This window comes from Streptomyces triculaminicus (assembly GCF_017349075.1).
In the GTDB taxonomy this organism is placed as follows: Bacteria; Actinomycetota; Actinomycetes; order Streptomycetales; family Streptomycetaceae; genus Streptomyces; species Streptomyces triculaminicus.
Window position 1 is genome coordinate 343,316 of record NZ_JAFMOF010000004.1, and the last position, 57,671, is coordinate 400,986.

General features: G+C 73.6%; 43 protein-coding genes and 3 pseudogenes (2 of these 46 running past the window's edge). 25 read left to right on the forward strand and 21 right to left on the reverse strand.

What is annotated here, in order from left to right; all coding sequences use genetic code 11:
- Nucleotides 1–872: the 3' portion of a hypothetical protein gene (locus tag J1792_RS25430; RefSeq protein WP_207248290.1), read on the forward strand. It extends 4 nt beyond the left edge of the window; only the last 872 of its 876 coding nucleotides appear in the window; the start codon falls outside the window, past its left edge; its stop codon occupies nt 870–872.
- Nucleotides 873–986: 114 nt separating this feature from the next.
- On the opposite strand, the gene J1792_RS25435 is transcribed toward J1792_RS25430, so the two are convergent.
- The 5 genes and pseudogenes from J1792_RS25435 to J1792_RS25455 form a co-directional block, all read right to left on the reverse strand.
- The gene (locus J1792_RS25435) at nt 987–1,889 is read right to left on the reverse strand and encodes a S1 family peptidase (RefSeq protein ID WP_242646604.1); all 903 of its coding nucleotides are present in this window, start codon (nt 1,887–1,889) and stop codon (nt 987–989) included.
- Between the two features lie 348 nt (nt 1,890–2,237).
- A complete protein-coding gene (locus tag J1792_RS25440) occupies nt 2,238–3,206 on the reverse strand; it encodes a TIGR04222 domain-containing membrane protein (RefSeq protein ID WP_086573396.1) in 969 nt (322 codons plus the stop codon).
- Between the two features lie 4 nt (nt 3,207–3,210).
- Nucleotides 3,211–4,467 (reverse strand): annotated as a pseudogene (locus tag J1792_RS25445) (multinuclear nonheme iron-dependent oxidase).
- Between the two features lie 164 nt (nt 4,468–4,631).
- Nucleotides 4,632–5,651 (reverse strand): isopenicillin N synthase family dioxygenase, encoded by a 1,020-nt coding sequence (locus J1792_RS25450; protein WP_086573397.1) that lies wholly within the window; start codon nt 5,649–5,651, stop codon nt 4,632–4,634.
- A 324-nt stretch (nt 5,652–5,975) separates the two neighbouring features.
- Nucleotides 5,976–6,290: an antibiotic biosynthesis monooxygenase family protein gene (locus tag J1792_RS25455; protein ID WP_086573399.1), complete on the reverse strand. Its 315-nt coding sequence runs from the start codon at nt 6,288–6,290 to the stop codon at nt 5,976–5,978.
- 282 nt (nt 6,291–6,572) lie between these two features.
- Here J1792_RS25455 and J1792_RS25460 point away from each other — a divergent pair, with 282 nt between their 5' ends.
- From J1792_RS25460 to J1792_RS25490, 7 genes are all read left to right on the forward strand, one after another.
- Nucleotides 6,573–6,965 (forward strand): rodlin, encoded by a 393-nt coding sequence (locus J1792_RS25460; protein ID WP_086573401.1) that lies wholly within the window; start codon nt 6,573–6,575, stop codon nt 6,963–6,965.
- A 143-nt stretch (nt 6,966–7,108) separates the two neighbouring features.
- Nucleotides 7,109–7,816, forward strand: coding sequence for a DedA family protein (locus J1792_RS25465; protein WP_086573402.1), 708 nt, complete (start codon nt 7,109–7,111; stop codon nt 7,814–7,816).
- On the forward strand, nt 7,813–8,466 hold the full coding sequence (locus tag J1792_RS25470; RefSeq protein WP_207248292.1) for a phosphatase PAP2 family protein: 654 nt from the start codon (nt 7,813–7,815) through the stop codon (nt 8,464–8,466). The genes J1792_RS25465 and J1792_RS25470 overlap by 4 nt, the downstream gene beginning before the upstream one ends.
- Entirely contained in the window at nt 8,463–9,095 is a 633-nt protein-coding gene (locus tag J1792_RS25475; protein ID WP_207248293.1) for a phosphatase PAP2 family protein, read from the forward strand. Before J1792_RS25470 ends, J1792_RS25475 begins: the two co-directional genes overlap by 4 nt.
- Nucleotides 9,023–9,283: a hypothetical protein gene (locus J1792_RS35945; RefSeq protein ID WP_372446173.1), complete on the forward strand. Its 261-nt coding sequence runs from the start codon at nt 9,023–9,025 to the stop codon at nt 9,281–9,283. The genes J1792_RS25475 and J1792_RS35945 overlap by 73 nt, the downstream gene beginning before the upstream one ends.
- A gap of 258 nt (nt 9,284–9,541) precedes the next feature.
- Nucleotides 9,542–11,482 (forward strand): ABC transporter ATP-binding protein, encoded by a 1,941-nt coding sequence (locus tag J1792_RS25485; RefSeq protein ID WP_242646695.1) that lies wholly within the window; start codon nt 9,542–9,544, stop codon nt 11,480–11,482.
- Nucleotides 11,483–11,601: 119 nt separating this feature from the next.
- Entirely contained in the window at nt 11,602–12,870 is a 1,269-nt protein-coding gene (locus tag J1792_RS25490; protein WP_086566090.1) for an exo-beta-N-acetylmuramidase NamZ family protein, read from the forward strand.
- 8 nt (nt 12,871–12,878) lie between these two features.
- Here the strand turns inward: J1792_RS25490 and J1792_RS25495 are convergent, their stop codons facing one another.
- The 4 genes from J1792_RS25495 to J1792_RS34535 all read right to left on the reverse strand — a co-directional run bounded on the left by J1792_RS25495 (nt 12,879) and on the right by J1792_RS34535 (nt 16,708).
- Nucleotides 12,879–13,802 (reverse strand): polysaccharide deacetylase family protein, encoded by a 924-nt coding sequence (locus J1792_RS25495; protein ID WP_086566089.1) that lies wholly within the window; start codon nt 13,800–13,802, stop codon nt 12,879–12,881.
- Between the two features lie 186 nt (nt 13,803–13,988).
- Entirely contained in the window at nt 13,989–15,038 is a 1,050-nt protein-coding gene (locus J1792_RS25500) for a beta-propeller fold lactonase family protein (RefSeq protein WP_086566095.1), read from the reverse strand.
- A gap of 119 nt (nt 15,039–15,157) precedes the next feature.
- Nucleotides 15,158–16,228: an isoaspartyl peptidase/L-asparaginase family protein gene (locus J1792_RS25505; RefSeq protein WP_086566088.1), complete on the reverse strand. Its 1,071-nt coding sequence runs from the start codon at nt 16,226–16,228 to the stop codon at nt 15,158–15,160.
- Nucleotides 16,229–16,360: 132 nt separating this feature from the next.
- Complete coding sequence (locus J1792_RS34535; protein ID WP_372446174.1) at nt 16,361–16,708, reverse strand: diaminopimelate epimerase; 348 nt, start codon at nt 16,706–16,708, stop codon at nt 16,361–16,363.
- A 1,083-nt stretch (nt 16,709–17,791) separates the two neighbouring features.
- Between J1792_RS34535 and J1792_RS25515 the strand changes: the two genes are divergently transcribed.
- Nucleotides 17,792–19,228: an XRE family transcriptional regulator gene (locus tag J1792_RS25515; RefSeq protein WP_207248296.1), complete on the forward strand. Its 1,437-nt coding sequence runs from the start codon at nt 17,792–17,794 to the stop codon at nt 19,226–19,228.
- Nucleotides 19,229–19,236: 8 nt separating this feature from the next.
- Here J1792_RS25515 and J1792_RS25520 read toward each other — a convergent pair whose 3' ends face one another.
- Entirely contained in the window at nt 19,237–19,992 is a 756-nt protein-coding gene (locus tag J1792_RS25520; RefSeq protein WP_086566085.1) for an SDR family oxidoreductase, read from the reverse strand.
- Nucleotides 19,993–20,160: 168 nt separating this feature from the next.
- On the opposite strand from J1792_RS25520, the pseudogene fhuB reads away from it, so the two are divergent.
- Nucleotides 20,161–22,367 (forward strand): annotated as a pseudogene (gene fhuB, locus J1792_RS25525) (Fe(3+)-hydroxamate ABC transporter permease FhuB).
- Between the two features lie 139 nt (nt 22,368–22,506).
- On the forward strand, nt 22,507–23,736 hold the full coding sequence (fes, locus tag J1792_RS25530; protein WP_207248297.1) for an enterochelin esterase: 1,230 nt from the start codon (nt 22,507–22,509) through the stop codon (nt 23,734–23,736).
- Nucleotides 23,737–23,821: 85 nt separating this feature from the next.
- On the opposite strand, the gene J1792_RS25535 is transcribed toward fes, so the two are convergent.
- The 3 genes and pseudogenes from J1792_RS25535 to J1792_RS25545 all read right to left on the reverse strand — a co-directional run bounded on the left by J1792_RS25535 (nt 23,822) and on the right by J1792_RS25545 (nt 32,637).
- Nucleotides 23,822–25,189 (reverse strand): DHA2 family efflux MFS transporter permease subunit, encoded by a 1,368-nt coding sequence (locus tag J1792_RS25535; protein ID WP_086566094.1) that lies wholly within the window; start codon nt 25,187–25,189, stop codon nt 23,822–23,824.
- 47 nt (nt 25,190–25,236) lie between these two features.
- Entirely contained in the window at nt 25,237–25,440 is a 204-nt protein-coding gene (locus J1792_RS25540) for an MbtH family protein (RefSeq protein WP_086566082.1), read from the reverse strand.
- Between the two features lie 4 nt (nt 25,441–25,444).
- A pseudogene (locus J1792_RS25545) lies at nt 25,445–32,637 on the reverse strand (amino acid adenylation domain-containing protein).
- A gap of 155 nt (nt 32,638–32,792) precedes the next feature.
- Between J1792_RS25545 and J1792_RS25550 the strand changes: the two are divergent.
- Entirely contained in the window at nt 32,793–33,929 is a 1,137-nt protein-coding gene (locus tag J1792_RS25550) for a M20 family metallopeptidase (RefSeq protein ID WP_086566080.1), read from the forward strand.
- A 79-nt stretch (nt 33,930–34,008) separates the two neighbouring features.
- Here the strand turns inward: J1792_RS25550 and J1792_RS25555 are convergent, their stop codons facing one another.
- The 3 genes from J1792_RS25555 to J1792_RS25565 all read right to left on the reverse strand — a co-directional run bounded on the left by J1792_RS25555 (nt 34,009) and on the right by J1792_RS25565 (nt 35,794).
- Nucleotides 34,009–35,001 (reverse strand): ABC transporter substrate-binding protein, encoded by a 993-nt coding sequence (locus tag J1792_RS25555; protein ID WP_086566079.1) that lies wholly within the window; start codon nt 34,999–35,001, stop codon nt 34,009–34,011.
- Between the two features lie 167 nt (nt 35,002–35,168).
- On the reverse strand, nt 35,169–35,375 hold the full coding sequence (locus J1792_RS25560) for a hypothetical protein (RefSeq protein WP_086566078.1): 207 nt from the start codon (nt 35,373–35,375) through the stop codon (nt 35,169–35,171).
- Between the two features lie 95 nt (nt 35,376–35,470).
- Nucleotides 35,471–35,794: a hypothetical protein gene (locus J1792_RS25565; protein WP_207248298.1), complete on the reverse strand. Its 324-nt coding sequence runs from the start codon at nt 35,792–35,794 to the stop codon at nt 35,471–35,473.
- A gap of 265 nt (nt 35,795–36,059) precedes the next feature.
- Between J1792_RS25565 and J1792_RS25570 the strand changes: the two genes are divergently transcribed.
- The 6 genes from J1792_RS25570 to J1792_RS25595 all read left to right on the forward strand — a co-directional run bounded on the left by J1792_RS25570 (nt 36,060) and on the right by J1792_RS25595 (nt 40,947).
- Nucleotides 36,060–37,280 (forward strand): serine hydrolase domain-containing protein, encoded by a 1,221-nt coding sequence (locus tag J1792_RS25570; RefSeq protein WP_086566076.1) that lies wholly within the window; start codon nt 36,060–36,062, stop codon nt 37,278–37,280.
- Between the two features lie 167 nt (nt 37,281–37,447).
- On the forward strand, nt 37,448–38,797 hold the full coding sequence (locus J1792_RS25575) for a type I glutamate--ammonia ligase (protein ID WP_307843093.1): 1,350 nt from the start codon (nt 37,448–37,450) through the stop codon (nt 38,795–38,797).
- A 1-nt stretch (nt 38,798) separates the two neighbouring features.
- Nucleotides 38,799–39,926, forward strand: coding sequence for an amidohydrolase family protein (locus J1792_RS25580; protein ID WP_207248299.1), 1,128 nt, complete (start codon nt 38,799–38,801; stop codon nt 39,924–39,926).
- A gap of 53 nt (nt 39,927–39,979) precedes the next feature.
- Nucleotides 39,980–40,291 (forward strand): hypothetical protein, encoded by a 312-nt coding sequence (locus tag J1792_RS25585; protein ID WP_207248300.1) that lies wholly within the window; start codon nt 39,980–39,982, stop codon nt 40,289–40,291.
- A 107-nt stretch (nt 40,292–40,398) separates the two neighbouring features.
- The gene (locus tag J1792_RS25590; RefSeq protein WP_086566073.1) at nt 40,399–40,692 is read left to right on the forward strand and encodes a hypothetical protein; all 294 of its coding nucleotides are present in this window, start codon (nt 40,399–40,401) and stop codon (nt 40,690–40,692) included.
- A gap of 12 nt (nt 40,693–40,704) precedes the next feature.
- Nucleotides 40,705–40,947 (forward strand): hypothetical protein, encoded by a 243-nt coding sequence (locus tag J1792_RS25595; protein ID WP_086566072.1) that lies wholly within the window; start codon nt 40,705–40,707, stop codon nt 40,945–40,947.
- Here the strand turns inward: J1792_RS25595 and J1792_RS25600 are convergent.
- Nucleotides 40,935–42,107, reverse strand: a complete 1,173-nt coding sequence (locus J1792_RS25600; RefSeq protein ID WP_207248301.1) for an aminotransferase class V-fold PLP-dependent enzyme — start codon at nt 42,105–42,107, stop codon at nt 40,935–40,937. The two genes, J1792_RS25595 and J1792_RS25600, sit on opposite strands and share 13 nt — an antisense overlap.
- 138 nt (nt 42,108–42,245) lie before the next feature.
- On the opposite strand from J1792_RS25600, the gene J1792_RS25605 reads away from it, so the two are divergent.
- From J1792_RS25605 to J1792_RS25620, 3 genes are all read left to right on the forward strand, one after another.
- A complete protein-coding gene (locus J1792_RS25605; RefSeq protein WP_086566070.1) occupies nt 42,246–43,793 on the forward strand; it encodes an alpha/beta hydrolase in 1,548 nt (515 codons plus the stop codon).
- Between the two features lie 66 nt (nt 43,794–43,859).
- Nucleotides 43,860–46,466, forward strand: coding sequence for a glycosyltransferase (locus J1792_RS35470; RefSeq protein ID WP_307843094.1), 2,607 nt, complete (start codon nt 43,860–43,862; stop codon nt 46,464–46,466).
- 104 nt (nt 46,467–46,570) lie between these two features.
- A complete protein-coding gene (locus J1792_RS25620) occupies nt 46,571–47,512 on the forward strand; it encodes an alpha/beta fold hydrolase (protein WP_242705276.1) in 942 nt (313 codons plus the stop codon).
- 58 nt (nt 47,513–47,570) lie between these two features.
- On the opposite strand, the gene J1792_RS25625 is transcribed toward J1792_RS25620, so the two are convergent.
- Complete coding sequence (locus J1792_RS25625; protein WP_207248302.1) at nt 47,571–48,494, reverse strand: D-alanyl-D-alanine carboxypeptidase family protein; 924 nt, start codon at nt 48,492–48,494, stop codon at nt 47,571–47,573.
- A 217-nt stretch (nt 48,495–48,711) separates the two neighbouring features.
- Nucleotides 48,712–50,322 (reverse strand): phospholipase D-like domain-containing protein, encoded by a 1,611-nt coding sequence (locus J1792_RS25630; RefSeq protein WP_086566066.1) that lies wholly within the window; start codon nt 50,320–50,322, stop codon nt 48,712–48,714.
- A 272-nt stretch (nt 50,323–50,594) separates the two neighbouring features.
- On the opposite strand from J1792_RS25630, the gene J1792_RS25635 reads away from it, so the two are divergent.
- Both J1792_RS25635 and J1792_RS25640 read left to right on the forward strand, forming a co-directional pair.
- Nucleotides 50,595–51,620, forward strand: coding sequence for a tetratricopeptide repeat protein (locus tag J1792_RS25635; RefSeq protein WP_086566065.1), 1,026 nt, complete (start codon nt 50,595–50,597; stop codon nt 51,618–51,620).
- Nucleotides 51,617–52,675, forward strand: coding sequence for a polyprenyl synthetase family protein (locus tag J1792_RS25640; protein WP_242705277.1), 1,059 nt, complete (start codon nt 51,617–51,619; stop codon nt 52,673–52,675). Before J1792_RS25635 ends, J1792_RS25640 begins: the two co-directional genes overlap by 4 nt.
- Before the next feature lie 32 nt (nt 52,676–52,707).
- Here the strand turns inward: J1792_RS25640 and J1792_RS25645 are convergent, their stop codons facing one another.
- Complete coding sequence (locus J1792_RS25645; protein ID WP_207248303.1) at nt 52,708–53,847, reverse strand: alpha/beta hydrolase; 1,140 nt, start codon at nt 53,845–53,847, stop codon at nt 52,708–52,710.
- A gap of 164 nt (nt 53,848–54,011) precedes the next feature.
- Between J1792_RS25645 and J1792_RS25650 the strand changes: the two genes are divergently transcribed.
- Both J1792_RS25650 and J1792_RS25655 read left to right on the forward strand, forming a co-directional pair.
- Nucleotides 54,012–54,578: a GNAT family N-acetyltransferase gene (locus J1792_RS25650; RefSeq protein WP_086571837.1), complete on the forward strand. Its 567-nt coding sequence runs from the start codon at nt 54,012–54,014 to the stop codon at nt 54,576–54,578.
- Between the two features lie 265 nt (nt 54,579–54,843).
- Entirely contained in the window at nt 54,844–57,006 is a 2,163-nt protein-coding gene (locus J1792_RS25655; RefSeq protein WP_086571835.1) for a PIG-L family deacetylase, read from the forward strand.
- Between the two features lie 53 nt (nt 57,007–57,059).
- On the opposite strand, the gene J1792_RS25660 is transcribed toward J1792_RS25655, so the two are convergent.
- Nucleotides 57,060–57,671, reverse strand: the 3' portion of a protein-coding gene (locus J1792_RS25660) for a thioesterase II family protein (RefSeq protein ID WP_086571840.1). Its footprint extends 147 nt past the window's final position; 612 of the gene's 759 nt are visible here — the last part of the coding sequence; its start codon lies off the right edge, out of view — the gene reads right to left on this strand; its stop codon occupies nt 57,060–57,062.

A 57,671-nucleotide genomic window follows, 5' to 3' on the forward strand; every position in this document is an offset into this window, starting at 1 on the left:
AGGAAGAGGAACAGACCCCGGTCCGGCCGCCGTGGGGCACGTGGTTCAAGACGATCGCCGGGGTCGTCGCACCCACCACCCTGGTGACGGGCCTGCTCCTGTACTTCGGCTTCGCCTACGTCGACTCCCGGTACCAGTACTTCGGCATCGACGCGGCGACGCTGGACCTCTCCACGCAGGACTACCTGCTGCGCAGCGCCGGCCCCCTGTTCATGCCGGTCGGCACGGCCCTGATGGTCGGCCTCCTCGGCGCCCTGGGCTACACGGCGGTGTCCGTGCTCAGTACGTCGCGGCCCCGCCTGGCTCCGGTCCTGACGTGGTTGTCGCTGGGGCTCGTCGGGTGCGGCGTGGCACTGTTCGTCGCCGGTGTGCTCGCCGGGTACGAAGTCTGGGACGCCGGGCTGCTGGACACCCCCCTGATCCTGTGTTCCGGCCTGCTGCTGGTGCTGTACGGACGGCTGCTGTACCTGAGGTCCACCGGGCGCATGGGGTACGGGAGGCGGGAGCTGACCGCCCTGGCGTTCGTCGCGGCGCTGATCTCGCTGTGCCTGTTCTGGACCGTGCAGGCCTACGCCCAGCTGCAGGGCCGCTCCGACGCCCGCTACCTCGCCCGCAACCTCGGGCTGCGGCCGGAGATCGTCCTCGACACGACCGAGCGCCTGCACTTCACGGGCTCCGGCGTGCGCGAGGAGGTGCTGCCGTCGGCCCCGGGCGTCGCCCAGCGCTTCCGCTACCGCTACCACGGCCTGCGCCTGCTCGCCCAGGTCGACAACCGGATGTTCGTCATTCCGCAGGGCTGGGACCGGATCCGGGGCGACGTACTGATCGTCCCGGCGGACGCCAACGCCCGGGTCGCCTTCCGCCCCGGGTGAGCCCCGGGTGAGCCCCGGGTGACGCGGGCCGGCGCCGCGGCGCGCGAACCCCGCACGGCAGCGACCCCCGGGCGGAGGCGAACGCCCGGGGGTCGCGCCGTGGGGGCTTGGGGGTCAGGGCAGCCGGGCCCCGAGTGCACCGAGGGCGGCGGGGACGGGCTGGAAGAAGGTCTCGCCGCCCGAGGAGCAGTCGCCGCTGCCGCCGGACGTGAGGCCGAGGGCGGTGTCGCCGTCGAAGAGGGCGCCGCCGCTGTCGCCGGGCTCCGCGCAGACCGTGGTCCCGATCAGGCCTGTGACCTGGCCCTCCTGGTAGTTGACGGTGACGTCGAGAGCGGTGACCTCGCCGTCGTGGACCTGGGTGGTGCTGCCGCTGCGCGAGACGTGCTCGCCGACGGTCGCCTCGCCGGCCTTGGCGATCTCCTGCCGGCCGCCGTCGTAGAGGTCCACCGCGCTGGGATGGTCGGTGGTGGCGGTGTACTTCACGAGGGCGTAGTCGTTGCCGGGGAAGGACGCCTTCTCGGTCGTGCCGATGCGGGAGCCGCCCTGCGACTCGGACCAGGAGGCCGAGGCGTTGCCGCAGTGCCCGGCGGTCAGGAAGTACGGCTTGCCGCCCTTGGTGACGTTGAAGCCGAGGGAGCAGCGCACTCCGCTGCCCCAGATGGCGTCGCCGCCCGCGACCAGGGGCCGCAGCGTGCCGGCCGTCCGCTTGACGGTCGCCCTGTCGCCGAGGGCGGCGACGGCGTCGCGCACCTTCACCAGGGCGGCGCCCTCGACCGTGCGGTCGACGGTGACGACGACCTTGCCCGCCGCGTGGTCGACGTACGTGGTGGTGCCGGGAACGGCCGCGTCGGCGTCGAGCGCCCGCTGGGCCGAGGCGAGGGCGGCGGCCGTGGGCGTCACGGCCGGACCGGGGGTCGCCGCACCGGCGCTGTGCGTGGTGAGCGAGGTGGTGGCCAGGGCCGCGGCGCCGGCGACGGCCAGGGCCGTCCGGAGCCTGGGTATGCGTGAGTGGTTCAACTCGCCGACCTCCTGTGAGGGGGGTGCGCCCGTCGTCGTCGACGTCCGGGCACGGGAGGATTCATGCGGCACGGCCGCGACCGCACGTCGCGTCCATGTCAAGAGTTGCCGAACGAGTGTCCCGTCCGGACGTCGCGGCGCACAAGAAAGCATCCGGTCGCACACGATCGCCCACGAGGGCGCGGGTGAGAGGAGCGACCGCTTCCGCAATATGACGCTCCGTCAGAGGTCAACGGCGTGAACACCCGTGACCGCCGCCGTCACCGGACGGCGGGCGGATAGCGGACACGGCGCGCCGCGACTGTCCGGTATTCGCCCGCGCGCCGACGGCTGTACGGCCGGGAGCGACTAGCTGCTGCTGCCACAGCTCGAGGACGAGCAGCTGCTGGACGAGCAGCTGGAGGACGAACAACTCGAGCTGCCCGAGCAGCTCGAACCGCTCGAGCAGGACGAGTACAAGGTCGACGAGGACGAGGAGAACGACGAGTACGAAGAACTCGTCCTCTTCTTCCGGGTGGAGGAAGCGCGGCGCACGGGGGAATGGCTCGAGGGCTCCTGGTCCGCCTTCTTGAGCTGCGTGCGCAGCTCGCCGTCGGGGAGTGCCTCGTATCCGCGCCGGGCGACCAGCCCGGCCAGCCGGGCCGCCTCGTCCCGCTCCTCGTTCCAGGGGCCGTTCCAGGGGTCGTTCGTCTCGAGGTAGGCGCGGTACTCGGCGCCGAGGTCGGTGGCGTTCTCCCAGGAGCAGCGGGGCGGGGCGCACTTCACGCGCAGGACGATCCCGGCGACGACGAGGACGTACGCGAGCAGCGCGACGGCGAGGAATCCGGGGGCGAACAGCAGGCCCGTCCCCAGGGTCGCCCCGACGACCAGGCCGGCCACCTGCGTGTTGGCCGCGCTCTCCCAGGAGCGCCGCGTGGCCGCCGACAGCAGCAGGCCCCGCGCCTCCAGCGAACGCTCCAGGGTGTCCATCGCGGGTTTCCAGCGGAGCACCGTCCGGAGCTTGCTGAGCGAGCCGCTCCAGTCGGCGCCGCACGCGCTCAGGAGCGCGCGTTCCACAGCGTCGTGGGAGACCGCCTCGAGCACCGTGACCTTGCCGTCGGATCCGACGGCGATCCGTCCGTCGGTGACCATGCGGGTGATCACGGTGTCGGCGGCGCGGTAGCCGCCGCCCATCAGGTAGGCGACCTCGACCGTCTCCGGCGTGCTGATCTTCCGGACGGGGATGTCGGCGCCGCGCGCCTGGCCCCGTAGGGAGAGGAGCCAGGCCGAGGGGCCCACGAGGCCCACGAAGGCGAGCAGCGCGAGGAAGGCGAGCATGGGGTCACCTGTCTTTCTTGCGGAGGGCCGACGCGAGGCGGCGCAGAAGTCCACGGGGGGCCGGGGCGGAGGGGCGCTGCTCGTCCAGCCAGGCGGCCAGCCGTGCCCGTCGGCCCGCCTCGTGGGGGCCGGTGCGGTCCAGGACGTGGGCGGCGAAGTCCAGTGCGTCACGGCGGTAGCCGTCGGTCATGGGGTGCTCGCGCGCGTACGCGGCGAAGAGCGGGCGCATGTCCTCGCCCAGGATGTCCGTGAGGCCGGGGGCGATCTTGGCGATGACGCCGGCGCGCTTGGCGACCAGGGCGCGGCGCTGGACCTCCAGCCGCGGCCGGTCGAAGCCGTCGGGGGGCGCGCCGCCCGCGACCAGTGCCGAGAGCAGGGCGTGCTGTGCGGCCGCGAGTCTCTCCCGGGCCGCGTCGGTGTCGCGGTCAGGCACGTACGGTCCCCTTGGCCACGGCGCGTATCGCGTCGAGTTCGGCCGCGAGTTCGTCGGCGGCGGGAAGTCGTCGTCGCGCTCGAGCAGGACGCCGGGCGGGGCCGTGCGGGCGCAGAGCTCGGCGAGGACGTCGAGCACGGGCGGGCCGACGGGGTGGGCGTGGGTGTCGTGCCACACCCCGCCGCGCTCGACGCCGCCGGCCACGTGCACATACGCGATGGCCTCGAGCGGGAGCCCGTCGAGCACCTCGGCCGGGTCCTCGCCTCGGTTGACGTGGTTGGTGTGGAGGTTGGCGACGTCGACCAGCAGCCGCACGCCGGTGCGCTCGACGAGCTCGCCGAGGAACTGCGCCTCGGTGAGCTCCTCGTCCGGCCAGTTCAGCAGCGCGGCGACGTTCTCCAGGGCGAGCGGCACGGGAAGGACCTGCTGGGCGATGCGTACGTTCTCGCACAGCACCGCCAGGCCGTCGCGGGTGCGCGGTACGGGCAGCAGGTGGCCGGCCTCGACGCGCGGTGCCCCGGTGAGCGGCCCGCCGGCGCGGACGAAGGCGATGTGCTCGCTCACCAGCGGCGCCCCGAGTGCCTCGGCCCGCTCGGCCAGCGCGATCAGCCGGGCGAGGTCGGGGCGGTCGGCGCCGCCGAGGCCGAGGGAGACGCCGTGCGGGATCACGGTGGTGCCGCGCTCGAGCAGTCGCTCGAGCGGTGCGGGGAGGTGGCCGGGGCAGACGTTCTCCGCCACGACCTCCACCCAGTCGATGTCCGGCAGCCGCTCGATGTCCTCGGCGATCTCCGGGCGCCAGCCGACGCCCGTGCCCAATGGCACGCTCATGATCACACCCCCGTGTTGCCCCCGTGGCGCTCAGCGCCTATACGAAGGTCATTCCCCCCGCATGCCTTATGAATCCTTGATCAGCAGGATAGGCAGCCTTGGTGTGATCTTGTCGGCGGGTGCGCCCCGGCCGGCGGGCACCGCCGGCCGGGGCGCACCGGGGCTCAGCCGACCGGCGTCCCGGCGCTCTGCAGCAGGTCCGCGTGGTACCTGCGGGCGACGCCCGGGTGGGCGCGGAGCCAGCCCTTGATCTCGTTGCGGCCGTACTCGGCGAAGAGCGGATTGGTCGCGTCCTGCGTGACGCCCGGCGCCCTGTCGGCGTGGGCGAAGGGGACCGGCTCGATCCGGGCGTCGAGGCGGGGGTTGTAGAAGAACGGCACGGAGTAGCGCTCGCGGGTGCCGGGCGGGCTGACCACGCGGTGGTTGGTGGCCTTGAGGTAGCCGTCGGTGGCGACCTCCAGCAGCTCGCCGAGGTTGATCACGAACGCGCCCGGCATCGGCGGGACGTCGATGAACGCTCCGTCCGGCCCCTCCACCTGCAGGCCGCCGACCTCGTCCTGCAGCAGCAGGGTCAGGAAGCCGTAGTCCTTGTGGGCGCCCACGCCCTGGGCGGCGCCGTCCGGAGCGCTGCCGGGGTAGCGGACGAGCTTGAGGTGCAGGTGGGGGCTGTCGGCGAAGGCCTTGTCGTAGAAGTCCTCGGGCGCGCCGATCGCCGCGAGCAGCTCGTGCAGCAGCCGCTCGGCCACCGAGCTGAGCCGCTCGATCCAGTGCAGGGCGGCGGAGCGCAGCTCGGGCAGGTCGGCGGGCCACTGGTTGGGGCCGTCGAGCCACCAGTAGCCGGGCTGGTCCGGGGCGGGGACGTGGGGGGCGCGCTCGGCCCCGATGTCGAGCTGGTCGCGCCAGTCACGGCTGCCGCCGGTGCGCTCGTCGCCTATGCGGGTGTAGCCGCGGAAGTGGGGCGAGTTGAGGTTGCTGATGGCGAGGCGGTCCGCCTCGGGGAGGGCGAAGAACTTCCGCATCGCGCGCATCAGTTCCTCGGTCTCGGCGGGGGTGATGCCGTGGCCGGTCAGGTGGAAGAAGCCCACGTCACGGGCGGCGCTGTGCAGCGCATCGTGGAAGCGGGCGCGGGCCTCGGGGCCGGCCGAGGCGGCGGAGAGGTCCAGAACGGGAAGCTCGTTGATCATGAGGTGTCCACAGCGTGAAAGGGCCCGGTGAACGTCCGGCGGTAGCCGGACGGCCCGCCGGGGCCAAACGCAAGGGTATGCGGGCACGGCGGGGCCGGGTAGGGCGTGATGAGCGGAAGCTGTAAAGCAGAAAAGAAAGCGGCGGCCACGGCCCTCAGAAGTGGGCGGGCGTAGGCATGAAGGTCAGCCGGAGAGGCGACAGGACATGCTCGTGACGCGGACGAAGTCCACGTGGCGGCGCTTGACGAGATTCACAGCACCGAGCGTATACGCCTTCGGCGGTGATCAGTGCGCCCGGCGGGGGTGGCACGTGTCACACGCCGTTCACATACGCCGCTTGTCCACCACCAGTGCCCGCTCGTAGTGCCCTGTCTCCTCGATGTCGCCGGCGTAGGGGCCCACCTCGGCGAGGAACGGCGCGAAGTGCGGGCCGTGCCGGAAGCCCTGCTCGTGGTCCTCGACCGAGGCCCACTCGACACGCAGGACGTAGCAGTCCGGGTCCTCCACGCCGCGCGCCAGTTCGTAGGCCAGGCACTGAGGCGCTGCGTACAGATGGCCGAGGGCCTCCGCACAGGACCTTTCGAATGCGCCGCGGCGGTCGGCGTCGGCGATGCGGTAGCGGATGTATTCAACGGTCACGGAGTGTCTTCCTCCCTCTGATCCACCGGATTCCTCGTACCCCTGGAACATCCAAAAGCCCGCCCGGACGCATGGTGTGGGGGCGCTGTCCGAGCGGGCCGACGGCTGAAGAATCCCGCCGCGCCGGGCACGCTACCAGGCGCTCGGCAAAGGGGGTTGGCCACACCGCCCGGGGAATGGACCGCTGGAGCGAATGAGTGAAAGTCCGGAACTTCTTGAATAAACCGCAGTTACTCAGTTCGCTTCCCGGTGGGAATCATCGATCGATCGAAAGGTATAGACGTGCTGAAGAAGGTACTCGCCACGGCCGCCGTTTCGGCTTCCGCGGTCGGCGCCATGGCCTCCCCCGCCATGGCCATCGGCAACGACACGGACGTCGCGAACGCCAACGGCGCGAAGACCGGTTACGGCAACACCAAGACCGGGGGGGTGGAAAGCCCGCAGATGAGCCTGATCCAGGGCACGCTGAACAAGCCGTGCCTGGGCATCGGGAAGATCAACCTCCAGGGTCTCGTCGGGGCGGTGCCCATCAACCTCCAGGACATCCCGATCCTCACGTCGCAGCAGCAGCAGCAGTGCACCGACAACTCCACGATCAACGACGGCGACGACCCGCTGTCGCACATCCTGGACGAGATCCCGATCATCTCGGGCAACGGCTCGGGCAACGGCTGACGATCGCGTCGGATCCCACATCGGTTGCACCGAATTCCCCCTGCTCCGGGTGTACGGGCCCCGGGGCGGGGGGATTCTTATGTCTCCGCCCCGATTGTCTCCGCCCCGGTTGTCCTCGCCCCCGACCGTGTCCGCCCTCGACCATGGGAGGCCCGGCACTCGTGCTCGCACCCCCTTTCCCCCCGCTGGCCGTCAACGTCCTCGACGCCTCGTCGCTGCTGGCGTCCTTCGGCGCGCTCGGCCTCGCCGTGGTGCTGTTCGCGGAGACCGGCCTGCTGATCGGCTTCTTCCTGCCGGGCGACTCGCTGCTGTTCACCGCCGGACTGCTGTGCAGGGCGGGCGCGTACTCCGGGCCGCACCTCGACCTCGCGCAGGTGCTGGCCGCCTCCGTGGTGGGCGCCCTGGCGGGCGCGCAGTGCGGCTACGTGCTCGGCCGGCGGGGCGGCCGGGCGCTGCTGGCCCGCTCCCACAGCCGGCGGCTGCACGAAGGCGCCGCCCGGGCCGAGGAGTTGCTCGGCCGCTACGGTCACGCCCGGGCCATCGTCCTGGCCCGCTTCGTCCCGGTGGTGCGCACGGTTCTCAACCCCCTCGCCGGGGCGCTGGGGGTCGGCGCCCGCACCTTCGCGGTGTGGCAGGTGGCGGGCGGGCTGCTGTGGACGGTGGGGCTGGTGGTGGCCGGTTACGGTCTCGGCTCCGCCCTCCCGGGCGTGGACCGGTATCTTCTGCCCCTCGTGGCCGTCGTGGTCGTCCTGTCGCTGCTGCCGCTCGCCTTCGAGCTGCTGCGCGGCCGCCGCCGGGCCGCGGCCGAGGCACCGACGATCGTCACGCGAACCGACGGAGGACAGCGATGAAGGACATACCCCAGGCGCTCGGGCCCCTCCTCCACCCGTCCCCCTGGCCCGCGTTCGACGGCTCGGGCATCGACGGCGGCCTCTACACCGACATCACCCGCGACGCCCGGCACGCTCCCTGGCTGCTGAACGACACGGTCGTCACCTGGTCCGCCTTCGGGCTCGGGCTGTTCGCCGCGCTGGTGCTCGCGGCCTGGTGGCGGGCGCGGCGCTCGGACTCGCCGATGATGGCCCGGGTACTGGCCACGCCGCTGGTGCTGGCGGTGGTGTACGGCGTGGACATGGCACTGAAGGCGCTGGTGCGGGAGGAGCGGCCGTGCCGGTCCATCCCGGGCAGCTTCACCCTGGAGTCGTGCCCGGCCTCGGGCGACTGGTCCTGCCCCAGCAATCACGCGGTGATCGCCTTCGCGGCGGCGGCCGCGCTGTGGCTGGTCGACCGCAGGCTGGGGGCGCTGGCCGTGCCGGCCGCGCTGGCCATGGCCGCCTCCCGGGTGTGGATCGGGGTGCACTATCCCCACGACGTGGCCCTCGGGGCGCTGGTCGGCATCGCGCTGGCGGCTCCGCTGACGGTGTTCGCGACCCGGGGCGCGCCCTGGGTCGAGCGGGCCCGCAAGGGCCGGCTGCGCCCGCTGCTGCTGACGGCCGCGTGAGCGGCCGCGCGCCCGCCCCGCGGGCGGTACCGACGCCCCGGGCGACGCTCGCGGCCTCCTCGGCGGCGGGGCTGGCCGTGCTGACGGCGCTGGTGGCGTCGGCGGACGGCAGGCCGTTCGCGGTGGACACCGCCGCCCACGCGGAGGCCCTCGCCCACCGCTCCGCCGCCGCCGTCGACGCCGCGCGGCGGCTGACCGCCACGGGCACGGGAGTGACGGTGTACGTGCTGGCGGCCGCGGCGGGGTGGTTCGCCTGCCACCGGGCGCGGGTGCCGGCGTCGCGCCGGGTGCCGGTGGTGCTGGCGGCCCTGGCCGTGCTGGGGCTCGGCCAGACGGTCCGTATCGGCCTGCGGACCGCCATGGACCGCTCCCGGCCGCCGGCCGCCGACTGGGCGGCCCACGCCCACGAGGCGTCGTTCCCCTCGGGACACGCCACCACCAGTGCGCTGGTGGCCGGGTTGCTGGCCTGGGGCCTGCTGCGGGCGCTGCCGGGGTCCGGGGGCGGGTGGCGGCGGCGTGCTGCGGGCTGTGGGCGGCGGGGGTGGCGGCCACCCGGGTGTTTCTGGGCGTCCACTGGGTCTCGGACGTCGTGGGCGGCTGGCTGCTGGCCACGTGCTGGCTCGCCCTGACCCTGCCACTGCTCGGCCGCGTGGCCGGGCGCGCGGCCGGCGGGTCCACGGCCCCGGTCCGTACCGCTTCGCGAACGGAGCGGTCCGCTCCGGGAACGACCGCCGGTACGCCGCCGCCGCGGGACCGATCCCCGGGGCGCCGCACGGCCGTTCGCGGGAGCGACGCAACCCCCGGATCGGGTGAGTGACCACGCTGGAGTGAATCGCACAGCGGCCGCCGGGCGTCGCGTCCGGTGGCCAGGGGCCGATCCACACCAATTCGAATTCCTGAACGAGAAAGCGCTCCTCGGAGACCGTGACGACCCCCTGACGGGCGTCGTTTTCCGATCATTCGTCCGATCGGCCGTCAACGAGGAGGCCCCGTGCACCACCGGCGGAACAGCCGCACGAAATCCGGACTCACGGATCCGCCATTCGAACAAGAGGGGGCGTCGCAGTCCGAGCAGCTGCTGTTCGGCGGCCCGCTCCGGCACGACCAGGGCTGGAACAAGCACGAGAACGCCTACCTGGAGATGTCCCTGTGGACCATGGCGCTGCGGCTGCCGCGCCTGATCGCCTCCACCGTGCGGCTGGCGCGCCGGGCGGACCCCGGGGCGCTGCGGACCGTGGCCGTAGCCGAGATCACCCACGGCGTGAGCCAGGCGATCGGCCTGGTCGCCGTCAACGACGTGCTCGCCGCCGTCCTCGCCGCCGGACCGACCGGCGGCCGGCTGCACGACGCCCTGCCCTCCCTGCTGATCGTCGCGGTCACCGCCGTCGTCGGGGCGCTGGCGACCTCGGCCTCCACCTCCGGCACCGGCCGCCTGGAGCCCAAGGTCGAGCGGGTGGCCACCGAGATGTACCTCGAGCGCGTCATCCACGTGGAACTGGCCGCGATCGAGGACGAGGAGTTCCACCGGCTGCTCGACTCGGCCCAGTACGGGGCCTCCTCCGCCCGCCGCATGATCAAGTACTGCACGGCCGTCGTCGGCGCGCTGGTCGCCTTCGCCGCGGCCGCGGGCGTGCTGACCGTGCTGCACCCGGTGCTGCTGCCGCTGCTGGCCCTGACCACCCTGCCGCGGTCCTGGGCCGCGCTGCGCAACGCCCGGGCGCGCTACGCCTCCTTCCAGCGCTGGGTGCAGCACTCCCGGGCCGGCCGGCTGCTGAGCAACCTGCTCATCCGGCCCGAGCCCGCCCCCGAGGTCCGGGTGCACGGCGTGGGTCCGTTCCTGCTGCGGCACTACCGGAGCATGTCGGAGAGCGCCGAGGCGGAGCAGACCCGCCTCGCCCGGGACGCCGCGCGCACCCGCCTGATCGCCGCCGCGCTGACCGGGGCGGCGGCGCTGGGGACGTACGCGGCCCTGGGCTGCCTGCTGCTCACCGGCGTGATGCGGCTGTCGGTGGCGGGCACCGCCGTGCTGGCCACCCGTAGCGGCTCGGCGAGCCTGGCCACGCTCATCCTGCAGGTCAACAACCTCTACGAGGAGGCCTGTTACGTCCAGGACCTGGAACGGCTGTGCCGGGAGGCGGGCGAGCGGGCCATTCCCTCCGGGGGGAGCCCGGTGCCGGAGGATCCCCGGGAGATCCGGTTCGAGAACGTCTCGTTCACCTATCCGGGAAGCGACGCCACCGCGCGCCCGGCCCTGGACGACGTCAGCCTGAGCATCCCCGGCGGCAAGGTCGTCGCCCTGGTCGGGGAGAACGGCTCGGGCAAGAGCACCCTGGTCAAGCTGCTGGCCGGCCTCTACCGCCCCGACCGCGGGCACATCCGCTGGGACGGGCAGGACGCCGACGGGCTGGACCGGGCGGAGATGTTCTCCCGGTTCGCCATGGTCAGCCAGGACTTCCAGCGCTGGCCCTTCACCTGCCGCATGAACGTCGCCATCGGGCGCACCGAGGTTCCCGTCGGCGAGGAGCGGCTGGCCAAGGCCGCCCGCTACGCCGGGGCGGACGACATGATCGCCGGCCTGCCGCGCGGCTGGGACACGCTGCTCGCCCGCGGCTACCAGGGCGGCCACCAGCTGTCCGGCGGTCAGTGGCAGCGGCTGGGGATCGCCCGCGCCCGCTACCGCGAGGGGCGCGTCCTGATCGTCGACGAACCCACCTCGGCGCTGGACGCCCGCGCCGAGCTGCAGGTCTTCGAGCAGATCCGCCGCCTCGCCGACCAGGGCCAGACGGTCCTCCTCATCACCCACCGCCTCGCCTCGGTGCGGCAGGCCGACGTCATCCACGTCCTGGAGGGCGGCCGGCTGCGCGAGAGCGGGACCTTCGAGGAACTGATGCGCCACTCCCCCGCGGGCATCTTCCGCGACCTGTACCGGTTGCAGCGCGACCAGTTCGCCGAGGACGACCCGGCGGTCCCCGGCGCCCGGCGGTCCCCCGACCCCGCCGAGACCGTCAGCCTGTGACGTCCCGCTGACGCGAGGGTGGTCCGCCGCCGGCCCGCGGCGGACACGGCCCGGCCCGTACGGCGTCGCGTCCGTACGGGCCGGGCCCGGATGGGCTACTTTGCTGGGATATGACAGGTATGGCGGTTTCCAGGCGGACCCTGCTGGCCACCGGCGCGGCCGCCGGCGTCACGCCCCTGGCCGGTCCGCCGCACACGGCGGCCGCCTCCGGGCGGCCCGACGGCGCCACGCGGGTGCGGACCGGCTTCGAGCGTCTGGCGGCCGACGGCTACCGGCTGCTGGACGGGCAGCGGGTCGGCGTCATCACCAACCAGAGCGGCATCACCTCCGACGCGCGCGGCGTCGTCGACGTCATGCACGCCGACCGCCGGGTGCGGCTGCGGGCCGTCTTCGGCGCCGAGCACGGCTACCGCGGTACGCCGCAGGCGGGGCTCTCCGAGGGCGACTACACCGACCCGGCGAGCGGGCTGCCGGTGTACGACACGTACCGCAAGAGCGGACAGCCGCTCGCCGATCTGTTCGACCGGGCCGGGGTCGACACGCTCGTCTACGACAGCCAGGACGCCGGGGCCCGCTTCTACACCTGCATCTGGACCCTCTACGACTGCATGGTGGCGGCGGCCCTGGCCGGCAAGCGCTTCGTGGTCCTGGACCGGCCGAACCCGGCGGGCGGCCGTGAGGCGTACGGACCCGTGCTCGAGCGGGCGTACGCGACCTTCATCGGGCGCGCGCCGATCGCCCAGGCCCACGGCATGACCGTCGGCGAGCTCGCTCTGCTCTACAACGGCGAGTTCGTGCCCTCCGTGGCCGGGCGGGCCGTGCCGCTGACCGTCGTGGAGATGTCGGGCTGGCGGCGCGGCGACTTCTTCGACGCCACCGGGCTGCCCTGGGTGCCGCCCAGCCCCAACATGGCGACGCCCGACACGGCGCTGGTCTACGCCGGCACCGGGATGTTCGAGGGCACCACCATGTCGGAGGGGCGGGGCACGGTCCGCCCCTTCGAGATGCTGGGCGCCGAGGGCCTCGACGGCCGCTGGGCCAGGGCCGCGAACGCCGCCGGGCTGCCGGGCGTCCACTTCCGGGAGGCCTATTACTCCCCCACCTTCGGCCCCTCGCAGGGCCGGACGGTGGGCGGCCTGCAGCTGCACGTCCACGACCGCCACGCCTTCGACCCGGTCCGTACGGGCATCGCGCTGCTGGTCACGGCGAAGCGGACCTGGCGCGGCTTCGCCTGGCGCCCCGACCGCTTCATCGACAAGCTGACGGGCTCGCCCCGGGTCCGGACCATGATCGACGCCGGGGCGGGCACGGACGAGGTGACCGGCGCCTGGCAGCGGGAGCTCACGGCCTTCCGGGCGGTGCGGCGCCGCTACCTGCGCTATCGCTGACGAAGCGGTCAGCAGTCCAGCGGGTAGGGCATCTGGTCGTTGACCGGTCCGGTGTTGCGGCAGATGCCGTAGCCCTGGCTGCGCAGGTCGCTGATGATGCCGGGCAGGGCGTCGGGGAAGTTGCTGAACAGGTGCCCCAGGACCACGCCGTTGTGCTTCTCCTCCGGCGTCGCGTCCCGCACGGCCGCCCGGATGTCCTCGGCGCTGCGCGGCTGGCCGTCGGTCTTCTCCCAGTCGTGGGTGTCGATGGTCCAGTTGCAGATCCGGAAGCCCATGTCGGCCGCGACCTCCCGCTCCCGCTCGTCGGCGGCGCCGTAGGGCGGGCGGAGCATGTTGCCGCCCACCCCCTGGCGGATCTCGTCCGTGAGGACGTCCTCGTCCAGCGCGGTCAGCTTCTGGTGGGAGAAGGAGTGGTTGCCCACCCAGTGGCCCTGCTGCCGCAGGGTCGCGGTGATCTGGGGGTACTGCGCGGCGAACTTGCCGATGAGGAAGAACGCCGCGCGTACGCCCTGGGCCTGCAGCTGGGCGCCGATGCGCACGGACCGCTGCGGGTCGTTGTACGGCCAGTCGTCCAGCGTCAGCAGCACCCGGCCGGAGGTGTTGCCGCATCGCTCGCGGTCGTAGACGCCCTCCTGTTCGGCGGTGCGGGGCCGGGGGGCGGCGCCCGCGCCGTCACCCTCGTGCGGCACGGCCTCGGCGCCGCCCGCCTTGCCCGCCGGGTTGTCGGCCCGGTTGCCCAGGGGCACGCTCCGGCAGTTCGGGCCGGCCATGCCCTGCGGCCCGCACTCGGTGGGGTCGTCGTCCACCGCGTGCGCCATGTACGCCGAGCAGGCCACGAGAACGGACAGGGCAAGGACCGGCTTCAGCGGAGCCCGGCGGCGGCGCCGGTGGCGTCCGCGGCCACGCCGGAAGGCGTCACGGTATCCGGACATGCACGACTCCTCACGGGTGACGGATCGCCGGATGCGCACGGTCCGTCACCTCACCCCGGCGACGACGCCGGTTCGATGATCTTGACACCCACCCTCGGGGCAGGTGCCAAACCTCGCAACCGCGCGCCGCCCGGTGATTCCTCCGCCCGGGTGCACCGGCGGCGCCGCGCGGACCGCCTGGGCCCTCTAGCTACGGGCCGCGGGTATGTAGGCCAGCCCGTGGGCACCCGCTTCGCCCGCCCGGTCGACCTCGAGGGTGGCGGTCACGCTCAGGCGCTCGAGGTCCACGACCGTCACCGTGCCGGACATGACGTTCGCCACGTAACCCGTTCCGCCGTCAGGCGAAGAGGTGATCGTCAGCGGGAACCGCCCCACCTCCACCTGGCCGACGACCTCGAGGGTGCCGGGCGCGAAGACGGTCAGCACGCCGTCGGTCTGCGCGCCGAGCTCGCCGCCGGGCTCCCGGACCATCCGCAGCTCCCCCGCGAGGACCGCGCCGGTGACGGTGGTGTGCACGGGGAAGACCACGCCCTCGGTGGGCAGGGTCCGTACGACCTCGCCCTTGGCAACGTCGATCACGCGTACCCCCGGCGGGGCCGCCGGGCGGACGCCGAAGTCGCCCTTGGGGGCCGCGACGTAGACGTGCCGCCCGTCGGGCGAGACGTCCAGCCCCTCGCTGCCGGGCACCTCGATCCGGCCGGCGAACGCGTCGAGCTCGAGGTCCACGACGGACACGAAGGGCGCCTCCTTGTTGGTGGAGTAGCCCCGGCGTCCGTCGGGGGTGATCGCGAACCAGTGCGGGCCGTCGGCCATGACCGGGATCCTGGCCAGGCGCTCACGGGTCCGCGCGTCGTAGACGATCACTCCGCCGGGGGCGGTGTCGGTGGCCTCGACGCTGACGTACAGCCGGGCGCGGGCCCGGTCCAGGGCGAAGCCGTGAGGGGCGTGGTCGGGGGTGGTGTCGAGGGTGTCGACGATCGTGCGGGTGTCGGGGTCGATGACGGTGATCTGCCGGGCGCGTCCCTGGTGCGCGTGGTAGTAGCCGGAGACATAGGTGCTGAGGCAGTAGAGCAGGCGGCGGTCCGGGTCGTAGCACAACTCGTGGGGTTCGGCGGGCACTTCGAGGACGCCGAGCCGCTGGTGAGTCGTCGCGTCGAAGAAGGTGACGGTGGGGCCGGACTGGCTGACGACCGCCAGGACGTCACGGCCGGAGGTGTTCGCGTCGGTTGCGTTCATGGTCACCACCCTCGGCCCGGCCCCCGGCGCGACTCCAGTGCGACGTCGTCACGCCAGGGTTTCCCGTCACGCATTCCCGCTGGTGACACGGGGTTTGGGCGGAGAGATCGTGACCGGGGTCACTCGTCGGGGAAAATCCTGGTGACGATCCGGCCGTCCTTCGTGGCGTAGCCGTGCAGCATGCCCTCGCTGCTGTACGGGGCGGCGTACGTGCCGTGGTCGTCCAGCGCGATGACCCCGCCCTTGCCGCCCAGCTTCGGCAGCCGCTCCACCACGACCTCGTACGCCGCCGACGCCACGTCCCTGCCGCCGAATTCGACGAGGTGGGCGACGGTCGCCGCCGCGGTGCCCCGGATGAAGACCTCTCCCTGGCCGGTGGCGCTCACGGCGACGGTGCCGTTCCTGGCGTAGGTGCCCGCGCCCACGAGGGGCGAGTCGCCCACGCGGCCCGCCATCTTGTTGGTCATGCCGCCGGTGGAGGTGGCGGCGGCGAGGTCGCGCCGGGCGTCCACGGCGACGGCTCCCACGGTGCCGGTGATGCTCTCGTCGCGGGCCGCGGCGGCCGGCCGGGGCTGCTTGGCCTTCATGAGCTCGTCCCACCGCTTCTGTGTCCAGAAGTAGTCCTGCGTCACGGGCACCAGGCCGGCGCGCGCCGCGAAGGCGTCCGCCGCCTCGCCCGCGAGCAGCACGTGCGGGGTCCGCTCCATCACCAGGCGGGCGGCGGAGACGGGGTTGCGCACGTGCCGCACCCCGGCGACGGCCCCGGCCGCCTGGTCGCGGCCGCGCATGACGGAGGCGTCGAGCTCGTGGCCGGCGTCCTCGCTGAAGACGGCGCCCTTGCCGGCGTTGAACAGCGGGTCGTCCTCCAGTACGCGGACGGCCGCCTCCACGGCGGCCACGCTGTCGCCGCCCCGGCGCAGCACGTCGCGCCCGGCCCGCAGGGCGTCGGCGAGACCGTCGCGGTAGGCCTTCTCGGTGCGGGCGTCGGTGTCCTCGCGGCGCAGGGCCGTGCCCGCGCCGCCGTGCACGGCGAGCACCACGTCACGGGCCTCGGGCCGGGGCGGGCCGGCGGGCGCGGCGACGGACGCCGGGCGGCCGCCGGCCGGCCGCGGGAGGGCCGACGAGGTCACCGTCGCGGCCACGAGCAGGGCGAGTGCGAGAACGATCCACGATCTGGAACGCGGGCGCATGGCTTCCCCTCGCTGGGTGTGGGCGGGTCCGCTACGACCCTGGGCACCCCGCCCGCTCCTGTCCACCCGCCTTTCACGCCACACCCGGTGTGGCGGCCCGCCCGTTCGCGGGCACCTGCGTCGTCTCCTCGCTCACAGCGCGGCCAGCCAGCCCGCGTCCAGTACGCCCTCGGCGGCGATGCCCGCCGCGCCCGACAGCAGCGTCGGCGCGTTGGGCTCCAGCGTCACCGACAGCGGTCCGCAGTCGCTCTCCACGATGGTGGTCCCCCACTCCCCGGCCGTGTGCTGGACGGCGGCGGCCGCCGCGCACACGGCGGTGCCGCACGAGCGCCTCGCGCCGGCGCCCGGCTCGTGGACGCGCACCCGTAGGCGGCCGTCGGGCAGGACGTTGACCAGGGAGAGGCCGACGTCCGGGACGATGACGCCGGTGGTCCGGGGGTAGTCGGCGACGTCCAGCCGCAGGTCCCGGGTCAGGTCCACGTACGCCACGGGCGTCTCGAGCAGGCAGACCAGGTGCAGGTTGCCCAGGGAGACGGCGGTGCAGGTTGCCCAGGGAGACGGCGGTGCCGGGCAGCGTCCGCCCGTCGACGGTCGCCGAGGACGGGCCGAGGACGCGCGGGGGCAGCAGTTCCATCGTCGCGCGGCCGTCGGGGCCGACGGCCGCGCGCTTGTCGCCCACGCGCGTGCCGATCCACATCCGGCCGGGCGGGGCCAGGCCCACGAGCGTCAGGTAGCGGGCGACAAGGCCGAGGCCGGGGGCGCACATCAGGGCCCGGGAGCCGTCGGGGTCGCGGCAGTCCATGAACCACTCGCTGCGGGTGAGTCCGGGCACCCCGGCCCGGGCGGTGCGCACGAGCCGCAGGACGCCGTCGCCGCCCAGCCCGGTGTGCGGCGTGCACAGGGCGCGCGCGGCGGCCTCGGACAGCGGGACACGGTTGTCGGGGTCGAGGAGGATGACGAAGCCGTTGCCGCCGCAGTAGCCCTTGGCGTACCGCGGCCCGGGCTCAACGCCGGCCCGGAGCATGCTCGGAGCCGTGGGTGAGGGTGCCGGCGGGGTGGACCGGTGCGAAGTGCCAGGCTGTCGCTGCGATTCGGGGTGCCATCGGCCACCTTCCCGGTACACGAAGGGCACGGCGGGTGGTGACCGCCTCCGGGGCATCCTGGGTCCGCCGCGCGGTGCGCCGCAACGCCTTCGCCGCCGCCCGTGGGCAGACCGCCGGCCGGCCTCCGGTGAACCTCCGGCCGGCGGCCCGGAAGTGCCGTGAAATCGCCGGGCGACTTCCGGTCCGCCGCGGTGGTGGTGCTCCGCGACGAATTCCCCCGGCGCGGCGGCGGCCGAATTCCATGGCGAATACCATCCGGAATCCAGGAGTTTCCACCCGCAGGCTCAGAGAAGTTCACTGGCAAGGGCCCTGAAAGTACGATAAACGGAGCACCAGGAACCGCCTTCGCGGCCCGTCCAATGCCCATACCCTTGGTGGAGCCATATACGGGGGGGGGAAGCCCGTAGGTCACTCGACGCCGGCTCCGGAATCGGCAGGAAATGGCCAAGGGGGAGTAAAGTTGCTTGACGGGGACCAGTGGTTTTCGTTCGGCCTGTTGCTGCGCCGATATCGGCTGACGGCGGGCATGACCCAGGAGGAGCTGGCCGAGGCGTCGGGGCTGAGCGTACGCGCCATCAGCGACCTCGAGCGCGGCCGGACCGGCAGGCCGCGGCGCAAGTCCGTGGAACTGCTCACCGAGGCACTCGCCCAGGGCGACGACGCCACCTGGCGGCTCGTCGAAGCGGCCAGGGCGGCCCGGCTCGCGCCGGACGTCGCCTCCGCTCCGGCCGCGTACGAGCCGACGCGGGACGCCCGCGACCACGGCGAGCCGGCCGGCCACCGTCTCGCCTGCGAACTGCCGCCGGACACCGTGGACTTCACGGCCCGGGAAGCCGAACTGCGCCGGATCACCGAAGCGCTGGCCCTGGGCGACGCCCGGCCCGGCGGCCCGGAACGGCCCGAGCGCCGGCTGACGCTGGTCGCAGGCCACCCGGGAGCGGGCAAGACGGCCCTGGCGGTGCACGCCGCCCACCGCTCGCTCTCCCGCTTCCCGGACGGCCAGCTCTACGTCGAGCTGTCCCCCGCCGGACGCCCCGCGCTCCGGCCGGCGGAGGTCGTCCGCAGAATCCTCCGGTCGCTCGGGGCCCTGGACGACGGGCTCGGCTCCCTGGAGGAGGCGAGCGCCCGGCTGCGGGCCGTGCTCGCCCGCAGGAAAGTGCTCGTACTGCTGGACGACGCCGTCTCGGAAGGGCAGATCCGCTGCGCCCACCCGGCCGTCGGGGAGTCCGCCGTGATCGCGACCTGCCGCCGCCGGCTCTCCGCGCTGGCCGGGGCCGAGTCCGTCACGGTCGGCGCCTTCGGCCCGGAGGAGTCGCTGGCGTTCCTGGCGAGGATGCTCGGCGAGGAACGCGTCCGCGCGGCGCGCTCCGACGCCGCGCTCGTGGCGGAGCTGTGCGGTCATCTCCCGCTCGCCCTCCGGGTGATCGGCTGCCGGCTGCTCGCCCGCCCGCACTGGACGATGCGCACCCTGATCGACGAGGTCCTCGACGACCCCCGGACCCGGCTGCGGGAGCTGAGCTCGGGGGATGTGACGGTACGGGCGGCGATAGCGGCGGCGTTCAGCGTGCTGGACGACCAGGCGCAGTGGGCGCTGTACCGGCTGGCGCAGGCCCGGGCCCCCGGCTTCAGCCTGCGCGGCGCCGCCGTCGCGCTCGACTGCGGCATCGCCCGCGCGCACCGGCTCGTCGGCGATCTGCTGGACGGTCACCTCGTGGAGGTGCTCGACGAGCGGCTGCCCGGGGATCCGCGCTATCTCATACCGCCCGTGGTGCGCCTCTTCGCCGCCGAGGGCGCGCGGAACACGGAGGGGGGAACGGGCCCGAGGGCTCCGGGCCGCCCCGCGCAGGGGGAAGCCCCCTGCGCGGAGTTCCCGCGGGCCGAGCAGGTCGCCTCGTAGCGGGGCGTTCAGCGGGTGGTGTAGCCGCCGTTGGCGAAGAGGGTCTGCCCGTTGATCCACCAGCCGTCGGTGAGCAGGAACTTCACGAGCGGCACGATGTCCTCGATCTTCGTCAGGTCGCCGTTCATCGCGGACGACTTGTGGTACGCGATGGAGTCCTCGGTCTCGGCCGGATAGAAGAACGGGGTGTCCATGGGCCCGGGGGCGATGCTGTTGACGGAGACACCGCGGCCGTAGAGCTCCTTGGACAGGGCCCGGGTGAAGTGCTCGACGGGGGCCTTGCTGCCCGCGTAGACGGAGTACAGGCCGGTGTAGGCGGCCAGCAGCGAGGTCACGACGGTGATGATCTTCCCGCCGTCCTCCACCCGCCGCGCCGCCTCCTGCATCATGAAGTACGCCGCCTTGGAGTTGACGGCGAACATCCTGTCGTACTCCTCCTCGGTGACCTCGGTCATCGGCTTCTTGATGACCATGCCGGCCGTGTTCACCATGCAGTCGACCCTGCCGAAGGCCGCCACCGCCACCTCGAAGAGCCCCTCGACCTCGGCGACCTTCGTCAGGTCCGCCTCGTGGACGACCGCCTCGCCGCCCGCGGCCTTCACCGCCCCGGCGGTCTGCTCCGCGCCCTCCTTGGAGGTCGGGGAGTTGTAGTGGACGACGACACGGGCCCCGTCCTTGGCCACTTCCCTCGCGATGAGGCCGCCGAGGTTCCGCGAGGCGCCGCCGATGACGACGACCTTGTCCTTGAGCGTATGGCCGGGCATGCGTCTCTCCTCGATGAGGGATGACTGCGGAAGCACGCCCACCATATGACTACATGTCCCCATACGCATGCGGATGCCCTCTGCGGGGATCCGAAGGCGGGCAGCCCGGGGCGCGCCGGACCCTCCCGGCGTTCCGGGCCTTAAATATCATTAGGCTAGCCTTACCTTATGACTTTGTCGCACGTGGATCCCGAGGCGGAAGCCGTTGATGACCAGGCACTTCCGGACGCTCCGCACGGCCGCCGGACCCTCCTGATCGCCTCCGCCTCCCTCCTGCTGGCCGTCCTCGTGCTCGCCGCCCTGTCGCTGTCCGTCGGCGCGGGCGAGGTGGGACCGGGCGATGTGCTCGACTACGTCCTCGGCCGGAACGGGGCGCGCGACAACTCCCGGCTCTCCCTCGTCGTCGGGGACCTGCGCATCCCGCGCACCCTCACCGCCCTGCTCGTCGGCGCGGCGCTCGGCACCTCCGGCAGCCTCCTCCAGGCCGTCACCCGCAACCCCCTCGCCGAGACGGGACTCCTGGGCGTCAACGCGGGCGCCTCGCTCGGCGTCGTCGTCGGCATCGCCTTCCTCGGCGTGCAGAGCGGCTACGGGCACCTGCTGTGGGCCTTCGGCGGCGCCGTCGCCGCCAGCGCGCTCGTGCTGTTCATCGCCGGCCGCCGGGGCGGCGGCTCACCCATGCGGCTGGTCCTGGCCGGGTCCGCCCTGGGCGCCACCTTCGGCGGCGTCACCAGCGTCATCATCGTCAACTCCGCCGAGACCTACGACCGCTTCCGCTTCTGGGTGCTGGGCTCGCTCGCCGGCGTCGAGGGCTTCGGCAAACTGACGAGCCTGCTCCCCGTCCTCGCCCTGGGCTTCGTCGTCGCCCTCCTCATCGCCCGGCCGCTGTCCGCGCTCGCCCTCGGCGACGACCTCGCCCGGGGCCTGGGCCACCGGCCGTCCGCCATCCGCGTGGTCGTCGCGCTGGCGGTCACCCTGCTCACCGCCTCCGCCGTCGCCCTCGTCGGCCCGATCTCCTTCCTGGGCCTGCTCGCCGGATTCCTCGCCCGGGCCGTCGCCGGCCCCCGCCTCACCGCCCAGATCGCCCTGGCCGGCCTCATCGGCGCGGGCGTCCTCACCGGCGCCGACGTCCTGGCCAGGGTCGTCTCCCGGCCCTTCGAGGCGCCGGTCTCCGTCATCATCGCCCTCATCGGCGCCCCCGTCCTCATCGCCCTCGTCCGTTCCCGGCGCATGGGCGCGATGGGCATGACCGATCCCGCCACCGAAGAGGGCGCGGCGCCCCGGCGGCTCCTCCCCCGACTCCCCGTCTCCCCCGCCTTCCGCGGCTTCCATGGGGAGCGAAGGAACGTTCCGAGAGCCTGCTGGTGCGACGCGGCGCCCTCTCCCTGCTGGTGCCGCGCCGGGCCGCGCTCGCCGCGCTCTCCCTGGCCGCGCTGCTCCTGGCCGCCGTCGTCGTCTCCGCCTACGCCGGGCAGAGCGAGATGAGCCTGACCCGCACGTTCAACGCCGTCTTCGGCTCCGGCGACCGCTTCGACGTCCTGCTGGTGCAGAAGTTCCGCCTCGGCCGCATCATCGCCGGGCTCACCGCCGGCGCCGCCCTCGGACTCGCCGGCTGCCTCACCCAGACCCTCGCCCGCAACCGCCTCGCCACCCCCGAACTCCTCGGCGTCAACGACGGCGCCACCGCGGCCGTACTGCTCTCCACCACCCTCACCGGCACCTTCGGCGCCTGGTGGGCGGGGCCGGTCGGCGCGCTGGTGGCCGTCCTCGTCGTCACCACCGTCTCCGGCGGCCTCGGGCAGCGCGGCTACCGCGTCCTGGTCGTCGGCCTCGCCATGTCGGCGCTCGCCTCGGCCGTCACCCAGGTCGTCCTCTCCCGCCGCTCCCTCAACTCCGCGAGCTCCCTCTACGTATGGACCTCCGGCAGCCTCAACGGCCGCGGCTACTCCGTGGCCGTCCCCGTCCTCATCGGCCTCGCCGTGCTCGTCCCCCTCGCCCTCGTCGCCGCCCGGCAGCTCAACGTGCTCCGCTTCGACGACTCCACGGCCTCCTCGCTCGGCGTCGCCCCCGGGCGGGTGCGGCTGATGTGCCTGCTGCTCGCCGTGGGGCTCGCCGGCCTCGCGGTCGGCATCTGCGGGCCGGTGGGCTTCGTCGCCCTCGCCTCGCCGGTCATCGCCGGACGGCTGGCCGGGCCGCTGCGGGTGCCGGTGCTGGGGTCGATGCTGACGGGGGCGGTTCTGATCGTTCTCGCCGACACGGTGGGGAGGATCGTGTTCGACGGGGTCGAGGTGCCGGTGGGCATTGTGACGACCGTTCTTGGCGGACCGTTCCTGCTGTGGGTGCTGCTGGGGCGGTCGGCGGCGGCGCGGGTTTAGCGCCTCCGGCGGTATTTCCCCACCCCGCCCCTTCCCGTAACCGGGGCTCCGCCCCGGACCCCGTTGTCCTCAAGCGCCGGACGGGCTGGATTTCCAGCCCGTCCGGCGCTTGAGGACAACGCGCGCCGAAAGGAAGCACATGGAGACAAAGAGCCCCGCACTGCGCGAGCTGGCCGCGGCCGTGGAGGCCGGAGTGCCCGAGGCCGTCGAAGCCTTCTGGCAGCGCGCCGAGCGCACTGGTACACCCCTCGTCGAGCCCGACCCCGAAGGAGACGACGCCTGGCGTCTGGTCACCTTCCTCTGGCGGGACGACGTGGACGAGCCGGCCGCCGGCGTGCTCGCCCTTCTGCACACCGTCACGGACAAGGACCGGCACGCCCATGACCTCGCGCCGCATCTGATGAGCAGGGTGCCCGGCACCGATGTGTGGGCGATCAGCCACCGGCTGCGGGCCGATCACCGGGCCTCGTACCAGTTCTCGGTCCACCGCGGCTCCCGCGAGGACGCCCTGCGCACGGACCGGCACAGCTGGCTGCGCGTTCTGGACGGTGCGCTGCCCGATCCGCTCGCCTCGGGGCCCTCGCTGGCGGCGCGGGACGGGCGCAATCCCTCGTCCGTGCTGGAGCTCCCCGACGCGCCGGCCCAGGAATGGGCCATCGCCCGCGACGCCGTACCGCGCGGCGAGCGCATCGACGCGGAGGTCGACGGGCGGCGCGTGGGCGTGCACCTGCCCGCCGGGCATACCGAGGACCACGGCCCGTACGCCGTCGCCGTGCTGCTGGACGGCGAGATGTGGGGCCCGGTGCTGGACTTCGCCTCCACGCTGGACAACCTGCGCGCCGACGGCCGCATACCGCCGACCGTGACCCTGTTCGTCGAGACGATGGGCCGCGACCGGCGCATGGCCGACCTCAGCTGCAGCGAGGAGTTCGTCGACTGGCTGGCGGACGTGCTGCTGCCGTGGGCGGCGCGGGAGTACGGAGCGACGGACGACCCGGCGCGCACGGTCCTGGCCGGGCAGAGCGCGGGCGGTCTGACGGCGGCCTTCGCCGCGTTCCGGCGGCCGGAGCGGTTCGGGAACGCGCTGTCGCAGTCGGGTTCGTTCTGGTGGCCGGACGGGACGGAGTTCGACGGCGGCAGCGAGTGGCTGACGCGGCAGTACGCGACGCACGGGAAACTGCCGGTCCGCTTCCACCTGGAGGTGGGCCTGCAGGAGTGGATGCTACTCCCGCAGAACCGGCACCTGCGCAATGTGCTGGAGGCGCGCGGCTACGAGCTGACGTACACGGAGTTCAACGGCGGCCACGACTACGCCTGCTGGCGCGGCGGTCTGGCCGACGGCCTCGCGGGACTGCTGGCACCGCGGTAGTACCGCCGGTGGTACCGCCAAGGAAAGAGGTCCCGGACCGGCAGGACGCCGGTGCGGGACCTCTGTCGTGGGGCGCGCGGTGTGCTCAGGCCGCGGCCGGCAGTTCGTCGGCCTGCGGTTCGTCGTCGAAGGGCGGCGGGCCGGGGGCCTCCTTGGGCATGCGCAGCGCGCACAGCGTGCCGAGGGCGACGAGGCCCGCGGTGACAGCGATGGCGGCCCGGTACGGGCCCGGGTCGGTGTCGTGCGTGCCGGCGCCGCCCCAGGCGGAGATGACGGCGGCGGTGACCGCGATGCCGAGCGCGCCGCCCAGGGTGCGCACGATGGTGAACAGGGCCATGGCCTGGCCCATGGCCGGCGGCGGGACGTCGGAGAAGCCGGCGATCTGCACGGTGAGCACGGCGGTGCCCAGCACCAGGCCCACGCAGAACATCAGCGCCCGTACGGCCCAGGCGTTCTCGGCGACGCCCGGCACGGCCAGCGCGCCGAAGACGGCGGTGGCCAGCAGCAGGGCGGGCACGGCGAGCCACCGGGGGCCGAGCCTGGGCATCAGCCGGTCGGCCACCTGGGAGGCCAGCATCAGCCCGAGCGCTTCGGGGAAGACGCTCAGGCCCGCGTCCAGGGCCGAGGCGCCGAGGGCCGCCTGGTAGAGGAGCGGGAAGGCGAAGAGGACGCCCATCAGGCCCGCGGAGGTGACCAGCGCGAGCACGGTGGCGGACGCGAACACCTTGTCGGCCAGCAGGCGCAGCCGGAGCAGCGGCGTCCGCGCCCGCAGCAGGTGGACGCACCCGGCGGCCAGCAGCGCGAGCCCGAGCGGGCCGGCGACCAGGACCGGGGGCGCGGTCCAGCCGTGGGCGGGGCCGAAGCCGAGGGCGTAGGTGAGCAGGCCCAGCGCGGGGGTCGCCAGCAGGAAGCCCTTCAGGTCGAAGCCCTCGGGCTCCTCCTTGTGCTCCCCGAGCCCCAGCAGGCCGATCAGCACGGCGGCCGCGCCGAGCGGCACGTTCACGAAGAACAGCCAGTGCCAGGACAGGTGCTCGGTGAGGAAGCCGCCGAGGGGCGGGCCGAGCGCCGGCATGAGCGCGGTCGGCACGATGAGCACCTTGGACAGCTTCATCCGCTCGTGCGGCGGGAAGGCGCGGAAGAGCAGCGTCATCCCCACGGGCGTCAGGAGGCCGCCGGCGACGCCCTGCAGGACGCGGGCGAGGACCAGCGCCGGCAGGTTCTGGGCCAGGCCGCAGGCCGCCGACGCGGCGGTGAAGACGGCGAGGGCGCCGAGGAAGACCTTCTTGGTGCCGAAGCGGTCGCCGAGCCAGCCGGCGACGGGCAGGGCGACGGCGAGCGCGACGAGGAAGGCCACCTCGACGGTGTTGGCGGCCGAGACCGGTTCGTCGAAGTCCCGGGCGATGGTGAGCAGCGCCGGGTTGACGATGGTGGAGTCGAGACCGTTCATGCACATCGCCGTCGTGTACACGATCACGACGGCGATGCGCGGGGAGAGGCGGGTCACTGGGCGGAGGCCGGGGTCAGGTCGGTCCAGTGCTCGGTGATCCAGTCGAGGGCGGTCTGCCGGGCGCAGGGCCCATGGGCGGCCGTCCAGCCCTCGGGCACCGCGGCGAAGCCCGGCCAGAGGCTGTGCTGCCCCTCGGCGTTGACGAGGACGAGAAAGTCTCCGTCGCCGTCGAAGGGGTTGGCGGGTGCGTCGCTCATGGGGTCAGTTCTCCAGGTTCTGCAGTCGGTCGGCGATGACGCCGGCGATGTGCGCGATCGGTTCGGGCAGGGTCATGTCCTTGTGCGAGCAGGCGACGTTCGTGTTGTCGATGCGCCCGGTCACGTAGGGGGTCCAGGTCTCGGGGGTGAGGGTGTCGTCGATGGTGTCGACGGTGGCGCGGAAGAAGAGCACGTCGCCGTCGAAGACCCGGTGGTCGAAGGAGCGCACCAGGAGGTTGGTGTTGATGTAGGTGCGGTTGAGGGCCTCGATGGTGGCGTCGTCGAGGCTGGCGAGCGGGGAGCCCTCGCGGCGCAGCACCTCGGTGACGTGGGCGAGTTCGAAGGGCTTGCCCTCGAGGCTGTCCGGTCCGTAGCCGCCCATGGCGAGCAGGGCCTCGAGGGCCTCGGCCTGGTCGGGTACGGGCAGCTCGCGGAAGCCCTCGGCGGGGTAGGCGTCGAGGATGGCGAGCAGCTCGACCTCGGCGCCGAGGTCCTGCAGGCGAGTGGCCATGGCCTGCGCGATGATGCCGCCGGTGGACCAGCCCATGAGGCGGTACGGGCCGTGCGGCTGGATCTCGCGCAGCCGGTCGACGTAGTGCGCCGCCAGTTCCTCCAGGGTGCGCGGCAGCGGCTCGGCGGCGGTCGCCGGGCCGACGCCCTGGGCCTGGAGGCCGTAGATGGGCACGTCGGCGGGCAGGTGGCGGATGAGTCCGGCGTAGCACCAGCTGAGTCCGCCGGCGGGGTGGACGCAGTACAGCGGAGCCTTGTCCCCGGCGTTCGCCGGGCGCAGGGGCAGCAGGACGTCGAGGGCGTCGGTGCCCTCGGCCGCGTCGAGGGCGGCGTCCAGGGCGGCCGGGGTCGGGGCCTGGAAGACGGTGCCGATGCCGACGTCGGCGCCGAGCGCGGCCTTGACGCGGCCGGCGAGGCGCACGGCGAGCAGGGAGTGGCCGCCCAGGTCGAAGAAGTTGTCGTCCACGCCGACCCGGGGCAGGCCCAGGACGTCGGCGAAGATCGCGCAGAGCTGTTCCTCGCGGGGTCCGCGGGGGGCGCGGCCCTCGGTGACGGCGCCGGCCAGGTCCGGCGCGGGGAGCGCCTTGCGGTCGAGCTTGCCGTTGGCGGTCAGCGGCAGCCGGTCCAGCAGGACGACGGCCGACGGCACCATGTGGAGGGGCAGTTCGGTGCCGGCGTGTTCGCGCAGCCGTGCCGGGGTGGTCTCGCGGGCAGGGACGGCGTAGGCGACGAGGCGCTTGTCGCCGGGGGTGTCCTCGCGGACGACGACGGCCGCGTCGGCGACGTCGGGGTGGTCGGCGAGGACCGCCTCGATCTCGCCGAGCTCGATGCGGAAGCCGCGGATCTTCACCTGGTGGTCGGCGCGCCCGAAGTACTCGAGGGTGCCGTCGGGGCGGCGGCGGGCGAGGTCGCCGGAGCGGTACATGCGGCTGCCGCGCTCGCCGAAAAGGTGGGCGAAGGGGTCGGCGACGAACCGTTCGGCGGTCAGGGCGTGCCGGCCGAGGTAGCCGCGGGCCAGGCCCTCGCCGGCGACGTACATCTCGCCGGTGACGCCGGGCGGCACGGGCTGGAGGTGCTCGTCGAGGACGTAGACGCGCAGGTCGGGGATGTTGACGCCGATGGTGCTGGAGGTGCCGGCGGCGGCGCTCGCGCGGTCGAGGGCGATGTACGAGACGTGGACGGTGGTCTCGGTGATGCCGTACATGTTGACCAGCGTGGGCGCGTCCTCGGCGTGGCGGGCGTACCAGTCGTCGAGGCGGCCGAGCTCGAGGGCCTCGCCGCCGAAGACGACGTAGCGCAGGGCGAGTTCCGTGCCGGGCCGGTCCTTGTCGGCGGCCATGAGCTGGTAGAACGCGGACGGCGTCTGGTTGAGGACGGTCACCCGCTCCTCCTCCAGCAGGCGCAGGAACGCGGCGGGGTCTCGGCTGACGAGGTGCGGGACGACCACGAGCCGGCCGCCGTGCAGCAGCGCGCCCCACATCTCCCACACCGAGAAGTCGAAGGCGTAGGAGTGGAACAGCGTCCACACGTCGCTCTCGTCGAAGCCGAACCAGTGGTCGGTGGCGGAGAAGAGGCGGGCGACGTTGTGGTGGGTGACGGGGACGCCCTTGGGGCGGCCGGTGGAGCCGGAGGTGTAGATGACGTACGCGACGTCGCCGGGGCGCTGGGCGCGGGTGCGGTCGTCGTCGGTCAGGTCCGTGGGCGCGTAGGCGTCGGCCTCGGTGCCGTCGACGAGGACGACGGGCAGGTCGTGCGCGGGTATGCGCGCGGCGGTCGCGGTGTCGGTGACGACGGCGGCGGGGGCGGCGTCCTGGAGCATGTAGGCCAGGCGGTCGGCCGGGTAGTCGGGGTCCATCGGCAGGTAGGCGGCGCCCGCCTTCGCGGCCGCCAGCAGGCCCACGACCAGCTCCGGCGAGCGGGGCAGGGCCAGCGCCACGATCGATCCCGGCCCGATGCCGCGCGCGGCCAGCAGCCGGGCCAGGCGGTTGGCGCGGTCGGACAGCGCGGCGTAGGTGAGGGAGGTCCCGTCGCAGGTGACGGCCGTGCGGCCGGGGTGGCGGCGGGCGGCGTCCTCGTACAGCTCGACGAGGGTCTGCTTGGAGGGGGTGGGCGTGGTGGTGCCGGCGTTCCATTCGACGACGGAGCGGTGGAGCTCCTCGTCGTCGAGCAGGGGCAGCCGGCCGACGGGGGTGTCCGGGTCGGCGGCCGCGGCGGTGAGCAGGCGGGTCAGGTGGGCGGAGAGGCGGGTGGCCGTGCCGGCGTCGAAGAGGTCCGTGCGGAACTCCAGGAAGCCGGATATGCCGCCGCCGGGCTGCTCGCCCGCGTTGAGGGTGAGGTCGAACTTCGCGGTGCCGGACGGGACGGCGCCGATGCGGGCCGTCAGCCCCTCGCCCATGGCGAACTCGGCGTCGGGCACCGACTGCCAGGCGAGCATCACCTGGAAGAGGGGGTGCCGGGCCAGCGAGCGCGGCGGGTTGAGCTCCTCGACGAGCCGGTCGAAGGGCAGGTCGGCGTGCTCGTACGCGGCGATGGTGGTGGCGCGGACGCGGTCGAGGAGGGTACGGAAGGTGGGGGCGCCGGAGACGTCGGTGCGCAGGACGAGGGTGTTGACGAAGAAGCCGACGAGGTCGGCGGTCGTGTCGTCGTCGCGCCCGGCGACGGGGGTGCCGAGGGGGATGTCGGTGCCGCAGCCGTAGCGGGTGAGCAGGGCGGCGAGGGCGGCCTGGACGGCCATGAAGACGCTGGTGCCGGTGGTGCGGGCGAGCCGTTCCAGGGCGGCGTGGGCCGTGGCGTCGAGGTGGAAGGGGACGGTGTCGCCTTCGTAGGACGCGACGGCGGGGCGCGGCCGGTCGGTGGGCAGTTCGAGCTGGTCGGGCAGTCCGGCCAGGGTCCGCTTCCAGTGCTCCAGCTGCCGGGCGGCGAGCGGGGTGGGCTCGTCGGCGGTGCCGAGGAGGTCCTGCTGCCAGGCGGTGTGGTCGGCGTACTGGACGGTGCGGCGGCGGAGTTCGGGGGCCCGGCCGGCGGCGCGGGCGGCGTAGGCGGCGGCCAGGTCGCAGGCGAGGGGGGTGGTGGAGGCGCCGTCGCCGGCGATGTGGTGCAGCAGGAGGAGCAGGGTGTGGCGGTCGCCGCCGTCCGAGAACAGCGTGGCGCGCAGCGGGGGTTCGGCGGCGAGGTCGAAGCAGTGGCGTACGGCCTCGGTGAGGTCGCCGCCGGCGGGGGCGGTGTGCAGGCGCGGGCTCGCCTCGTCGGCGGTGAGGATCCGCTGGTAGGGCTCGTTGTCGGTGGCCGGGTAGACCGTTCTGAGCGTCTCGTGGGCGTGCGTCAGGTCGCTCAGGGCGAGCCGCAGCGCGTCGTGGTCGAGCGGTCCGGTGAGGGTCAGGACGAGGGGATGTTGTAGGTGGGGCTGGGGCCTTCGAGGCGGTGCATGAACCACAGCCGCTTCTGCGCCGGGGAGAGCGGCATCCGGTCCGTGCGGGGTACGGGCACCAGCGCCGGCCGGTCCTCGCCGTCGGCCGCGGGCGCCTCGCGCAGGAGCGCGGCGAGGGCGGCGGGGGTGGGGTTGCGGAAGACGTCGGCGAGGCCGAGGGGCGTGCCGAAGGTCTCGCGGATGCGGGCGGCGAGGCGCCCGGCGGTCAGCGAGTGGCCGCCGAGGTCGAAGAGGTCGGCGTGCGGGGCGGGGGCCTCGTCCAGGCCGAGGGTGGCGGCGAAGAGGCCGCGGAGGATCTCCTCGTGCGGGGTGCGGGGGCCGCTGTGGCCGGTGGCGCCGGCGGTGGGCGCCGCCGGGTCCGGGTCGGGCAGGGCGCGCACGTCGAGCTTGTCGTTGGCGGTGCGGGGCAGGGCGTCGAGGAGGGTGATCGCGGTGGGCACCATGTGGCCGGGCAGCTTCTCGGCGAGGTGGGCGCGCAGCGCCTCGGGGTCGGCGGTCGCGCCCTCGGCGGGCACGGCGTAGCCCAGCAGGCGCTTGCCGGTGGCGGTGTCCCGGGCGATGACGGCGGCCTGGGCGACGGCCGGGTGCCCGGCCAGCACGGCCTGGATCTCGCCGAGTTCGATGCGGAAGCCGCGGATCTTGACCTGGTCGTCGGCGCGCCCGAGGAACTCCAGGGTGCCGTCGGCCCGGCGGCGCACGAGGTCGCCGGTGCGGTACATCCGGGCGCCGGGCTCGCCGTGCAGGGCGCCGAAGGGGTCGGCGGTGAAGCGCTCGGCGGTCAGGTCGGGCCGGTTCAGGTAGCCGGCGGCCAGGCAGGCTCCGGCGATGTACAGCTCGCCGGTGACTCCGACGGGGGCCGGGCGCAGGGAGGTGTCCAGGACGTACGCCCGTGAGCCGCGCACCGGGCGGCCGGTGGCCGTGCCGTCGCCGTCGGGGCCGGCCAGCCAGTAGTAGGCGTCGACGGTGGTCTCGGTGGGGCCGTAGAGGTTGATGGGGTTCAGTCCGGCGGTGCCCGCCAGGCGGCGCCACAGCGGCTCGGGGACGGTCTCGCCGCCGACGACGACGAGGGCGGGCCGGTGGCGGTCCTCGTCGAGGAGGCCTTCGGCGACCAGGGTCTCGACGTAGGAGGGGGTGGCGTCGAGGTAGTCGACGCGGTGGTCGGCGACGTAGGCGGTCAGCACGGCCGGGTCACGGTAGGCGGCGTCGTCCAGGAGGTGCAGCTCGTGGCCGTGGACCATCCAGATCAGGGGATCCCAGGAGGCGTCGAACGCGAACGAGGCGCTGTGCGCGATCCGCAGTCTCTCCCGGCCGGTGCGCTCCACCGCCGGGGCGATGTGGTCGGCGCCGTGCCCGGCGTGCAGGTTGGCGAGGGAGGCGTGGGTGACGAGGACGCCCTTGGGGCGGCCGGTGGAGCCGGAGGTGTGGATGACGTAGGCGGGCTGACGCGGCGCCGGGGCGGCGGGGGCCGTGCGGGGCCGGGCGTCGAGGCGGGCGCGGGTGTCCGGGTCGTCGAGGAGCAGGACGGGGACGTCGTGCTCCGGCAGGCCGCGCACGGCGTCCGCGGTGCCGACGACGCAGCCGGGGCGGGTGTCGTCGAGGACGTCGGTGAGGCGCTGTGCGGGGTGGCCGAGGTCGAGCGGCTGGCAGACGCCGCCCGCCTTGAGGACGGCGAGCAGGGCGACGACGGTGTCGGCGCTGCGGGGCAGGGCCAGGGCGACGGCGGTGCCCGCCGTCACTCCGCGCGCCCGCAGTTCGTGGGCGAGGCGGTTGGCGGCGCACTCCAGTTCTGCGAACGTGAGCGAGACGGCGCCGCTGCGGACGGCGACGGCGTCGGGGGTGCGGGCGGCCTGTGCGGTGAAGAGCTCGGGCAGCGTCCGCTCGACGGCCGGCTCGGTGCGGCCCGCCGTGGCGCGGTGGATCTCGCGGGCGTCGAGCAGGTCGATGGTGCCCACGGGCCGCTGGGCGTCGTCCAGGAGCAGCTCGGTGAGGCCGTCGAGGTAGCGGCGCAGGCCGCTCTCGTGGGTGGCGAGGCCGTCGGCGTCGTAGCGCGCGGGGTTGGCGTCCAGGCCGAGGCTCACGGAGCCGTCGGGGGCGGGGACGACGGCGACGGCGAGGTCGTCGACAGGGCCGGCGGAGAGGTTGCGGACCACGCCGGGCACGTCGCCGAAGGCGAGGTCGCCCTCGAACGCCTTGATGTTGACCATCGGCCCGAACAGCGGCTGCTCGGCGACGGTCAGGCCGAGGTCGCGGCGCAGGTCCTCCTGCCGGTAGCGCTGGTGGCGGCGCACGGCGCGCACCTCGAGGACGACGCGGCGCAGGAGTTCGGCGCCGGTGTCCTGGGGCTGGACGGTGATGCGCAGCGGCATGACGTTGACCATCATGGCGGGGGTGCGCAGGGCGGCGGGGCCGCGGCGGTTCATCAGCGGCAGGCCGAGGACGACGTCCCGGGCGCCGGTCATGCGGTGCACATAGCCGGCGGTGGCGGCGATGAGGAGCTCGGCCCAGGTGGCCTTGGCGGCGCGGGCGGCGGATTCGAGGCGGGTCAGGGAGCCGGCGGGCAGTTCGCCGCCGTGCCGCAGGACGGCTCCCGCGGCGGCGGCCGGGCGGTCGGAGAGGGAGACGGGCTCGGGCCGGTCGGCGAACCGCTCGCGCCAGAAGTCGCGGTCGGCGGCGTGCCGTTCCCCGGCCGTGTACTCGGCCTCGTCCTCGACCAGCTCGCGCAGGGTGCCGAAGGGGTTCTCGGGAGGGGTGGTGCCGGCGGCGAGGGCGGTGTAGGTCTCGGCCAGCCGGCGGCCGATGAGGGTCAGCGCGTAGGCGTCGACGGCGAAGTGGTGGACGCGCTGGTACCACCAGTGGCGGTCGTCGGCGAGGCGGATGAGCGCATGGGTGACCAGGGGGCCCTCGGTGAGGTCGACGGGCCGGCCGAGGTCGGCGCGCATCCAGGCCTCGGCCTCCTCGTCGGGCCGTTCGGCGGTGCGCAGGTCCAGCCGCCGCAGGGCGGGGACGGCTCCGGGCTCGACGCACTGGGCGGGGTCGCCGTCGCCGGGGGTGGCGACGAGCGCCAGCGTCTCGGCCTCCTGGACCGTCTGCCGCAGGGCGCGTTCGAACAGCTCCTCGTCCAGGGGGCCGTCGATCTCCACGCAGTCACCGGTGTTGTAGACCGGGTTGCCGGGCGCGAGAGCCTGGGCGTACAGGATGCCGGACTGCGCGGCGAGCAGCGGCAGTTCGGCAGGGGTGGTCTCGGCCTGATGGTGACGCATGCGTGGGGACTCCCGATATATGGCAAACGTTCCTGGTCACACCGGACCCCCCGGTGCGTCAGCTTAGGTAAGCCTAAGCTATTTTTTGATCGCTTGTGAGAGCGGCCCCCGCATCGCCTGAGCAGCATCGAACACCGAAGACACTGGAGCCGGACATGACCGTGGCCGAAGGCCTCAAATCAGCCATACGGGAGCGGGTTTCCGCCCGTCGCGAGGAGCTTCTCGCCCTCAGCCGCCGCATCCACGGGCACCCCGAGACGGCGTTCGCCGAGCACCGGGCGGCGGCCTGGTGCGCCGAGGTCCTGGGCGATCACGGCTTCGCGGTCACCGCCCCCGCCCACGGCCTCGAGACCGCCTTCGTGGCGACCGCCGGCTCCGGGCCCGTCACCGTGGCCATCGCCTGCGAGTACGACGCGCTGCCCGGTCTCGGCCACGCCTGCGGACACAATCTGATCGCCGCCGCCGGCGTCGGCGCGGCCATCGCGCTGGCCCCGCACGCCGACGAACTGGGCCTGACCGTACGGGTCCTGGGCACCCCGGCCGAGGAGCGCGGGGCGGGCAAGGCGCTGCTGCTGGAGGCCGGGGCCTTCGAGGGCGTCGACGCCGCGATGATGGTGCACCCCTGCCCGTTCGAGGTCGCCGAGTTCCGCTCGTTCGCGCTCGGCACGCTCTCGGTGGAGTACCGCGGCAAGGCCGCGCACCCGAGCCTGAACGCGCACGAGGGCCGCAACGCCGCCGACGCGATGACGGTCGCCCAGGTGGCACTGGGGCTGCTGCGCCAGCAGTTGCCGGCGCACTGGAAGGTGCACGGCGTGACCACGAGCGCGGGCACGGCCCCCAACCTGATCCCCGACCGGGCCACCGCCGAGTACGAGATCCGCGCCTCGGCCGCCGAGGACCTGCGCGAGCTGCGTGAGCGCGTCGAGGCCTGCTTCCGGGCGGGCGCGCTGGCCACCGGCTGCGAGGTGACCCTCACCCGCCCCGAGCCGGACTACCTCGACTTCCGTACGGACCCCGGGCTCATCGCCCTCTGGCAGGCCAACGCCCGTGCGCTGGGCCGCCCCGAGCCGCAGCAGCGGGACGCCTTCGCGTGCACGGACATGGGCAACGTCTCGCACGCCGTCCCCTCGATCCACCCCGTGCTCGACATCACCGGCGGCGCCTGCGGGCCGCATGAGCCGGAGTTCGCCGCGGCGGCGGTCTCCCCCGAGGCCGAGCGGGCGATCGTCGACGGGGCCGTCGGCATGGCCTGGACGGCGGCGGACTTCGCGGCCTCGCGCGCGGCGCGGTGAGAAAGCGGTGAGATAAGAAAACGTCGGGGGCGCCGGGCGGACTGATCCAGTCCGCCCGGCGCCCCCGACGTCACGGCGGCTACTTCTTCAGCGCCTTGGCGATGTCGTCGATGACGGCCAGGCTCGCCAGCGGGCCGCCGCGGGTGGACCACACCGAACCGTTCACGGTGACGGCGTGGTTCTTCTTCACCGCGTTCAGCTCCTTGTACGCGGGCTTCTCCTGGACGTCCTTCAGCGCCTTCTCGCCGTCGGCGGTGAGGGTGGACAGGAACAGCCAGTCGCCGTCGATCTCGTTGATCTTCTCCAGGCTGAGCGCCGGGGTGTGGGCGTTGCCGTCCTTGTCCTGGGCCTTGGGCCGCTTGAGGCCCATGTCCAGGGCGACGCCGGAGGCGAACTGCTTCTTCTCCATCCAGCTCGGGCCGTCGGGGTTCCAGCGCACGATGCTGACCTCGGCGCCCTTGTTGTCGCCGAGCTCCTCGCCGGTCTTCTTGGCCTTGGCCTCGTAGTCGGAGATGACCTTGTTGGCCTTGTCCATGCTGTTGACGGCGTTGGCGATGCCCCGGAAGGAGAGCTTCCAGTCGTCGGTCGGGGCCATGGTGACCAGCGTGGCCGGGGTGATCTCGCGCAGCTGCTTGAGGACCTGCTGGTCCTGCATGTCACCGGCCAGGATCAGGTCGGGCTTGGCGGCGATGACCTTGTCCATCACCGGCTGCAGCAGGTTGCCGACGACGTTGATGCCCTTGACCTTGTCCTCGAGGTAGGCCGGGGGCTTGTTCAGGCCCTGGCCGTTGGTGATGCCGACCGGCTTGAGGCCGAGCGCGAGCACCGCGTCCAGGTCCTCCTGGGTGAGGGTGACGATGCGCTTGGGGTTGGCCGGGACCTTGACCGCGGTACCGGTCGCGTCCTTGATCGTACGGGTGCCGCCCCCGCCCGCCTCGGTCTTCGCCTCGTCCTTGCCCTTGTCGGAGTCCGAGCCGCAGCCGGTCAGGAGCAGGGCGGCCGCACCCACAGCGGCGAGAGCCTGGGCCGCGCGGCGCGGGGCGGACAGGAGAAGGCGGTTGGGCGAGGTCATCGAATGCTCCGGGCGTCGAAAAGAAGTCAGAAGTACAAGGGGTGGGGCCGCCCGCTCGGGGGCTGAACCCGTCGGACGAAAGCGATATTAGGTTAGCCTTACCTTAAAGTCACTCCGCAGGGGGGTTCCGGCGGTCCGGGCCCCCCTGCGACCCGCCCCTGGAGGCCTCACTTCTGACGCAGGAAGAGCAGCCGGGCGAGCACCCCCGGCCTGCGGGCCGGGGAGCGATGACCGGCTCCCGCCTCGGACGCGGGGACCTCGGGACGTTCCTCCACGATGACCGGGGCGGGCTCCGGCTCGGGTTCGGGTCGGTGGGTGCGATAGGCCTCGGCGCGCACATAGGCGCCGAGCGCACGCGCGGGATCGATGCGCATGACGTCACTCCTGCTGTCGTACTGCTGGCATGCCGGAATCCGGGTACACGAACGACGCCCCCGGCCCTCAAGAAGGACGGGGGACGTGGTTCCGCTCAGCAGCGCAGGACGGAATGACAGGCGTGACCGGGGGCGACGGCGGCCTCGCCGGGCCGGGCCGGCGACTGCCCGCAGGCGAGCCCCCCGGTGACTCCGACGGCGGCCGTCGGAACCGGCGAGCGTCCGCCCAGCGGCCGCCCCGCCCTCCCCGGACGCGGAACGCGCCTTTCCGGCACACAGGCGGCGTCGTCTGACGAGCCGTCCGACGCCGGGGCCGAGGCGGGAGCCCTCTCCCGGGCGGAGGCGGACTCCACCCACTCCGACGTCACACCGGACAGCACCATCAGGGCGGAGGCCAGCAGCACGATGACAGCCCGCATCACGGGCTGCACCACGGCAGCACGACCCCAGAACGCCACAAATCCAGCGTAGTCGGTCACTCACCTTACGCGCATTCCGTCGATCGAGTGAGATTACGGAGTGGAGTACGACATCTCGGTAGATAGCGGTCCGATAAGAACAATGGCCGAAACCCGATCCCCTCACCGGTAGCCCCTCAACCGCCTCTCAACGTCAGGGACGTTGACGGAGTCCTCCCCGCTGTACAGCCCTTTGAAGGTTTTCCTCGCAGCGAGAGGCAGGCGGATGACCGCACGGACGATACGCAGAGCACTGACGACGGCGGCCCTGGCCGCGGCGCTGGCCACCACGGCCCTCACCACCACCGCCTCGGCCGACACCGGCCGGGACCACGACCGGCACGCCGCCACCCGGGCCATGATGGAGGCTCAGGTGAAGGCCGGGGTCCCCGGCGTCCTGGGACAGGCCCAGGACGCGCACGGCACCTGGAACGCCTCCGCCGGCGTCGCCGACCGCGGAACCGGCCGCGAGCGGCTCCCCCAGGACCGCTTCCGCATCGGCAGCATCACCAAGTCCTTCGTCTCCACCGTGCTGCTGCAGCTGGAGGCCGAGGGCAGGCTCGACATCGACGACAGCGTCGAGCACTGGCTGCCCGGCGTCGTGCACGGCAACGGCCACGACGGCGGCCGGATCACCATCCGGCAGCTCCTCAACCACACCAGCGGCGTCTTCAACTACACCGAGGACCCCGCGTTCTTCCAGCAGATCAGCACGGGCTTCCTCGAGCACCGCTACGAGACCCGCACGCCCGCGCAGCTGGTGGCCACGGCGATGAAGCACGAGCCCCACTTCACGCCGGGCAAGGGCTGGCACTACTCCAACACCAACTACGTCCTCGCCGGGATGATCGTCGAGAAGGTGACCGGCCACTCGTACGCCTCCGAGGTCGAAAAGCGCATCCTCAAGAGGGCCGGCATGCGCTCCACCACCCTGCCCGGCACCTCGGCCCGCGTGCCCGGCCCCCATGGCAGGGGGTACAGCAAGCTGTTCGCCACCGCGCCCGACGCGAAGATCCATGACGTCACCGAGCTCAACCCCTCCTGGGGCTGGGCGGCCGGCGAGATCATCTCCACCACCGGCGACCTCAACCGCTACTACCGCGCGCTGCTGCGCGGCGACCTGCTGCCCGAGCGCCAGCAGCGGGAGCTCCTCACCGCCGTGCCGACGAGCGACAAGCCGTCGTCCGACGCCGGGTACGGTCTCGGCCTCTCCACGGGCAAGCTGTCGTGCGGCGTGACGATCTGGTTCCACGGCGGCGGCATCCACGGCTCCACCTCGATGGCCTCCGGCACCCCCGACGGCCGCCACACCGCCGCTTTCAACTTCAACGGCGACTGGGCCGGCGACCCCAACGCGCTGCTCGAGGCCGAGTACTGCGGTGCCAAGCCGATGGCCGCCACCACCGGGACGAGCAAGGACCTGAAGAAGCTCACCTCGCTGCGCTGATCCCGCGCCACCCGCCCGGCGGTCGCCGGCAGCAGCCGGCGACCGCCGCACCGAGGGCGCTCCGCACATGGCCGTATCCGCACCCCCGCCACTGTGCGTGGGGTGTAATACGGACAGATCTCGACCAGAGCCCCGGGCCCGAAGGGCCTTCGAGCGGAGGAGCGGCCGTGGAGCAACGGGAACGGGCGGAGTCGGCGGCCCGGCAGGCCGCCGCTCAGCTCACCGCGCAGGACATCCGCGGCGTCGCCCTCACCTGGGTGGACAACGCCGGCATCTCCCGTACCAAGGCCGTCCCGACGAGCAGGCTCGCCCACACCGCCCGCCGGGGCGTCGGCGCGTCACCGTGCTTCGACACCTACCTCGTCGACGACTCCGCAGTCACCAGCCGGTACCTCGGCGGCCCGGACGGCGACCTGCGGCTCTTCCCCGACCTGGACCGGCTCACCGTGCTCGCCGCCCAGCCCGGCTGGGCCTGGGCGCCGGTGGACCGCTACGCGCAGGACGGCACGCCCCACGTCGCCTGTCAGCGGCAGTTCGCCCGCCGCATGACGGACGCCGCGGCGGCCCGCGGGCTCCGGCTGCGCATGGGGTTCGAGACCGAGTGGGTCGTCATGCAGTCCAACGGCCACGAACCACCGCGCTACGGCTGCTCCGGCCCCGCCTACGGCATGACGCGGGTCGTCGAACTGTCGGACTATCTGCGCGACGTGCTCGACGCGCTGAGCGCGCAGAAGGTCGAGGTGCTGCAGATCCATCCCGAGTACTCCCCCGGCCAGTTCGAGGTGTCCGTCGCCCCCTCGGACCCGGTGGGGGCGGCCGACCTGTCCGTCCTGGTCCGCGAGACCGTGCGCGCGGTCTCGCGCCGGCACGGCCTCGACGCCTCCTTCGCCCCCGTGGTGGAGCCGGGAGGCGTCGGCAATGGCGCCCACCTGCACCTGAGCCTGTGGCGGGACGAGCGGAACCTGTGCCGGGGCGGTGACGGCCCGTTCGGCATGACCGACGAATGCGAGGCGTTCCTGGCCGGTGTCCTGCGGGAGCTCCCCGCCCTGCTGGCGCTCGGCGCTCCCACGCCCGCCAGCTATCTGCGGCTCGAGCCCTCCCGCTGGGCCGGCGTCTACCGCTGCTGGGGCCTGGAGGCCCGCGAGGCCGCGCTGCGCTTCGTCACGGGCGCGCCCGACGACACCGAGGCCGCCAACGCCGAGGTCAAGTGCTTCGACGCGGCGGCCAATCCGTACCTGGTCACCGGCGCGGTCGTCGCCGCCGGGCTGGCCGGGCTGGACGAGGGGCTCCGGCTGCCGCCCCCGGCGGCCGGCGACCCGGCCCTCACCGGCGGCCAGGAGCGCCTGCCGACCTCCCTGGCCGAGGCGCTGGAGCACTTCCGGCGCTCGGACCTGCTGCGCACGGCGCTCGGCGACCCGCTGTTCGAGGCGATCGCCGCCGTCCGCGCGGGCGAGGTGAAGCTGTTCGAGGGCCTCGCGCCGAACGACGTCGCGGCCGCCATCCGCCGGCGGTACTGACATGACCGGCCCGTACGTGCCGCCGCTGGTCGACCACCACTGCCACGGCGTGGCCCGCTCCGGGCTCTCCGCCGAGGCCTTCGAGTCCTTCCTCACCGAGTCCGACGCGCCCGCCGCGCCCGGCACCACCTTCTTCGACACCCAGCTCGGCTTCGCCGTACGCCGCTGGTGCCCGCCGCTGCTCGGCCTCGAGCCGCACTGCCCGCCGGACGAGTACCTCCGGCGCCGCCACGAACTCGGCCCGGCCGAGGCCACGCGCCGGCTGCTGGGCGCCGCCGGCATCGCCGACTACCTGGTGGACACCGGGCTGACCGGCGACCTGACCACGCCCGCCGAGCTGGCGGCCGCGAGCGGCGCCGCCTGCCACGAGATCGTCCGCCTGGAGCCGCTCGCCGAACGGGCCGCGGACACGGCCGGCGACGTCCCCTCCTTCCTCGACGGCCTCGCCACGGCCGTGACGGACGCCGCGGCCGGCGCGGTGGGCTTCAAGTCCGTCGTCGGCTACCGCCACGGCCTGGACTTCGCGCCCGCCCGGCCGGAACCGGCCGAGGTACGCTCCGCCGCCGGCCGGTGGCTGGCCGGACGGGCCCCGGGCGAGCGGCTGGCCGACCCGGTCCTGCTGCGCCATCTGCTGTGGTCGGCCGCAGACACCGGCCTGCCGCTCCAGCTGCACACCGGCTTCGGCGACCCCGACCTGCGGCTGCACCGCTGCGATCCCCTGCTGCTCACCGACTTCGTCAAGGCCGTCCGGCCCACGGGCTGCACGCTGGTGCTGCTGCACGGCTACCCCTACCACCGCAACGCCGGCTACCTGGCCGCCGTCTTCCCGCACGTCTACGCCGACGTGGGCCTGTCGCTGTCCCACACCGGGGCGCGGGCGGAGGCGGTGCTGGCGGAGACGGCCGAGCTGACCCCGTTCGGGAAGCTGCTGTTCTCCACGGACGCCTACGGGCTGCCGGAGCTGTACGTGGTGGGCGCCGAGCTCTTCCGCCGGTCCCTGACGCGGCTGCTGACGGGCTGGGTGGAGGAGGGCGCGTGGCCGGCCCGGGACGCGGAGCGGGTGGCGGCGATGATCGCGGCGGGCAACGCCCGGCGGGTCTACGGGACGCCGGGGGAATCGTTCGCGTGAAGCCCCTTGGGGACCGTTCCGCCGCCGCCCGGGGTCGCCCAGCATGAGGAGGCATGCGACACCGGCTGCGCGTCCTCGGTCCCCTGGCCCTCGCCGCGACCCTCACCGTCCTCGCACCGCACGACGCCCGGGCGGCCACAGGCACGTTCGTCTACCACGCCCAGCGCGGCGGGGCGCCGCACGACCTGACCGACCCCGTCGACGGGCGCTGCTACGCGGTCGGTGACGCCCAGGGCGTGACCGGGAACGAGACCGACCGCCCCGCCTATCTCTACGACACGCCCGACTGCCGGGGCGCGGCGTCCTACTTCCCGGCCGGGTTCTACGGCCACCAGACGTTCCACAGCGTGGCCTTCATCCGGTAGCCGGCGCCCGTCGCACGGCAGTGCCCAGGCACCACTCGGGTTCCCCTGATACGGCGAGAACGATTTCGCTACTCTGGGCGGTCGAGCCGCCTACGCGGGGAGGACCCATGAGCACCGGCCAGGTGTGGAGCATCGAGCGCATTCGCGACGCCCTCGGCAGTCCCGACCTCTCCCGCCGCTTCGTCCATGAGATCGGCCGGGCCCCGGCGCACGAGGTGCTGACCGTCTTCGCGAAGTGGCAGGGCATCGCCGAACGCACCCTCGCCGCGGTCGAACGCGGCCGGCAGGCGGCGGCGGCGCAGGCGGCGGGCGGCGACGTCCCGGGCGACTGGATCGACATCACCCGAAAGGTGCAGGAGGACGCTGCCCTCGTTCGCGCCCGCGGAGCCGCCTGGAGCTGACACCCTGGGTGGGTGTACGCGCTCAAGTACGATGCGACGATAGCCGCCGTCTGGGACTCGCTCCCGCCGCCGGTGAGCGCGCAGCTCAGCGACGTCCTCGCCGCCGCCTGCACGGACCCCTTCGCGGCGACCGTCCCGTACGGCGAGGACGACGGGATCATGCGGATGCTGGTGCTGGACGAGGTCTTCGTCGTCATCTATCTGGGCCACCAGACGAAGACGCTGCACATCTACCAGATCGATTACCTGGGCTGAGTGCTCCGGGCGAGGCCGGCGAGCACGGCGACGGCGCGGTCGAGCTCGTCCTCGGTGTTGTAGTAGTGCGGCGAGAGCCGCACCAGCGGTTCGCTCTGGTACAGCGACGTCTCCGGGGTGGTGACGGTCACGTTGATCCCGTGCCGGGCCAGCTCCGCCTTGACCTCGTCGGCGGCGAACCCTTCGACCGTGGCGGTCACGAGGGCGCACCGCTCGCGCCCCCGGTCGTGCGTGGTGACGCCCGGCACGGCGTCGAGGCGCTCCCGCAGGGCCGCGCCCAGGCCCCGGCTGCGCTCGCCGATGGCGTCCAGGCCGAGCTCCAGGGCCTGCCGGGCGGCGCTGCCCAGGCCCAGGACGTTGGAGTAGCTCATCTCCCACGTCCCGAAGCGCCGTGCGCCCGGCCTCCAGGTGTAGCCGTCCTTGCCGTCCCAGATGGCCGCGGCCGTCTCGTTGACGGGGGGTTCGAGCCCGTTCGAGAGACCGGAGCGGATCCACAGGAAGCCGGTGCCGCGCGGGCCGCGCAGGAACTTGCGGCCGGTGGCGCAGAGCATGTCGCAGCCGATCTCCTCGACGTCGACGGGGAACTGGCCGACGGACTGGGTGGCGTCCAGCAGGAACGGCACCCCGGCCCGGCGGGTGATCCGGCCGATCTCGGCGACCGGGTTGACGAGGCCGCCGCCGGTGGGGACATGGCTGACGCCGACCAGCCGGACGCGCTCGTCGATGAGGCCTGCCAGGGCCTCGGTATCGAGTTGTCCGAAGGCGTCGTCGGGGACGACGACCACCTCGGCGCCGGTGCGCTGGGCGACCTGCAGATAGGCCAGCACATTGCTGCCGTACTCCGAACGCCCGGTCAGGATCCGGTCGCCGGGCCGCAGGCGCAGGGAGTAGAAGGCGGCCCCCCAGGCGTGGGTGGCGTTGTCGAACAGCGCCACCTCCTCGGGCCGTCCGCCGACGAGTCGGGCGACGGCGGCGTACGTCGCCTCGATGTCGGCGAGGCGCTCGCCGGCGGCCTCGTAGCCTCCGATGCGGGCCTCGAATTCGAGGTAGGCGGTCATGGTGTCGAGGGTGCGGCGGGACAGGAGCGCGGCACCGGCGTTGTTGAGGTGCACGCGGTGCGCGCAGCCGGGGGTGTCCTCGCGCAGTGCGGCGATGTCCATCGGGGTCCTCTCTCCGGACGGTGGGACGTGACGCGGGGGTGGCATTGGTGCCACCCCCAGGACGGGCACTGAAGGGATCGATCGTGACCGGGCGGCGCGGAAGTATCGACGCCGTACTCACACTGCCCAGGAGGATCGATGTTCACGTTCGGGAAGTCGTCGCGGCGGGCGGCCGTCGCCGCGAGCGCTCTGGTGGCGGCCGTCGCCGCCACCGCCCTTCCGGCGTCGCCCGCCCAGGCCCGCTCGGCGGTGCCCGCCCGCTACGCCGGGCAGAAGCTGGACTGGCGGGCCTGCGAAGAGGGTTCGTCGCTGGAGTGCGCGACGATGACCGTGCCCCGCGACTGGCACCACCCGGGCGCCGGCGCGGACATCTCGGTGGAGGTCTCCCGGCACCGGGCGAGCGACCCCGGCAAGCGGCGCGGCGTGCTGATGATGGCCGCGGGCGGGCCCGGCGGCAGCGGGCTGGCGCGGCCCGGGGAGGTCGTGCGCAGGTCCCCGGCGGTGGGGGCGGCCTACGACGTGGTCAGCTTCGACCAGCGCGGGGTGGGGCGCAGCACCCGGGCGGTGTGCCAGACCGACGCGGAGTTCACCGACTTCCTGGCCGGGGACTACCGCGACCGCTCCCCCGCCGCGATCGACGCCGTGCTGAAGAAGTCGCGCGCGTTCGTCGAGGGCTGCAAGGCCCGCACGGGGGACCTGCTGCCCTACCTGAACACCGAGCAGACGGTGCGGGACATGGACCTCTTCCGCTCGCTGCTGGGCGCGCCCAGGATCGCGTACTACGGCGCGTCCTACGCCACGATGATCGGCGCCTATTACGCCACGCTCTTCCCGCAGCGCGTCGAGCGGGCCGTGCTGGACAGCAACATCGCCTTCGACGGCACCTGGGAGGAGTTCATGACGGGCCAGCCCAAGAGCTTCCAGCGCCGTTTCGAGCAGGACTTCCTGCCCTGGCTGGCGAAGTACGACGACGTCTACCACTACGGGCGTACGGTCGCGGAGGTCAAGGCCGCCTGGGAGCGGCGGCGGGCCGCGCTGCGCGAGCACCCGGTGACGGCCGGCGCGGTGGTCATCGGCCCCAACCAGTTCGACAACGGCGCGATACGGACGATGTACAACGCGAAGGACGGCTTCCCGGCGCTGGCCCGGGGCCTCGTGGCGCTCGACCACTGGGACGCCGCCGCCCCGGCGGAGAAGCAGCTGGTGGGCAAGGTGTTCGGCGAGTACCTCAGCCCGGAGTTCCTCGCCGAGTACTTCTCGGTGACCTGCAACGACACCCCGTGGACCCGTGACACCGGCCACTGGGTGCGCAAGGGCGGCGAGGACGCCCGCGACCTGCCGCTGATCGGCGCCCGCGAGCTCGCCTTCGCCTCGGTCTGCGCGGCCTGGCCCGCGTCCCCGGCGCCCGCGGTGAAGGTGACCGGCAAGGGCCTGCCCGCCACGCTGATGCTCAACTCGGAGCACGACCCGGCCACCCACTACGAGGGCGCCCTGCGGGCCCACCGTGCGCTGCGCGGGTCGCGCCTGGTCACGGTGACCGGCGGCGGGGACCACGGCGCGTACCTTTCGGGGAACACCTGTGTGGACGGCGTCGTCGAGTCCTATCTCCTCGACGGCGAGGCGCCGGAGCGCGACATGTCGTGCGCGGCCGGCCCGCTGCCGGTGCCCGAGGGGGCGGCGAAGTAGCCGGGTGCCGTATCCGGTCCGGGGGCCCTGTCGTTGTCCCCGCAGGGCGGCGGGAGGGCCGAGGACATGCGCATCCAGATCATCACAGCGGGTACGACGGGTTCCGTCGCCCCCTACACGGGCCTCGGGCACCGGCTGCGGTCGGAGGGCCACGAGGTGGAGCTCGTCACCCACGCCAGGTTCGCCCCGGCGGTGACGTGTTGCGGCCTGGGCATGCGGCCGCTGGAGGCGGACCCGTTCGAGGAACTGCTGGGGGTGCACAGCCGGGCCCATGGCGCGGCCCGTTCGCCGCGCGTGCTGCTGGACTTCGCACGCGCCGTCGAGCGGGCCGCGCTCGCGCTCGTCGACGGGATCCTGGCCGCGCTGGACCCCAAGGCCGACCTGGTGCTGCTGTCGTCGATCGCCGCCCCGATCGGCCGGGTGGTGGCCCGCTACCACGGCATCGCGAGCATGGGCGTCTTCCTCCAGCCCGACGCGCCCACCTCGGCGTTCTCGCCCTGCACCATGGCCCTGAGGCCGCCGGGGTACGCCAACCGGCTGCGCGGGTACGGCGCGAACGGCGTGCTGGACGCCCTGTACGCCGCCGCGAACCGCAGCCTGCACCTCCGGCTCGGGCTGGCCCACCGCAGCGCGCACCGGCTGCGCCGGGAGCGGGAGCGCGAGCGGTGGCCGATCTGGCACGGCTACAGCCCGTCGGTGGTGCCCCGCCCGGCGGACTGGCGCCCGGGCCTGCGGGTCGCGGGCTACTGGTGGCCGCACGAGTGCGCCGACTGGCAGCCGCCCGCGCAGGTCACGGACTTCCTCGCGGCCGGGCCGCCGCCGGTGTTCGTGGGTTTCGGCAGCATGATGCCCGGCGACTCCGAGCGGCTGGGCGATCTGACGGTCCGTGCCCTGCGGCAGGCGGGGCTGCGCGGCATCGTCCAGTCCGGCTGGGCCGGGCTGTCCGTGGCCGGCGACGACGTCCTCACCGTCGGTCCGCTCCCGCACGGGTGGCTCATGCCGCGCACCGCCGCCGTGGTCCATCACGCCGGGGCCGGCACCACGGCGGCCGGCCTGCGGGCGGGCGTGCCGGCGGTGCCGGTGCCGGTGCTGACCGACCAGCCGTGGTGGGCCGCCCGGCTGGCGCGGCTGGGGGTGAGCCCCGGGGTGCTGCCGTTCGCCGATCTGACGGTGGGCCGGCTGGCGGGGCCCTTCGGCGGGCCACGGGCGATCCGCGCTTCGGCCGGCGCGCGGTCGAGCTGGCCGGGCGGCTGGGGCGGGAGGACGGGGCCGGGGTCGTCGCCCGGGCGGTCGCGGAGACCGGCCGGTGAGTGCCGGACGGCCCGGAGGGACCACGCCACAGCCACGGATGGGGAAGCGTTCATGACACCGCACACGCCCGCGCCCGCTCTCGCCCCGGCGGCCGCACCGGCCGACGGCCGGCCGGCGGGAGCGGCCATGCCGCCGCTGGACGCCTGGCTGTACCGGCACCAGAGCAGCGGGGCGGTCTGCATGACCGTCGGCGTCATGGCCTGGTTCGACGGTGCTCCTCCCCCGATGGTCTGGCTGCGCGAGCGGGTCGCGGCCCGCTGGGGGGCGCAGGAGCGGCTGTGCCTGACGCCGGACGCGGCCACCGGGCCCCGGGCCTGGCCGAGGTGGGTCGCCGGTCCGCCGTTCGCCGCCGAGGACCATGTCGTGGAGGGGCCGGTGGCCGCCGCGGCACCGGCGGAGGCGGTCGTCGCCCGGCTGCTCGCCCAGCCCCTCGGTCCGGGCCGGCCGCCCTGGCAGCTGCACCTGCTGCCGGCTGCCGGGGGCTTCGCGCTGCTGCTGCGCGCGCATCACGCGCTCCTCGACGGGGGCTCGCTCATCGCGCTGCTGCGTACCCTTCTCGACGCCCCCGTGGCGGCCCTGCCGGGCCCCCGGGCGGGCCGGGAGCCCACCGCGCGGGCGGACGCCCCCGCGTCCCGGGCCGCCTGGGCCCGGGCCCTGGCGGACATGGTGCCCCGGGGGCGTCCGCTGCCGTTCCACGGCGCGGTGGACTCCCGGCGGGCGGTGGCCTGGAGCCGGCTGTCCATGGCGGACGTGGGCGCGGCCCGTGACGCGCTGCCGACGGGGCGGGCCTCGGCCAACGCCGTCTTCCTGGCCGCGACCGCCGGTGCGCTGCGCGCCGCCGGAGCGGTGGGGCGGCTGCGGCTGCCGGGGGTGTGCGCGATGGTGCCCGTCGACGTGCGCACGGCGGACGAGGCGGCGGTGCTGGGCAACCGCTACGCCACGGTCCGTGTGCCGCTGCCCCTGGGCGGGGACGCCCGGGGGCGGCTGGCGAGGGTGGACGGCTTCACCCGGCGCGCGGCGCTCAAGGAGCGGGCGCGGGCCCAGGCCCGTCTGGTGGCGTCGCGGCCGCGACGGCACGGTGTGCTGGACGACGCGCTCGGCCGTTACGCGGACTCCCCCTTCTACTCCTCTCTGCTGTGCACCAGCGGGGCGACGTACGCGGGCCCCCTCGGTCTGGGCGGCGCGCGGCTGGCCGGGATGGCGGGGCTGCCTCCGCTCAGCCCCGGCCACCCGCTGGCGGTGTCGATGTGCCTGCACGACACGAGCGTGGTGGTGACCGTGGTGACCGATCACGCCCACCGCCGGCTGGCGGACCGGCTGCCCGCTCTGATCCACGCGGAGGTGCTCGCGCTGCGGCCGTGAGACGGCCGCCCGTGCCCGGGGACCGCCGGGCCTACGGGCAGTAACGTCCCACCGCCGCCCCTCGTTTCCCCTGGTGAAGCTCCCCCACGAAACGGAGACCTGTCGTGCCGACGCGTACCGCACTCTTGGAAGAGGTCATTCCGCTCACCCTCGACGGTTACGCCTACAGCGGCCGGATCGTCCATCAGCCGGACGCCAGAATGGCGCCCGTCGTCCTGGTCGGCGGCGCGTTCCAGCACCAGAACGCCTGGGGCCGGCTGGAGCAGGGCTTCCTGGAGTCGGCCACGGTCATCACCGTCGACCTGCCCGGCTGGGGCGACGCGGACCGGCTGCCCGCCCGGTACGGCTTCGACTTCCTCGCCGAGGCGCTGGACCAGCTGCTCTCCAAGGTGGCGCCGTCCCCGGTGAACGTCCTGGGCGGCTCGTACGGGAGCGCGGTGGCCTACCAGTGGGTGCGCGACCACCCCGGGCGCGCCGAACGGCTCGGGCTGGTGGGCACCATGTCCCATCTGGCCGACCACGTACGGGCCCGGGTGGAGCGCACGCTCGTCATGGCGGAGCAGGGACGGCGGGCGGAGTTCGTCGACTGCGTCATCGAGACGATGCTGTGCGTCTCACCGCTGGTCACGGTCTCCCGGCGGTCCGCGATCGCCCGGTGTCTGAGCCGCGCCCTGTACGACATGACACCGGACGACCTCGCCAAGTACAAGGAGAACTCCCAGCGGCTGCTGTCGTGTTCGCGGCTTCCCGGCGGCCCGTCCGTGCACGTCCCGGCCCTGGTGACGACCGGTGAGCACGACCCGCTGAGCACACCCGCGCTGAGCCGGGAGGCGGCCACCCGGCTCGCGGACGCCCGGTTCACCACCTTCAAGGACGCCGACCATCTCGTCCACCTCGAGCGCCCGGCGGAGCTGGTGGACCTGATGACCCGCTTCTTCCGCGGCGATACCCTCGCCGGCCTGGACTACTGCCACCCCGTCGAGCGCGTCCGGCACCGGGCCCCGATGGACGCCCTGCCCTCGCCGCGCCCCTCCAACGAGCCCTGAGCCGGCGGTTCGCGCTCCCCCGCCCGGGGGCCGCACGGACCGCCGGACCCTTCGGGGGTCAGTCCTCGTGGGCGCCCATGGGCAGCTCGCGGAGCTTGAGCGCGGTGCGCGAGCTGTAGGCGTAGTCGAGCATCCTCGCGGCGTCCGGGTAGCGGCCGGTGCGGTCGTCGAGCACGACGCCGACGACCGTACGCCCGGCGCGCCGGGCGGCGAAGACCAGGCAGGGGCCCGCCGCCCGGGTGGAACCGGTCTTGAGCCCGACTACTCCGTCGTACGACCCGAGCAGCTTGTTGGTGTTGTACCAGGTGTAGAGGCGGTTGACGTTGGCCGCCTTCTGCTGGGTGTTCATCGACTTCATCACGGTCGTCAGCGTGTCGTCGCCCAGGGCGTGCCGGGCGAGTTTCGCCAGGTCGCGCGGGGTGGAGTAATTGGTGCCGCGCGAGGAGATTCCGTCGAAGGAGTCGTAGTGGGTGTCGCGCATTCCCAGGGCGCGGGCCTTCTTGTTCAGCTTCTCCACGAACGACGCGGTGCGCGCCTGTTCCGTCGCGCCGTCGCCGAAGGTGTCGGCGAGGGCGTAGGCGGCGTCGCAGCCGGACGGGAGCATCATCGCGTAGAGCAGCTGCCGCACGGTGAGTTCGTCGCCGGTGCGCAGGTCGGCCGTGCTGGCCTGGTTGCGCTGCACCCAGTCGCGGTAGGACTGCTTGATGGCGACCTGCTGGTGCAGCGCCCCCGCGTAGTCGTCGGCCACGACCACGGCGGTCATGATCTTGGTGGTGCTGGCCATCTGTCGCCGGGTGTCGGCAGCCTTGCCCCACGGCTTTCCGTCCGGCCCCCGGTCGAGGTACGCGCCCTTGGCGCCGATTCCCGTCGGGCCCTCCGCTGCTTGGGCGGTGGCTGTCGGGAGGGCGACCGCCAAGGCGGCGGCCGACGCGGTCAGCGCCGCTCCCCAGCGGCGGACCACACTTCCCTCACATGGCTCCATTGAGTCTCCAGAATTCCTCGCTCGTCGGTTGAGGCGAGCGCATGCTTGCATCAAACGCCGCACGGAAAGAAATTCTTTCACCAAGGAGTGAATACGATCGGATAATTCTCCGGCGTTCGAACGAGAATGTCTGAACGAAAAGGGGAGTGCCCGCACCTGTGTGGCACGGGCACTCCCGGTCCGGCGTGGGGACGCCGGGCATCAGGTCGTCACAGGGTCAGCCCGTGCAGACCCCGCGCGCGTAGTCGACCGTGGCGGCCTGCTGCGAGTACGTCCACTCGGGGTCGAGCAGCTTGGCCTCCAGCTGCTTGGCGGCCGCCGGGCTCTCCACGATGTAGCCGAAGTCCTGCAGCCACGAGGGGTAGAGGTTCTTGGAGCCGATGTAGAAGGCGGAGCTGTCCACGGACACCAGCTTGTGGTGCAGCGCGTACGGCTTGCCGTCGGCCCACTTCGCCCCCGGCGAGCTGCGGAAGGTGGCGAGCTGGAGGTTGGAGCACATCGCCGCCTTCGCCTTCTGCTGGTCGCCGGTGACCAGGGCGAGGCGGTTGCGGAGGGTGTCGCTGATCTCGGCGAGCGACTTGATCTGCGAGTAGCCGCCGCTGCCGACCGCGCCGCGGTTGGCGGGGTCGCTGACGACGATGCGGACCTTCACGCCGGCCGCCATCTTCGCGGCGAGCTGGTCGTAGAGGCGGATGTCGTAGCGGGCGATGGGCGGGCAGGTGGCGTTGAGGTCCTGCTGGGAGATCACGATGCTGCGCTCGGCGCTCCCGACGAGCGCGCGCAGGGCGCTCTCCTCGGGGTTGGCCGTGTCGTAGTCGCGGTCGGCGTTGGTCTTGTCCGGCAGGCCCACGACGCACTTGGTGTCCGGGGCGGTCGGCAGCTTCGGGTCGAACGCCGAGGCAGCGTCGCGGTCCTTGATGCCCACGCCCAGGCCGCCGACGGCGATCACCGGGACGTCGCCGGTGGGCCCGGAGGGGGTGGGGTTGGCGTCCTTGTGCATGGTGGGCATGCAGTCGCCGCCGGAGGAGACGAACCAGACGCTGGCGACGTTGCCCTTGTTCCGGCAGGTCCAGCTCCACAGCTGGTCCAGGTAGCGGCCGGCGGAGTGGGCGGCGGGGCCGGTCAGGGCGAGGTCGACGTCGGTCACCGGGTGGGTGGTGTCGACGTAGTCGTCCTTCCAGCTGTTGATGCCGCCGGTGATCGCCGACTCGCCGTCCACGACGAGCAGTTTGGAGTGGTTCCAGGAGAAGCTGGTCTTCGACGTCGTCATCGACGCGACGTTCAGCGTGATGCCGCCGGCGGCCTTGCCCAGGCGCGCCAGGAGGTCGTCGCGGTACTTCGAGGGCAGCACGTTCACGTGGTAGACGGGCGCGGCGCCGACGAGGACCCGTACACGCGGCTTGTTGCCGGCCTCGACCGAGGCCTTGAGGCCGGCGGCTATCGCCTCCTGGAAGGCGCCGTTCGGGAAGGGCGCGAGGGTGGAGATGTCGACCGTGCGCTTCGCCTTGGAGATGTTCTCCGTCATCTTCGCCAGCAGCCGCTTGGTGCCAGGGCGGTCCGCGCAGGTGTCGTCGCCCCAGCATCCGGGGCTCTGCAGCAGCCAGTCGGAGGCGTCGGCGGAGGAGGCGTCCAGCTTGTTGCCGCTGGTGCGCTGCCAGACGTCACCCTCGAGGCCCGGCGAGACCTGACGCAGCGTCTTCTCCACGGCGTCGAGGTGCGGGGTGGGCGACGGGCTCGCGAAGGCGGGGGCCGCGGGAAGGGCGGCGAGGACGACGGCCGAGATCGTCGCGCAGCGCGCCAGACGGGGTAAACGGCGGTGCCGGAGCAATGGTGCATCCTTAAACAAAGTAACGATTCCGCGAACAGCTGACTCACGTTCGGCGAACGCAAGATCAACGCGGAGAAGCTATCAGCTGTCCGGACACGTACATCTCACGTATGACATGTCCTTCGGCCACCAGTCCTCAGAGGTACACGGGACCGCCTCAGGGACGGATTACCCGCATGGGGTGTTGGCCATAGCTTCGTGATCAACGGTGGGAGACGGGCCGAACGACGAACCCGTCAGCCCTCGCCGCCCCGTCACGAAGAGAGGCACACATGTACGGCAAGGCGTTCGCGCCCGAATATCGCGGCGCGCTCGGCGCGCTCTCGGTGAACTCCTCCCTGGAGGAGGTCCTGGACAAGGCCGTCGCACAGCGGCAGGAGGCCGAACGGGCCGGATCCGCGCTGGACGCGGCGCACGCGGGTCTCGCCGTGGCCGAGGCGAGCCGGCGGCTGGGCCGGATCGAGGAGGCCGAGCGGGCCTGGAAGGCGAGCTACCGCTCGGCACGGCGGGCCGGCGACCAGGGCGCGATGGCCTGGGCCGTGTGGAGCGGCGGCACCCTGGCCCGGCAGCGCGGCGACCTGGCCCTGGCCCGACGGTGGCTGGCCATCGCCGCCGAACTCGCCAAGCACGGCGGGGACGTCGTCGCCCGGGGCTACTCGCTGGCGGGACTGGCCGAGACCGGCCGCATCCAGGGCGACTACCAGGCGGTCGGCGAGCTGCACGAGAAGCTGCTGGCCGAGGCCAGGCGCCGGGGCGAGGCCCGGCACACGGTGTGGGCGCTGGAGGGCATCGCCCAGATGCACCGCAACACCGGCTCGTACGACACCGCCCTGGAGATGTTCGAGGAGGCGGCGGCGATAGCGGAGAAGGCCGACGACGCGCGCGGCCACGCCTGGGCCTTGCGCGGCATAGCCGACGTGCTCTCCCTGCGGGGCGAGACCGGGCGCGCCCTGGAGCTGCTGGCGCGGGCCGAGCGCACCTGCCGCGAGATGCGGCTGGTGAGCGCCCTCGCCTACAACCACAAGATGCGCGGCAACGTCCTCTTCCGCGCGGGGCGTTACGAGGAGGCGCGGGAGACCTACGCCGGGGCCCTGGAGGAGTTCCGTGCCATGGGCGAGCCGCGGGGCACCGCGCTGGCCGGCCTGGGCCTGGTCAAGGCGCGGGCCCGCCTCGGGCGGGACACGGCGGAAACCGCCGCCGACCTCGACGAACTCGACCGCACCCTCGGCGGCCTGGGCCTGTTGCACGCCCGGGAGATGGTCGCGAAGGCCCGCGCGGAGCTCGGGGTCTCCGCGTGACGCCCCGCACCGGCCTCGCGCTGCCGGACACCGGCCCGCTCCAGGTCCTCGACCGCTGCCGGGAGCGGGTCGAGCCCGCCCTGCGCGCGGCCGTGGAAAGCCTGCACCCCTGGCCGCGGCGCATGGCCTCGTTCGCGCTGGGCTGGTGCGAGGCCGACGGCACGCCGGCCACGGGCGGCGGCGGCAAGGGCGTCCGCCAGGCCCTGGCGGTGCTCGGCGGGCAGGCCGTGGGCGCCCCGGAGGAGGCGGTCGTCGCCGGGGCGGTCGCCGTGGAACTGGTGCACACCTTCTCGCTGGTGCACGACGACGTCATGGACGGCGACGAGCGGCGCCGGCACCGCGACAGCGCGTGGAAGGCGTTCGGCACCGGCCCGGCGGTCCTGGTGGGGGACGCGTTGTTCGCGCTCGCGGTCGAGACGCTGGCGCGGGCGGAGGGAGCGCACGGCGCGGCGGCGGTGCGCTGCCTGTCCGGCGTGCTGCGGGACCTGCTGCACGGCCAGGCCGACGACCTCCTCTTCGAGTCCCGGCCGTGGGCGGGCCCTCAGGCGGTGCGGGTGGCGGAGTACGAGGCCATGGTGGCCGGCAAGACGGGGGCGCTGCTCGCCGGCGCGCTGGCGCTGGGGCCGGTGCTCGCCGGCGCCTCGCCGCAACAGGTGGAAGCGCTGACGGAGGCGGGGCGGCATCTGGGCGCCGCCTTCCAGGCGGTGGACGACGTGCTGGGCGTCTGGGGCGACCCGGAGGTCACCGGCAAGCCCGTGCACGGCGACCTGCGCCGGGGGAAGAAGACCCTGCCCGTCCTCGCGGCCCTGGCCGGGGCGGGACCGGCCGCCCGCTCCCTGGAGGCGCTGCTCGGCTCCGGGGTCCCGCTGGACACCGGGGCCGCGCGCCACGCGGCCGGGCTCGTCGAGGAGGCGGGCGGGCGGGACGCCGCCGAGGCCGCGGCCCGCCGCCACGCGGCGGCCGCCCGCCGGTGCCTCGCGGGCGGGACGTTCGCGCCGGAGGCGGTCGGTGAACTCGTCGCCCTCTCGGAGTTCCTGCTCGACCGGCGCCTCTGACACCACGTCACCACACTCCTGGCGCACGGGCGTCAGCGGACATCGGCGTACTGCCCGAGCGTGATCTCGGCGAAGTGCCGCAGCGACCGCGTGTCCGGCGCGAAGTAGGCGCTGTGCCCGTGCGCCCCGTCGGAGGGGACCGGGCGCGCCCCGAACTCCGCCGCCGTCGGGTCGCCGCCGTGGCCCAGGCCGAAGGCGCTGACGTTGGGGACGCGGCCTATCCAGTCGGCGCTGTTGCGGCGGGTCGCCCAGACCCGGGCACCGGTGCGCAGGCCGGCGGCGGAGTCGGCACGCATGCCGGGGCTGCCGAGGACGACGAGGTCGGCGGCCTCGGTGCCGTCGATGTCGTGGGCGGCCAGGCCGCAGACGACCGAGCCGTAGCTGTGGCAGAAGACGGCGGGCGGCGTGGCGGCGGTGCCCAGCGCGGAGAGGCCGGCCAACAGGCGCTCCAGGCGCGGCGCGCCGGCCTCGGCGAGGCGTCCGGTCGCGGCGTCGAGGCCGACGCCGACCGGTGTGGTGTAGCCGGCCCAGGCGATCACGGCGGTGGGGGTGCCGGGGGCCTGCCGGGCCAGTTCGGCGCGCAGCGAGCGGGCCATTCCGGCGGGGGTGCCGTACCGGTCGTGTGTGCGGTCGAAGGAGGCGAGGTCGATGTCGGAGCCGGGGACGACGACCGCCGTGTGCCGGGCCGCCGTCCAGTCGCCGTACACCTCGGCGACCTGGCCGCGTCCGCGCGGGTCGAAGGCGAGGATCTGCCGTCCGGGCCCGAGCAGCCGCGCGTAGCGGTCGGCGAGGTCGCCGGCCAGGCGGCGCTCGGGTGCGCCGAGGGAGCGGTCGGCCGCCCGGGCGCGCTCCCGGTCGCGCTCGGCGGCGAGGGCGAGGCGGTTGGCCTCGTAGCGCAGAGCCACGGGCGCGCCGTCGAGGTTGCCGACGACCAGCGGGTGACGGGCCGCCAGTTCGTGCCGGCGCACCTCGGGGAGGGCGGCGAAGAAGCGGGCGATGTCCTCGGGGGCGGCCTCGGGGTCGGGGAGGGAGTGGTCCGCGCGCCACGCGGCGGCGCCGGCCGGCGGCCCGGTCACGACGGTCTGCTCGCCGCCGACGGCCCAGCCGGCCGTGCCGGCCATGACGGTCGTGGCGACGGCCGCGGCGACCAGCGTGCGCTTGAAGCGGCGCATGTTCGAACTCCCTCGTAGGTGGTGACGAGGGAAAACGTAGGAAGGGGGTGGGTCGCCGGGCGTCAACCCGGGGAGCCAACCGGAGGGTGATACCGGGGTATGACGAGGGTGGCTCCCGGGGTCCCCGGGACGGCCGCGGCCGTCCGTCGCCTTACCGTAGGCGGATGATCGCTGACTTCCATGCCCTCACTTCGGACATCGTGCTGCGCCCGGTGACCCTCGACGACGCGGCGGCCTTCGCCCGGGCGTACGCGCGCAACCGGGACCACCTGAGGCCCTGGGAGCCGGGCCGGAGCGAGGCGTTCTTCACGACCGAGGGCCAGGCGGCGCGGCTGGAGGACCTGCTGGCGCTGCGCGCGGCGGGGCGCGTGATGCCCTGGGTGCTGGCGGAGGACGGGGGGCGGGGCGAGATCGTGGGGCTGGTGAACCTCGCCAACATCGTGCACGGGGCCTGGCGCAGCACCAATCTCGGGTACTGGGTGGCGGCAGAGCACACGGGCAAGGGCCTGGCCACCGCCGCGGTGACGGCGGCGTGCCGGGACGCCGACCAGCGGCTGGGGCTGCACCGGATCGAGGCCGGGACCGTCGTGGCCAACGCCGCCTCCCAGCGGGTGCTGGTCAAGTGCGGCTTCGAGCCGATCGGCACCGCGCGGAACTACCTGCACATCGACGGGGAGTGGCGGGACCACGTCCTGTACCACAAGATCCTCAACGACCGCGGACCGGCCTGAGCGGAGTGCCCGCACCCCTCGGCGGGCATCACCTCATGGAGCCGTCCGCAGACGGACCGTAGCGGCGCGAGGAGCTTCGCTCCACGTTGCCCAATCGCCTCAGAATCTATGCCTCGCCGTGGCATGGCTGTTACACAACAGCAGGGAAACAGGGGCTTGCGGATCATAGGATCGAACTCATGATCAGCGGGCGATTAAGTGCTAATCGCCCTCTTTCCGTTCACGGCCGCGCTCACTTGGCGCAGGAGAAGAAGGAGACACCCCTGTGCCAGGGCGAATACCGCGTCGGCGCGTCCTCCAGGTCGCGGGCGGAGGCCTGGTCGTCGGAACGGGCGCGGTGGGCGCCTGGCAGTGGCTGGCTCCCGGCTCCGGGAAGAGCCGCCGGCCGGGGGAGTTCCCCGCGCGGCCCGCGAAGGCCGCCACCAACGAGTCGTTCGTCCACATCATGGCGCATGCCGACGACTCGCTGTACTTCATGAACCCCGAGCTCGAGCAGTCCATACGCAGCGGCGCGCCGACCGTCACCGTCTGCATGACCGGCGGCGAGTCCGACGGCCGCAACGCTCTCGCCCGCAGCCCCGGCTACGCCAAACTCCCCGAGAAGCGGCCGGAGTTCGTCCGCGCCCGGATGAACGGCCTGCGCGAGGCGACCGCCCAGATGGCCACAGGCGACTGGCTCAGCCCGTGGACCGTGGAGACGCTGACGCTCCTGCCCGGCTTCGAGGTCGAACTGCAGACCCTCAAGGCCGCCCCGCAGGTCCAGCTGATCTTCATGGAGCTGATAGAGGCCCGCTTCATCAAGGCCCCCCGGCAGGAGAGCCTGAGGGGGCTGTGGCTCGGCGCCGCGCCCAAGCTCACCACGCTCGTGCCCGCCGCGAGCCCGGTCAAGCGCACCTTCCAGTACAACCGGCAGCAGGTGATCGACACGCTGACCGCCGTGCTGGAGCGCTACCAGCCGACGGTCGTGCGCACGCTCGACCCCAACCCCACCCACCTGCCCAAGGAACCCCACTACCCCAACACCCCGCCCGTCCTGCAGGGCATAGCCAAGTACGACCACCAGGACCACACGACCTCCGCCTACTTCGCGCAGGCCGCCCTGGCCCAGTACTGGGGGCGCAAGCACTCCCGGCCCACCGCCGTCGACACCTACGTCGGCTACGAGGTCGCCACGCTCCCCAACAGCCTGGACGCGGCCACCACCCGCCACAAGATAAAGATCCTCGACATCTACGGCTGGGCCGACGGCAAGGACTGCGGCGACCCGGCCGGCTGCGGCGACCGCAAGGTCGGCAACCGCTCGAAGGACACCCGCTGGTCCGACAACCTCCGCCACCGCGCCACCGGCACCCAGCGCTGGGTGCAGCCGCTGCCCGACGGCCGGCTCGCCGCCTTCGCGCTCCTCGACGGCCAGGTGCAGTGCTGGACCGAGACCCGGGCCGGCGGCGGCGTCTGGTCCAAGCCCGTCCCCGTCGACGGCGGCATGCTGGAGGGCCAGGTGCAGGCGCTGCGCCACGCGGACGGCACGCTGCAGCTGTTCTCCGTACGGACCGTGCTGCCCACCGCCGACCAGGCGCACCGGCGCGAGATCGTCACGACCCGGCAGACCGGCAGGACGCCCGGCGGCGCCCCGGCGTTCGGCCCGTGGGAGTCGCTGCGCTCGCCCGAGGAAGACCCCCAGCGGTCGATCGAGGTCGGCTACCCCGTCGCGGTCGCCGACAAGGACGGCATGGTCCACGTGCTCGTCAAGAACTGGGCGGGCGGCGTCAGTCTGTGCACCGGCGCGCACGGCAAGGACTGGTCGGAGTGGGAGCAGCTGCCCACCTCGGAGCAGCCGGTGAAGACCGAGGACGGCCTGGACGCGGTGCTCGACGCCAAGGGCCGTCTCCATGTCGTGGCGGCCGACGTCAAGACCGTCCACCACTGGATGTCCGACGGCCCGGGCAGCCCGCTGAACATGGCCGAGCCGACGCGGCTGCCGGCCGCCACCGGACCGCTGTCGCTCGCCGCGCTCTCCGGCGGCGGCCTGCGCCTGGCCATGCGCCAGCCGGGCACCTCCCGCGTGCTGGTCTCCGACCGGCAGGACAACGGCGGCTGGCGGGTGACGTCGCAGTGCGAGCCGATCAGCGGCTACGGGCGGGTGGCGCTGGCCCAGGCCGGCAACGACACCGTGCTCGCCGCCCGGGACGGCAAGGGGCGTATCCGGCTGTCCGCCGGCTCCGGACGTCCGGGCCCCTGGCTGGAGCAGGGCATACCGCACCGCGGCACCGCCGCCCTCGTCCAGGACTCCCGCGGCCGCAACGTCGCGGTGGTGCTCGGCATGGACGGCCGGCTGAGCAGCGTCCGGGGCAAGGGCTCGGGCGCCACGGCCTTCGGGGACTGGGCCTCGCACGAGGGCAAGGTCCAGAGCGACCGGCAGGAGTCGTAGGCGCGACGCGCGTGGGCCCGCCCGGCATCCGCCGGGCGGGCCCACGCGCTTGCTCATGCCTGCCGCAGCCGGCCGGCTATCTCCTCGGTCACCGCCGCCTGGTGGTCGGCGAGGTAGAAGTGACCGCCGGGGTAGACCTTGAGCTCGAACGGGCCCTCGGTGTGGCGCTCCCAGGCGGCGACCTCGTCGAGCGTCACCTTGGGGTCGGCGTCGCCGGTCATGGCCAGGACCGGGCAGCGCAGCGGCTCCCCCGGCTCGTAGACGTAGGTCTCGGCGGCCCGGTAGTCGGAGCGGATGGCGGGCAGGACCATCCGCAGCACCTCCTCGTCCTTGAGCAGTCCGGAGGCGGTGCCGTCGAGGCGGTCGACCTCGGCGACCAGGCCCCGGTCGTCGAGCAGGTGCACGGTCTCGCTGCGGTGCGTGGAGGGCGCCCGGCGGGCGGAGGCGAAGAGCCCGGCCGCGACGATGTCCTTCTCCCGTTCGAAGCGCCGGGCCACCTCGAAGGCCAGCGAGGCGCCCAGGCTGTGGCCCAGGAACGCCAGAGGGCGGTCCGCCCAGGGCAGCAGCGCGGCGTAGACCCGGTCGGCGAGGTCGGGGACGTTGTCGATGAGCGGTTCGTTGCGCCGGTCCTGGCGGCCGGGGTACTGGACGCTGAGCACCTCGGC

What these genes read in the sequence shown, in the direction of transcription:
- J1792_RS25440 (WP_086573396.1), bottom strand. Translation starts at nt 3,206, where the DNA reads ATGCTCGCCTTCCTCGCGCTGCTCGCCTTCGTGGGCCTCGTGGGCCCC.
- J1792_RS25450 (WP_086573397.1), bottom strand. Translation starts at nt 5,651, where the DNA reads ATGATCAACGAGCTTCCCGTTCTGGACCTCTCCGCCGCCTCGGCCGGC.
- J1792_RS25465 (WP_086573402.1), top strand. Translation starts at nt 7,109, where the DNA reads ATGGGAGGCCCGGCACTCGTGCTCGCACCCCCTTTCCCCCCGCTGGCC.
- J1792_RS25470 (WP_207248292.1), top strand. Translation starts at nt 7,813, where the DNA reads ATGAAGGACATACCCCAGGCGCTCGGGCCCCTCCTCCACCCGTCCCCC.
- J1792_RS25490 (WP_086566090.1), top strand. Translation starts at nt 11,602, where the DNA reads ATGGCGGTTTCCAGGCGGACCCTGCTGGCCACCGGCGCGGCCGCCGGC.
- J1792_RS25495 (WP_086566089.1), bottom strand. Translation starts at nt 13,802, where the DNA reads ATGTCCGGATACCGTGACGCCTTCCGGCGTGGCCGCGGACGCCACCGG.
- J1792_RS25500 (WP_086566095.1), bottom strand. Translation starts at nt 15,038, where the DNA reads ATGAACGCAACCGACGCGAACACCTCCGGCCGTGACGTCCTGGCGGTC.
- J1792_RS25505 (WP_086566088.1), bottom strand. Translation starts at nt 16,228, where the DNA reads ATGCGCCCGCGTTCCAGATCGTGGATCGTTCTCGCACTCGCCCTGCTC.
- J1792_RS25520 (WP_086566085.1), bottom strand. Translation starts at nt 19,992, where the DNA reads ATGCCCGGCCATACGCTCAAGGACAAGGTCGTCGTCATCGGCGGCGCC.
- fes (WP_207248297.1), top strand. Translation starts at nt 22,507, where the DNA reads ATGGAGACAAAGAGCCCCGCACTGCGCGAGCTGGCCGCGGCCGTGGAG.
- J1792_RS25535 (WP_086566094.1), bottom strand. Translation starts at nt 25,189, where the DNA reads ATGTGCATGAACGGTCTCGACTCCACCATCGTCAACCCGGCGCTGCTC.
- J1792_RS25540 (WP_086566082.1), bottom strand. Translation starts at nt 25,440, where the DNA reads ATGAGCGACGCACCCGCCAACCCCTTCGACGGCGACGGAGACTTTCTC.
- J1792_RS25550 (WP_086566080.1), top strand. Translation starts at nt 32,793, where the DNA reads ATGACCGTGGCCGAAGGCCTCAAATCAGCCATACGGGAGCGGGTTTCC.
- J1792_RS25555 (WP_086566079.1), bottom strand. Translation starts at nt 35,001, where the DNA reads ATGACCTCGCCCAACCGCCTTCTCCTGTCCGCCCCGCGCCGCGCGGCC.
- J1792_RS25560 (WP_086566078.1), bottom strand. Translation starts at nt 35,375, where the DNA reads ATGCGCATCGATCCCGCGCGTGCGCTCGGCGCCTATGTGCGCGCCGAG.
- J1792_RS25565 (WP_207248298.1), bottom strand. Translation starts at nt 35,794, where the DNA reads ATGCGGGCTGTCATCGTGCTGCTGGCCTCCGCCCTGATGGTGCTGTCC.
- J1792_RS25570 (WP_086566076.1), top strand. Translation starts at nt 36,060, where the DNA reads ATGACCGCACGGACGATACGCAGAGCACTGACGACGGCGGCCCTGGCC.
- J1792_RS25580 (WP_207248299.1), top strand. Translation starts at nt 38,799, where the DNA reads ATGACCGGCCCGTACGTGCCGCCGCTGGTCGACCACCACTGCCACGGC.
- J1792_RS25585 (WP_207248300.1), top strand. Translation starts at nt 39,980, where the DNA reads ATGCGACACCGGCTGCGCGTCCTCGGTCCCCTGGCCCTCGCCGCGACC.
- J1792_RS25590 (WP_086566073.1), top strand. Translation starts at nt 40,399, where the DNA reads ATGAGCACCGGCCAGGTGTGGAGCATCGAGCGCATTCGCGACGCCCTC.
- J1792_RS25600 (WP_207248301.1), bottom strand. Translation starts at nt 42,107, where the DNA reads ATGGACATCGCCGCACTGCGCGAGGACACCCCCGGCTGCGCGCACCGC.
- J1792_RS25605 (WP_086566070.1), top strand. Translation starts at nt 42,246, where the DNA reads ATGTTCACGTTCGGGAAGTCGTCGCGGCGGGCGGCCGTCGCCGCGAGC.
- J1792_RS35470 (WP_307843094.1), top strand. Translation starts at nt 43,860, where the DNA reads ATGCGCATCCAGATCATCACAGCGGGTACGACGGGTTCCGTCGCCCCC.
- J1792_RS25625 (WP_207248302.1), bottom strand. Translation starts at nt 48,494, where the DNA reads ATGGAGCCATGTGAGGGAAGTGTGGTCCGCCGCTGGGGAGCGGCGCTG.
- J1792_RS25635 (WP_086566065.1), top strand. Translation starts at nt 50,595, where the DNA reads ATGTACGGCAAGGCGTTCGCGCCCGAATATCGCGGCGCGCTCGGCGCG.
- J1792_RS25645 (WP_207248303.1), bottom strand. Translation starts at nt 53,847, where the DNA reads ATGCGCCGCTTCAAGCGCACGCTGGTCGCCGCGGCCGTCGCCACGACC.
- J1792_RS25650 (WP_086571837.1), top strand. Translation starts at nt 54,012, where the DNA reads ATGATCGCTGACTTCCATGCCCTCACTTCGGACATCGTGCTGCGCCCG.